Raw genomic sequence first — 56720 nt, forward strand, 5'->3', positions numbered from 1 at the left:
TCGGGCACTTGCTCGACCAGGCTGGCCGGGTTGAAGTCCTTCATCGAGTTGACGCGCAGTTTCACGGCCAGCTCTTCAGTGGCGCTTTCTTCCTGAAGACGGTTCGGTACGCTCAGTGTCAGCTGCAGCTCTTGCTTGGCCAGCACTTCGTCGAAGGTCATTTTGTCGATGCTGATCGGCTTGCGATCTTCGACTTTGCGTTCGTCCTTGCGGTGGGTGTAGTCACCGATTGCCAGAAGTTTCAACGGCAATTCAATCTCTTCTTGAACACCACCGATGGCAGGTTTGAAGGTGACGTTGATGCGTTCCTTGGGGGCTACCGAGCCTTCTTTGGCCATGGTGTTTCTCCTTGCGGTTGTGGCCCGAGGGCCTATTCGAGTACTACTTCGAGATCGAGGTGGCACAGCCTGCGATAAATCTCTTCCTTACGTTCACGGACGGCATGGTTCTGCGGTAGCAACTCGCAGCAGCTATGCAGCAAATGCAGCACTTGCAGCGCAAGATCGGGCTCCCAGGCATACAGGCCTGCGTCCTGTAATGTTTGGTCGAGTGTTTCGAGTTGGGTCTTGGCCAGTTCGTATTTCTTGGCCATGACGCACAGCCGCGCGAGGGCGAACTGCCAGAAGAATCGAACGCGGCCGCCGTGGGCGATTTGCAGGCCTTGCTTAAGGATTTGCACGGCGGCCTTGAGGCCGTCCTTGCGCAGAATTGGCACTGCTTCTTCTAGAGCCTGTTCCCAGGCCGATTGGGTGTCGGCGACCTCGACCTTGCGCGGTGCACTGGCGCTTTGCAGGTGCGGCATGACATTCGCGCCGACCCAGGCGCGAGTGGCCGGATCGGCAAATGGGGCGCCATCATGGAAGCGTAATTCGAGAAGGCCGGGCAGGCGCTGAATCAACTGCGCGAAGTGGATTTCCACTTCGCGCATGGCCATGTCGGCATTCAGTCCCTGGAGGCATTCCCAGACCAATCGCTGACCGTCGAACCAGAACGGCGCCTTGGCCAGACTGGCTTCGAGCTCCACCAGCAGATCAGCGTATTTGGCCTGGTCATAGCGGTCCTGATAGGCCTTGAGCTTGTCTGCCGGCAGCCCGCGCAGCGCGGTGATCTGCTCGGCGTTACGCTCGGGCACCACTTCGATGGGCAGCCAGAGCAGCGTGCGATTGAGGCGCAGGGCGCGCAGGTCAGTGACGTTTTGCTTGAGCCACCAGGCGCACAACGGACGGGCGTTTTCCTGCTGGGCGCGCAGGGCCTTGTGGGCCTCTTTCTCGTTGTCGATGGGCGCGCCCGGATTGAACAACTGCGTGGCGACCTGCTTAACCTGAGCCACTGCGGCGCTCACCACACCTGGCTCCGGCTGGTTGTCGGCCGCGCGCTGGACCATGCTTTTCAAACGACGGCAGATCGGCAACAGCAAGGGGGCGTCATCGCCCAAATGTTTGGTGCAAGCCGCATCCAAACCTTCCAAATGCTCCACCAAACGGCGGAACAACGGCAGCTGCTCTTTGATCGCGACGTTTTCGTTCAGCACTTGCTCAAGACGCGGCACCAACCAACTGATGGCAGCGGAACGGGTGCGGGGCTTGTTTGGATGAATGTCGTCCCAGTGGTGTTCACTGAGGTGGTGCAGCAAACCGAGACCGGCCAACAGCCCCGGAAAAGATTCACGCTGGTACAGGGCCCAGGTCAGCCAGGCAGCCACCCGCAAATCCTTGGATTGAGTGCGCAGCAGGTTTTCGCTGATTTCGCGTATTTTCAGCCAGTCGACTTGACCGCTTTCGTGCATGGATTGGGCTTTGCCCAGCTCACTTTCAACTGCTTCATATTCGTTCGAAAAGCGAACATCCTCGCCCGCGAAGTTCTCTTTGGAAACAGAGGCCTTTGCGAGTTCAAGGTAATGAGTAGACAGTTTGTTTGAGTAAGACATCCATGGCCTTTATTAAGAATTACGGTCATTCGCCAATTGGAGTTTCAATGACGCCAGCCCGTGTGGCCGAAGCCGGCACGGAGCATGACAAAAATAGATAACTAAAAATGTAGGACGCTTCTGAAAATGCACGCAGATAAAAACAGTTAGTTAAGCGCCATCGTATTAATAGCGTTTTACTGTAGGAATAATTACCACGGTGTCACTCAACGATCGCCAGACGATATGTCGCGATACATCATTAACCAGTGCAGTAATAACCCTTAAAATCCAAGCGGGATGCTTAGATCGAGCCTTACCGGGCTCTGAATGCAACACTCTGAAATAGAGGAAGTTTCTGGCAAAGGCAAAAGAACTTTCCTACATCAATCCTTTCAATGCGTTGTTAGCGTGTTTCAGCAATTGACGCAGGTTCAAGCCCGATTTGGCTTGCGCCTAAAGTTTCTTTTTCACTTCCAGTTCAAGGATGAGCTGATGAAAAGCAAAAGGATAAGCGTATGTTCCCTTCGGCCAATGTTGCCCACTTCACGCTCGAGATCCCAACGGTTCGCAACGATTTCAAGGTGCTGGCGTTTGAAGGCACTGAAACCATCAGCGCCTTGTACGCCATTCGCGTCGACCTGGTCAGCGAGTACCTCGATGTCGATCTGGAGAGCCTGCTCGGCCAACCGGCGTTTCTGCAGTTCGGCCTTAACGGCGAAGGCATTCATGGCCGTATCGAAGACGTGGTCGCAGGTGAATCTGGCCGACGCCTGACCCGCTATCACCTGACCCTGGTACCCGCGCTGCACTACTTGCAGTTCAGCCACAACCAACGGATTTTCCAGCACCTGACGGTGCCACAGATCATCACCCAGGTCTTCAAGCGGCATGGCCTCCTGGCCGATGCGTTTACCTTCCACGTCAGAACCAGCCTCAAGCGCGAGTACTGCACTCAATACGGAGAAAGCGACTTCGAATTCGTCCAGCGCCTGTGCGCCGAAGAGGGCATTGGATGGCATCACCAGCATTCCCGGGACGGTCATTTGCTGGTGTTTACCGAGGACCAGGTCTTCGTTCCCACACTGGGCGAAACCCCTTACCACCCAGACTCGGACTTGGTGGCGGAGCACCCGGTGATCAATCAGCTCTCCCTGACCTTCAAGACTCGAACCAGTAAGGTCACTCGCCGGGACTATGACTTCCAACGTTCCAGTCGGTTGCTGGAAAACAGCGTTAGCGCCGAGGTCACTCCAGTGCTCGAAGATTACCGCTTCCCACTGGAAATGGTGACCGAAAAGCGCGGTAAACAACTCGTCCAACAGGCGCTGGAACGACACCGTACTGACTATGCGGTGGCCAAGGGGCAAAGCGATCAACCCACGTTGCGCTGCGGCCACTTCTTCGGACTGACCGAACACCCCCGCAAAAAGTACAACGATCTGTGGTTGTTGCTCAGTGTTACCCACACGGGGAAACAACCCCAATCTCTCGAAGAAGCGCTTGTCCACGACGCCCAATCCCAGGATGGATTCACCCAAGGCTACCGCAACACCTTTACAGCGATTCCGTGGGACGTGGCCTTTCGGCCACCGCTGCTCTCCCGAGCCCCCCTGGACAGCCAGACCGCCCGCGTCACCGGGCCGGAGGGCGAAGAGATTTATTGCGATGAATACGGACGCGTGAAGATCGAATTTCCGTGGGACCGAGCAGAACTCAACAACGAAATGAGCAGTTGCTGGGTGAGGGTTTCATCCAGTTGGGCAGGTGAAGGGTTCGGCGCGGCGACTATCCCGCGTGTCGGCATGGAAGTCGTCGTGACATTTCTGGAAGGCAATCCCGACCGTCCGCTCATTACCGGGTGCGTGCCGAACAAGATCATGTCCGTAGCCTATCCATTGCCCGAGAACAAAACCAAAACCGTACTGCGCAGCCACAGCTCCCCCAGCACCGGCGGCTACAACGAACTGTCGATTGAAGACCGCGCCGGACTGGAAAAAATCTACCTGCGTGCGCAACGCGACATCGAGCAGCTGATCCTCAACGACAGCCGAAGTCTGATCAGCAACGACCGCTTCGAGCAAGTGGGCAACAACAGCACCAGCCTGATCAAGGGCGAAGAGTTTCACACCACCCAAGGCGTGCGCAGCACGGTGATCGGCGGTGATGAGCTGATCACTATCAGCGGCAATAGCAGCACGACATCCGTTGGCTCACTGGTCATTCAGGCCGGTCAACAGGCTCAAGTCACCGCCGCCAATGTGGTGATCGATGCAGGCATGAGCCTGACGCTCAACGCGGGTGGTCACCACATCGTCATCAACGCGGGGGGGATTTTCAGCAGCGTGGCTATTGTCGAGGGCGGTGCGCCAATGGCGGGTATTCAGCCGCTGCAGGCGCTACAGGCGTTGGCCAGCAATCCCGATCCCATCATCGCCACCCCACTGTCTATCGTGACCGACGCTCGACAGCAGGCGGCGGACTACTGCCCGCTTTGCGAAGCTTGTCTCGCTGGCCAATGCAATGTTGGAGAAGTCGCATGAATACACTTGAACAATGGCTGCTCGAACAATCCCGGGCCGGACGGGACCTCTACCTGATGCTCGACACTGACGGCCTGCTCGACGAGCGCATGGCGTTAGCCAAGGAACTGGGAACCAATCGGTACCGCAATGTGTATGTGGGTACGGCGGTTAACTCGATGGCGCCAGCAGGTCCTTTTCTTTTCCAGATTGGCACTGTCAAACATCCGGTCATCCAGGCGCTGCTCGACACGCCGGAGCGTCATTGGGGCTGGCTGGCGAGCGCCACTTACTTTGAACTTGATGCTTTGGTCACCCACTGGCGCGACCGGTTGATAGTCGGTGAGCGCCCAAGTCGAACGGTGTATCGCTTCCACGATAACCGCGTACTGGGGCGCACGCTGGGTTATCTGAAACCTGAGCAGCGCGCCGATTTTCTTGGGCCGATTGCCAGCGTCTGTTACTGGCACTCTGAGCAATGGACAGTCACGGACAACCCTGACCCCGGCGAACATCCCCTGCCGCTCGTTCCGGCCTGGTTGAAAACGCCAGCGCCAGACATTGTCTACGCGAACGTGCAGTTCGCTAACACGCGCCGCTACTTGGTCCGTGAGCACACCGAAGCCTTGGCTGCCCTCGCCACAGAGCGCGATGTGGATGGCTGGTTGTGGGGCTTGATCCAGTTGGTCCATTTGTGGGGCTGGCAGCAACCTGAGCAGGTGCATTTTTTGCTGACTCAATGCTTGAAGTCGCCGGGTTACCTGCCACCTAAGTCCTGGCAACCGAAGCCCGAGGAGAACCCAGCGGCGCATTTTGAGCGGGTGTATCAGCAAGTGTTGTATTGGCAGGGAGATGCGCCTGTATGAGGGGTGTATTTCGAAGGCTGATCCTCGGGGGCTGTCTCTCCTTGAGCTTGGGTTGTTCCGCGCTCGGCAAGCCGGACAGCTTCACCTTCGTCCCCGATTTCCCACCTGACTTCAAGTACGAGCTGACCGCCAACTACGTGCCCGCCCAAGGGCAAACGTGCACCGTGCCGGGGGGGAAAGGTACTCAGCTCGGTTTCAACAAGGTCTACATGGAATACGAAGCGACTTCCGAGATCCCGCTTTACAGAACCGTTAGCAATTGCCCGTTGGCTTTGAACCGTGTGGAGGTCGAGGTCACGGGCATTTTTGGCCCGGAACTCAGTGATAGAAGCTCTGACTATGCCGTAATTGCCGTGCGCTCAGAGTTGTCGGATCGAAATAAAGGCACGTTCAACGCTGCTGGCGTAGGGGAGTTCTCAGGCGAGTGTCAGTGGTTTTTCCGCACCGTCGGCCCCAAGCGTTACCTCATAAAAATCCTTTACTGCAAAAAGACTGATGCGCAGGGGAACGTCGCGAAAAGTCGTCCCTTCACGGCTTACACGCTCGATCAGTTACCAGGAAAAACAGTGAAACTAAAAATCACATTGGCCCGTGAGGAGGAGCCTTATATGGGCGACACATGGGTGAAGGTGCCTGACGGTTGGAAGCGCTGTATGGGGAAAGGTTTTGAAGATCAGGACGCGTTCTGCTTCGGGAATTACAAGGACTTCAGCAGTTTCAGAATGGTGGATGAACGGATCTGCACCATTTATCCAGGCTGCACGGAAGACAAGGACGAAACCCAATGACGCATCAAAAAGCTTGGCTCTGGCGAGAAGCTGTCCGGCTCATGAAACGAATTATTCAAAGCCTGACCCTTGGCAGTTGCCTGTCACTGACATTGGGTTGTTCCGCGCTCGGCAAGTCGGACAGCTTCACCTTCGCCCCCGAACTTCCTCCTGACTTCAAGTACGAAGTGAAGGCGATCTACCTGCCAGCCAAAGGGCAAACGTGCACCCTGGCGGGAGGCAGAAATGCCCAGCTTGGCTTCAACAAACTCGACATGAAATACGAAACGACTTCTGAGATCGAACTGTACAGGACAGTTGAAAACTGCCTGGTGGCATTGAATCTAGTAGAGATCAGGATCACGGGCATTTTTGGCCCGGAACTCAGTGATAGAAGCTCTGACTATGCCGTAATTGCCGTGCGCTCAGAGTTGTCGGATCGAAATAGACGCACGTTCAACGCTGCTGGCGAAAGTCAGTTCTCCGGCGAATGCCAATGGTTTTTCCGCACTGTTGGCCCTGAGCGTTATGTCATAAAGCTGCTCAGATGCAAAAGGATTGATGCACAGGAGAGTCCCACCAAAGGTCGTCCTTTTACTGCTTTCACGCTGGATCAATTGCCGGGAAAGACTGTCAAGCTGAAAATCAAGTTAGCGGATGAAGAACTGCCGGGCTGGGGCGACACTTGGGTCCAGGTCCCGGGAGGCTGGAAGCGCTGTTTGGGAAAAGGGTTTCAAGATCAGCGTGGCTATTGCAATGGAAATTACAAAGATTTCAGCACCTTCAGGATGGTGGATGAACGGGTATGCACCATCTACCCAGGTTGCACGGAAAACAAGGACGAAACCCGATGACGCATCAAAAAGCTTGGTACTGGCGAGAAGTTGTCCTGCCCATGAAGCGAATCCTTCAAAGCCTGACCCTCGGAAGTTGTCTGTCCTCGACCGTGGGTTGTTCCGCGTTCGGCGACACTGAGAGCTTCAACTTCGTCCCCGACTTCCCACCTGACTTCAAGTACGAACTGACCGCCAACTACGTGCCCGCCCAAGGGCAGACGTGCACCGTGCCGGGTGGGAAAGGTACTCAGCTCGGTTTCAACAAGGTCTACATGGAATACGAAGAGACTTCCGAGATCCCGCTTTACAGAACCGTGAGCGAGTGCCCGTTGGCATTTAGTCATATGAAGATAAAGGTTACGGGCATCTTCGGCCCGGTACTCAGTGACAGAAGCTCTGACTACGCCGCAATTGACGTGCGTACAGAACCGTTGGGGCGATACAAAGGCACGTTTAACGCTGCCGGCGTCGGTGAGTTCTCCGGAGAATGCCAATGGTTTTTTCGCACAGTCGGCCCCAAACGCTACCTAATAAAAATCCTTTACTGCAAAAACACTGATGCACAAGGAAACGTCACCAGAATTCGTCCACTTACGACTTATACGCTCGATCAGCTGCCAGGGAAAACCGTGAGGCTGAAGATCAAGTTGGCCGAAGAAGAACTACCTGCGATTGGTGATACTTGGGTGAAAGTGCCCGGTGGATGGAAACGCTGCATGGGCGACAGCTTCGAAGACCAATACGCGTTTTGCTACGGCAATCATGAGGATTTCAGCACCTTCAAGATGGTGGATGAACGGACTTGCACCATTTACCCGGGATGTACGGAAAACAAGGACCAAACGCCATGAGCATTGAACCTTTAGCGGCAAGTGATGCGCCATTTATGGGGGGCAATATCCACGTTTGCCCACTGCGAGGTCATTCGACGAGCTTTCAATTAGTGGACGAGTTCGGCGATGGCAAGCCTTATGCCGGTTTGCCCTACGAGGTTACTGATTACGAGGATACCGTTTACACCGGAAAGCTCGATGCAACCGGGGTAGGGAAGGTAAACAACCACTTCTGTGGCCCGGTATTGCTCAAGCTGAGTCAGCCATACCAAGGGAGTGAAAAAACATACTCGTTTTTACGTGAAAGACCGAGCTATCCACTCCCCATCACCGAACTACAAGTACGCGCCGAAAAAACCCGCTTTTTCGACAAATCAGGCGTACGGACTATGGTAAATCCAGCAAAAGAACTTGCTGATCCTGACGCCTATTACCAGGTTGAAGTGAGCGAACTGGTCAAGCACGTTGCGCATTTGCCGCCCTTGGTCTCGCGCGGCGCCCCACCCAACATGGTACTGCACACGCTGTTCCGCCAGCCCGCTGAAACCAGAGCATTCACACTCCAGAAAAGAGATGCCCCGGATGGAGGAATGAGCGCTGTCATGACTCCAGCGGACACGGGCATGTTCGAGCTGGGATTCGCCCCGCCGCCGCCCAAGCCAAAAGGCATCGCCTTACTGCCGAACAAACATCATGTGCTGGAGGTGCGGCCGATGAGGGCGCTACGGCCAATGTTGTCGACCAGCAATGAGTTTTGCGCGCTCAACCTCTATCAACTGGCACTGATGTCGACGTTGAGCTACACCGACTTTGGTCAAGACCCGAATACCCAACCCGTCGAAATGGATAGCGTGACATTTCCACTGCGGCCCAGCAGTGGCAACTGGTTCGGTCATGCCTTGCCGCAATTTGATGAGCTATGGCAAGTCGATGGCTCACAGACTGCGAAGTTCTACCCCTTATATGAAGAAGTGCCTTACTCCAAACGTCTGGAAGTAGTGCCGTTCGACCCGCTGCTGTACCCAGAAGTCAACGATCCGGAGTTGGGTAATGAGCAGGAACACCCGGCGAACGTGAACTTCCTCGATGATCGCGAACAAGCAGAAAGCTCGGACACGCAGGCCTTTATCAGCCATCACGACGAGTTGATGTTGATAAGCGTGAGGGGCACAAGCGAGATATCAGCCGACGCCTGGCTTGATGCGGACGCCAATCAGGTGCCTTTCGAACAAGGGGATGGGAAGGTACACAACGGTTTCTATAGAGCTGCCACAGTGGCCTACACATTTGTCGTGGACTACATGGAAAAATTCTACAGCGGGCAAAAGCTGGTAATCACAGGGCACAGCCTGGGTGGTGCGGTAGCGCTGTTACTGGCTGAGATGCTGCGACGCAATAAACGGTATCAACCGGACATCGTGCTTTACACCTACGGCGCCCCCCGCGCCGCCGACACGACCTTTATCGAAGCTGCAGAACCGCTGAAACACCATCGCATCGTCTTCCACAACGACCCCGTACCGAGCGTTCCTTCCACCTGGATGAACACGCCGTCCAACCGAGTTCCGATGTACGCCACCCATGGGGCGGTACTTGCCCTTCACCCGGTGGGTGGTTTGGCGTTTTTTATAGGCGGGATCATTAATTTCCTGGGTAACCCCTATGGGCATCACGGCGATTTGCATCACTTCATGCCGGTGGAATTTGGCGAAGGTCGCAGGTCCTCCATCCTCTGGGAACCGGGTTGCAGCACGATCAACGATCATGGTTGCGCCGAAGCGCTGCGACAGACTGATGGCCTGCCCAAGCGCGGCAACTTCCTGCGGCAGGTGTTAGATAGAGGCCATCACTCGATGGTCGACAGCTACATTCCCGGCTGCTGGGCCAGCCTGCGCCGTTGGCAGGAAGCGCTGGAACGAAGACGCTCACTGGTGACTTTGTGGGAATTCGAATGGGTCAGCAACAACCTGACAAACGTCTCAGGACAACTGAGTGCACTCAAAACGAAAATCGAAAAGCTCTCCCGTGCTTATGCCAATCCCCAGCGAGATGCCCAAGCGATAAGGGATCTTGAAAACGAAGTCGAACAGATCGGGGAAACCAAGGCCCGCCTGCTAGCGCTGCACAAGCGGACGGTCATCGAGGCTGATGTTTATGGCAGCTACGCCGACCAGCCCGAATGGGTGCAAGACAGTCTGCTTCGGTGGAATGCTCATCCGGAAAATATCGCCAAGGAACAACTGGCGATGATTCCGTCAGCACCCGAAGACCCTGACGCGGCAATTGCGGCGATAACAGGAGGGTATGCGCCGGGCGCCCCGTTCCATTTGGATATTGATTCGATCATCTAGCGAGCTGCGGGGACTTGTAGGAGCGAGCTTGCTCGCGATGGACCTGAGGGCTACGCGTTTAATCAGGGAGTACGCGTTATCGTTAACGTCCATCGCGAGCAAGCTCGCTCCTACACCACCACCGCAGCGCTTGTTTAAAAGGCTTCAGGGTTACTTCCTGAGAGCTACAACACCTTGCGCCGTTGCCTACGGCTAAGCCAGAATCCGCCGGCTTGTGCGCCTTGGGGGCGGTCGGTAACTTGGTTCCTGTCACTGATCGTCAGTGATCGGGTTTAGTCGCCTGCTGGTAATTGAAGTTGCACAAGCGTCCGTCAGACAGGTATTTCTTACCTGCATTTGATGGTGGCTGTGCGTAGGGCACCTTCGGGTGCGCCGGCTTCTTCAATTCCCCGGTCCGACTAACCTGCGTACAGCCGCCACCCCTTCGTTTAGTCGCGAAGTGGTGTCAGCATCACTTATGGAATTGAAGATCATGTTCAAGGTCACCCCAAACCCGCCGGACACCGATCCGGTCTCCCCGTACGAAAGCCCCGATTCAAACAAACTCAACGAAGCCGCCGAACGCGCCCTCGACCACCACTTCCCACCAGCCGAAATGAAACCACCGAAACGCAACGGCCAACTCTTCAGCGTCTGCCCGGGCATCAACACTGAAGCCCTCCTCGCCAATGCCTCGGAAGACCTCTTGTCCATCAGCGCCATCGCTGCGGACCTCGCCGACGATGTGGACGGCTCACGCCGCTCCATAGCCCTGGCGCTCAGCCGCATGGCCGACGGGGTGCATTTGATGGTGGAACGAGCGCTGGATCATCTGGATGAACCGGAAATGGCGGCGATTCTCACCAAACAACAAAGCCGAACCTGCTAACTCGCCAAGCAGTAAACAACCCCGATGGGTGTGTTCCTCCCATCGGGGTTTTTCTGGTCAGAGTGCCCGGCACACAGCTGGGAGCACAAAAACCAACACAGTTATCTTCCCTGTTTCCGGAATACATGTAGGACGCGTCCTGTTTGGTCTTCTTGGGTTTGAAGTGCCTCTCTGCCTCGGGACTTTGCACAAGCACACTCAATGTCTAGTCGGTGCGACGCATCGCTCATGGCAGCGCGCCCACGCTTAGGGCGTCAGTAGACAGGGAGTTCAATCAGATCATGGCTACTCGACACAATAAAAAATGGACCGTGGCCTTTGGGTGCTACTGGGTTGCCATGCTTACACTCGTAGCCAGCACCTCTGTTCGGGCTGAATTTTGCCGCTATGGTCGCTGCGATTTAGCTAATGGCCCCCTTGAGCACTCGGCACTCACTGGATTTGGGTTGCTCTTCACAACGGTCGGGCCGTTTATCGCGACGTCAGACAAAATCGAGGATGGCCTCTCCAAACACTACGTCCAAGCGGTGAAAGACGATGCCGCCGCGTATCTTGCTACCGACGGCGATCTCGATGGACCCATGCTTGAATCTGCATGGCGCACGTACTTGGAGCAGCACGCTGATCTTCAGCCAAGCAAGAAAGAGTTTGCCCACTTGGTACTGGCTACCTATGGATGAACCTCCTCTTCAGCGTCTGCCCAGCCATCAATTCCGAAGCCCTCCAGGCCAACGCCTTGGAAGATCTGCAGTCCATCAGCACCATCGCCACCGACTTTACTGACGATGTAGCCCTGTAGCAGCTGGCGAAGCCTGCGTCCGGCTGTGTGTAGGAGCGAGCTTGCTCGCGAAGATGGAACATCCGACACATTTTCTGTGGCTGAACGACCATCGCGAGCAAGCTCGCTCCTACACACAGCCGGACGCAGGCTTCGCCAGCTGCTACACGGATCGGGTTTTGGATTGACTGGTCGGTGTTACTTTCGCCGCCCATAAAAAAATGGGCACCCAACCCAGTTGGCGTGCCCATTTTTTATCCCGCTTACCCGCCAGGCGGGACGTCGGTGTGTGTTACGGATTGACGCTGTCTTTCAACGATTTGCCTGGCTTGAAGGCAACGGTGTTGCTGGCCTTGATTTTGACGGGCTCACCGGTTTGCGGGTTTTTGCCGGTGCGGGCTCCGCGGTGGCGTTGCAGGAAGGTGCCGAAGCCTACCAGCGTGACGCTGTCTTTGCGGTGCAGGGCGCCGGTGATTTCTTCGAGAACGGCGTTGAGAACGCGGTTGGCCTGCTCTTTGGTGAGGTCTGCTTTTTCAGCAATTGCAGCGGCGAGGTCTGGTTTACGCATGAGTGAAGCCCCTTTGACGGTTTTTTGTTGTTATGTCCGTGCTGTTCTCGTTGGAACAGCGCCCAAAGTGCCGCAGGTGCTCTACTCTGCGGCAGACGGGAGTGAGGATGGCACGCACGGAAGAGCCGCGCCAGTCTCGGCGCGACCTTTGTAGGGGCAAAAAGGGGGTGATTCCGACAGAACGACCGGTATTTACGCCAGCAGGGCTGGAAGCTCTTTGTTGAGCGCGAGTTTTTCCATCACCGCCGCGCCTGTCAGGGCATAACCCAGCAGTTTTCCGCTGGCATCACGGCACAAAACCTTGATGTCTGCGCCCTGCCCTTCGACTGTCCAGACGCCCTCGGCGCCCCGCGGCGGCGGCGAAACCACCAAGGGGCAAACCGGTGTTTTGACGGTGATCGGCATGGGGCCGTAGCTCACGGCGGTCGGTGTTCCGGCGAGGGTTTGCGCCAGTGCTCGCGCGCAGCTCATCAGGGGCATGACGTACAACAGATTCAGCCCGTCAACCTCGGCGCAATCGCCCAGCGCGTAGATATTGGCGTGGGAGGTTTTCAGGTGACGGTCGACCACCACGCCGCGATTGACCTGCACGCCGGCCGCGGCGGCCAGGTCGATGCGTGGGCGCAGGCCGATCGCCGACACCACCACGTCACACGGGATAACCTGGCCGTCGGACAGATGCGCTTCCAGCCCGCCTTCGACTCGCTGCAAGCGGTTGAGTACCGGGCCGAGGTGGAAGCGTGCACCGAGGCTTTCCAGCCCGGCCTGGACGGCGGCGGCTGCCGCCGGGTGCAACAAGGTCGGCATGACTTGTTCGCACGGTGCAACCAGTTGCACCTCGTAGCCGCCGAGGCTCAGGTCGTTGGCAAACTCACAGCCGATCAGGCCGGCGCCCAGCAGCAATACCCGGCGCTTGCCGGCCGCGGCCGCGCGAAAGCGCGCATAGTCTTCCAGGTCGTTGATCGGGAACACGCAATCGGCTGCGTCACCTTCGATGGGCACGCTGACGGTTTCTGCGCCCCAGGCGAGGATCAAGTCACGGTAAATCACCGCTTCCTCACCGATCCACAACCGCTTGTGGCCAGGGTCGATGCCGCTGATGCGGGTGTGGGTGCGCACTTCGGCTTTCAATTGCTCGGCCATGGCGCCGGGTTCGGCCATGCTCAGGCCGTCGGCGTCTTTGTTTTTGCCGAAACCGGTGGAGAGCATCGGCTTGGAGTAAGAGCGTCCGTCATCGGCGGTAATCAGCAGCAGCGGGGTTTCGCCATCGAGTTTGCGAAACTCCCGGGCCAGGTTGTAGCCCGCGAGCCCGGTGCCGATGATCACGACAGGTGCGTTCATTCCTTACTCCTCTAATTGTTTTAGGCAGCGATTTCGATCATTTCGAAATCCATCTTGCCCACGCCGCAGTCCGGGCACAGCCAGTCTTCCGGTACGTCTTGCCACAGTGTGCCCGGCGCAATGCCGTCGTCCGGCCAGCCGTCTGCTTCGTTATAGATCAGGCCGCAAACCACACATTGCCACTTTTTCATTCGGTTCATCCTCAGGATTCAGGCTTTTACTGGCGCGAACAGTCGATGGATAAAGCGCTACCGTCCGGCTAAGGGCGCTTTGTACTGATCGGGCCCAGCAGATGCAAGCCTGTTCGGCGCAACGGGCGGGCGGATCAATCAAATTCGCCGGCTGACATGGTAAGCTCGCCACCTCATTTGCTGCCAATAATGACTCACTGTGCCGCACTCTACTCTCCCCCGCACTGCCCCATTCTGGCGCTTCCAAAGCCAACTCGCACCCCTTCCCGACGCGTCTACTCTCGACTGGCTGTTCGACGAAGGCTCGCTGACGCGACGACTGATCCGTTTGTCGAATGACGGCTTCAGTGTCATGCCGCTGTTCGAAGGTTGGCAGTCCCTGCGCGCCGACGAGTGTGCGGCACTGGACCTCGCCGAGGGCAGCGAAGGCTGGGTACGCGAGGTGTATCTGCGCGGGCACGGTGAAGCGTGGGTGTTTGCCCGCAGCGTCGCGGCACGCAGCGCCTTGCAGGGCGATGGTTTGCACATGGACGAATTGGGTAGCCGCTCGTTGGGCGAGTTGCTGTTTTGCGATCAAGCGTTCCAGCGCCGCGCCATCGAAGTTTGTCACTATCCTCAGGAGTGGCTACCGATGGAGTCCCGGGCACCGCAATTGTGGGGCCGTCGTTCACGCTTCGACCGCGGCGCCTTGAGCGTGCTGGTGGCCGAGATTTTCCTGCCGACCCTGTGGGCCGCGACTCGCGCGCATCCGGAGAACTGCTGATGTACCAGAGCCTGCTCAAGTCCCTGAACCGCGTCAATCCACGGGCCTGGGATTTCATTCAGCTGACCCGAATGGACAAGCCGATCGGCATTTATCTGCTGTTGTGGCCAACGCTGTGGGCGCTTTGGATTGCCGGTAAAGGTTCACCCTCGCTGGCCAATATCGTGATTTTCGTCCTCGGCGTGGTGCTGACGCGCGCCGGCGGCTGCGTGATCAACGACTGGGCGGATCGCAAGGTCGATGGTCATGTGAAACGCACCGAACAGCGGCCACTGGTGAGCGGCAGGATCAGCTCCAAGGAAGCCCTGGTGTTTTTCGCGCTGCTGATGGGCGTGAGTTTCCTGCTGGTGCTGTGCACCAACGCGGCGACGGTCTGGCTGTCGTTCGGTGGTTTGGCACTGGCCTTTAGTTACCCGTTCATGAAGCGCTACACCTATTACCCGCAAGTGGTGCTGGGCGCGGCGTTCTCTTGGGGCATGCCCATGGCGTTCACGGCCCAAACCGGTGAACTGCCGGCAGCGGCGTGGTTGCTGTGGATCGCCAATCTGCTGTGGACGGTGGGCTACGACACCTATTACGCGATGACTGACCGCGACGATGACTTGAAGATCGGCGTGAAATCCACGGCGATTCTGTTTGGCGACGCAGACCGGGTAATCATTCTGACGCTGCAAGGATTAGCGTTGGGTAGCCTGCTGTTGGCGGGGTCGAAATTCGAGCTGGGCGGCTGGTTCCACGTGGGGTTGCTAGCAGCGGCGGGCTGTTTTGCGTGGGAGTTCTGGTACACCCGTGGCAAGGACCGGATGCGGTGTTTCAAGGCGTTCTTGCACAACCATTGGGCCGGGCTGGCGATTTTCGTGGGGATAGTGCTGGATTACGCGCTGCGCTGACAGAGTAACCGCGTTATGTAGGAGCGAGCTTGCTCGCGATGAATTCGAAGGCGGCGCATTTCTTCAGACAGCGCGCATCATCGTTCACGTTCATCGCGAGCAAGCTCGCTCCTACATGCTTACATCTTCGGCCCGTTGTTGGTAATGACGTGCCAGGCGTCTTTCATTTTGTCGCCCGCCATGTCTCCCGGCTTTTTGTCCTTCGCGAAGTAGTACAGCGGCTTGCCGTCGTAAGCCCACTGCATGGAGCCATCATCCCGCGTGATGATGGTCCATTTGCCTGAGGCTTTGTCGCTCGCTTTTGCTGCCAGCGGCGGCCAGTATTTTACACACTCACCCGTGCATGCTGACTTGCCACCCGTGTCCTTGTCGAACGTGTACAAAGTCATGCCCTTATGGTCGACCATCATGTCGCCTTTCATCATGCCCGGGTCAGCCGCGAAGGCCATTGACGGCAAAGCCAGGGCGGCTGCCAGCATCAGGGCTTTAAAGGATTGCGAGTATTGACTCATGGAAGCCTTCCTTTTGTGGTTGTCAGGATTCGGACTTAAAGCTTAGTTCAGGATCGTGACGATCGCAGGGCGGCTAAAATACTGTCACACGACTGCAATAATTCCGTTATCTAATGCGGCGCAAGACAGTTAAATGACAAGAGGATTAAGGCATGGTTGGCAGGAGCATTCTGATCGTCGACGACGAAGCGCCCATTCGCGAAATGATCGCCGTTGCGTTGGAAATGGCCGGCTATGACTGCCTGGAGGCTGAGAACTCGCAGCAGGCCCACGCCATCATCGTCGACCGTAAACCGGACCTGATCCTGCTCGACTGGATGCTGCCCGGCACGTCCGGCATCGAGTTGGCCCGCCGCTTGAAGCGCGATGAGCTGACCGGGGACATCCCGATCATCATGCTCACCGCCAAGGGTGAAGAGGACAACAAGATCCAGGGGCTGGAAGTCGGTGCCGATGACTACATCACCAAACCCTTTTCCCCCCGAGAGCTGGTTGCACGCCTGAAGGCCGTGCTGCGTCGTACGGGCCCGACCGATGGCGAAACCCCGATCGAAGTCGGCGGCCTGCTGCTGGACCCGATCAGCCACCGCGTGACCATCGACGGCAAGCCCGCCGAGATGGGCCCGACCGAATACCGCTTGCTGCAGTTCTTCATGACTCACCAGGAACGTGCCTACACCCGTGGCCAGTTGCTGGATCAGGTCTGGGGCGGCAACGTTTATGTTGAAGAGCGCACCGTCGACGTGCACATCCGTCGCCTGCGCAAAGCCCTCGGCGACGCCTACGAAAATCTGGTACAAACCGTGCGCGGAACCGGTTACCGTTTTTCTACCAAAGCCTGACCCGGACCTTCCCCGCCCGACACGCTGACAAGGACGCGCGCTCAAGTGAACCAAAACTGGCATGGCACTCTGATTCGCCACATGCTGCTACTGGTCACCGCCTGCCTGGTGATCGGCCTGATTTCCGGCTACTACGGCTGGAGCCTCGCCGCAGGCCTGGGCCTTTACCTGGCCTGGACCCTCAAGCAATTGCTGCGTCTGCATGAGTGGTTGCGCCTGCACAAACCCGATGAAGCCCCGCCCGATGGCTATGGCTTGTGGGGCGAAGTGTTCGACAGCATCTACCACCTGCAACGCCGCGACCAACGCGTGCGTGGGCGCCTGCAAGCGGTGATCGACCGGGTCCAGGAGTCCACCGCTGCGTTGAAAGACGCGGTGATCACGCTCGACAGCGACGGTAATCTGGAATGGTGGAACCGCGCCGCCGAAACCTTGCTCGGCCTCAAGACGCCACAGGACAGCGGCCAACCGGTGACCAACCTGGTGCGTCATCCGCGCTTCAAGGAATACTTCGAGCAGGACAGCTACGCCGAGCCACTGGAAATTCCTTCGCCGATCAATGATCGCCTGCGCATTCAGCTGTACATCACCCGCTACGGCAACAACGAGCACTTGATGCTGGTGCGCGACGTCACGCGCATCCATCAGCTGGAACAGATGCGCAAAGACTTTATCGCCAACGTTTCCCATGAATTGCGCACGCCGCTGACGGTGATCTGCGGTTACCTGGAAACGCTGCTCGACAACGTCGAGGACGTGAACCCGCGCTGGACCCGTGCCTTGCAGCAAATGCAGCAACAAGGCGGGCGCATGCAGACGCTGCTCAACGATTTGCTGCTGTTGGCCAAACTGGAAGCCACCGATTACCCCTCGGACAACCAGCCGGTGGCCATCGACGGCTTGCTGCAATCGATCAAAAGCGACGCACAGCAATTGTCCGGCCAGCGCAATCAGACGATCACGCTGGAGGCCGACCCGACGATTCTGCTCAAGGGCAGCGAAGCCGAATTGCGCAGTGCGTTCTCTAATCTGGTGTTCAACGCGGTGAAATACACCCCGGCCGAAGGCCATATCCGCATTCGCTGGTGGGGCGATGAGCAAGGCGCACACCTGAGCGTGCAAGACTCCGGGATCGGCATCGACAGCAAGCACCTGCCACGCCTGACCGAACGTTTCTATCGCGTCGACTCCAGCCGCAACTCCAATACCGGCGGTACGGGCCTGGGGCTGGCGATCGTCAAACACGTGCTGCTGCGCCACCGCGCACGGATGGAAATCAGCAGCGTGCCGGGCCACGGCAGTACATTTACCTGCCATTTTGCGCCGGCCCAGGTCACCAAATCCCGAGTCATCAGCACTGCCGACTGATACCGGCCAGCACGCGCCACTAGTCAATCACCTGGTCAGCCGCTACATTGGCTGACTTGTGCCTGCCCTTCAGGCGCACTTTTTTATTTCCTTTTGAATTACACGGAACCCGCAAAACTCCATCATGGACCCTTCCCCTGGCTTGACCCTCGCCACACTCTTCGCCGATTTCGGCATGATTCTTTTTGCTCTGATCCTGGTTTTGCTCAACGGATTTTTCGTTGCGGCGGAATTTGCCATGGTCAAATTGCGCTCGACCCGGGTCGAGGCCATCGCTGATAAAAACGGCTGGCGCGGACATATCCTGCGCACCGTGCACAGTCAGCTCGATGCGTACCTGTCGGCGTGCCAATTGGGTATCACCCTCGCCTCCCTCGGCCTTGGCTGGGTGGGCGAACCGGCGTTCGCACACATTCTTGAACCGCTGCTTGACGCCGTCGGCGTGCAGTCGGCCGAAGTGATCAAAGGCGTGTCGTTCTTCGCCGCGTTCTTTGTCATCTCGTACCTGCACATCGTGGTGGGCGAACTGGCCCCTAAATCCTGGGCCATCCGCAAACCCGAGTTGCTGTCGCTCTGGACGGCGGTGCCGCTGTATCTTTTCTACTGGGCGATGTACCCGGCCATTTACCTGCTCAACGCCAGCGCCAACGCAATCCTGCGGATCGCCGGCCAAGGTGAACCCGGTCCTCATCACGAGCACCATTACAGCCGTGAAGAACTGAAACTGATCCTGCACTCCAGCCGTGGCCAGGACCCGAGCGACCAAGGCATGCGTGTATTGGCCTCGGCAGTGGAAATGGGCGAGCTGGAAGTGGTGGACTGGGCCAACTCGCGGGAAGACCTGGTGACAGTGGAGTTCAATGCGCCGCTCAAGGAAATCCTCGCGCTGTTCCGTCGCCACAAGTTCAGCCGCTACCCGGTGTACGACAGCGACCGTCAGGAGTTCGTCGGCCTGTTGCACATCAAGGACCTGCTGCTGGAACTGGCGGCGCTGGATCACATTCCCGAATCGTTCAACCTGGCCGAACTGACCCGTCCGCTGGAGCGCATCTCGCGGCACATGCCGCTGTCGCAACTGCTCGAACAATTCCGCAAGGGCGGCTCGCACTTCGCGCTGGTCGAAGAAGCCGACAGCAACGTCATCGGCTATCTGACTATGGAAGACGTGCTGGAAGTGCTGGTGGGCGACATTCAGGACGAACACCGCAAGGCTGAGCGCGGGATCCTCGCTTATCAGCCGGGCAAGCTGCTGGTACGGGGCGATACCCCGCTGTTCAAGGTTGAACGGCTGCTGGGCATCGACCTGGACCACGTCGAAGCTGAAACCCTCGCCGGGCTGGTCTATGAAACCCTGAAACGGGTGCCGGAAGAGGAAGAAGTGCTGGAAGTCGAGGGCTTGCGGATCATCATCAAGAAGATGAAAGGGCCGAAGATCATTCTGGCCAAGGTTCTGATGCTCGATTGATGCGCTGATCGGATCCGCGTCGGTCCCTTCGCGAGCAGGCTCGCTCCCACATTTGGTTTGTGTTGAACCTGTGGGAGCGAGCCTGCTCGCGAAAGCATCAGCCCAGGTAACTCATCACTGCTTGCCCAACGCAAAGTTGGGCAATACGCCTACCGGTCGATTGAACTGGTACGGAATCGACACCAGCCCCAACCCGGTATTGCGCTGCACGACGAAGTGCAGGTGTGGCCCGCTGCTGTTGCCGGTATTGCCCGACAGCGCCAATGCACTGCCCACTACCACCCGCTGACCTTCCCTCACGCAGACCGAACCTTGCTTGAGGTGCAGGTACACGCCCATGGTCCCGTCATCGTGCAGTATTCGCACAAAGTTGCCCGACGGATCGTTGCCACGCCCGGTCTGGGCATTCTCGGTTTTCACCACCACCCCGCCACGCGCCGCGATGATTGGCGTGCCTTCGGGCATGGCAATGTCCAGGGCGTAGCGGTTCTTCGGGCCAAAATGGCTGTATTGGCCATTGGCGCCCTGAGTCAGCCGAAACGGCCCGCCGCGCCAGGGAAAGGGATATCGATAGGCTACGGCGGCGCCTGAGGGGTCGCCCAGGGAGTACTCGAACTTGGGAACGTACGCGAGCGGCCTTTCGGGCTGCAAGGCCGTGAGCACCGCCAGACGTATGCTGCTGCGGGCCGGCATCACCCGGCGAATCGGTCGGCTCGGCGCCCCACTGACGTTCTCCAACCCGGCGAAACTCAACTCGATTTCTACCGGCGCATACAGGTCATTGCGCACGTAGACGCTGTCCACGCCCTGCTTCTTCGTGATAACGAGGTACACCTGCCGCTCAAGGTGCTCGACCATGCGATCCCGAAAAGTGAACACCGTGGAGCCCTTCGTGGGGCGGTCGCTGTAGGAAACCACGCCATTGGCATCGGTGGATTTATAGATCGTCACGGCCCCCGCCGAGGCGGATGCCAGGAATAGACCGCAGAGAAACAGCAGGCGCGCGAGCATGGGCGGGATTCTGTCGAGTAAGGCCTGGGATTGAGCCTAGCAGCTGCAATGGACCCGGGGTGTCGGCAGATGTTTCAGAATGGTCGGTTCAGCGGATGTACGGTGAGTTTGATGGCCCCTTCGCGAGCAGGCTCGCTCCCACATTGGAATGTATTCTCCTGTGGGAGCGAGCCTGCTCGCGAAGACGGACTCTCAGGCGACGCGGGACTTAAGCACCCGGTATGAAATGCTTCTGCGCCGTACCACGTGCGATCAAACGGGAGATGTAGTCGAGCTTCTGCGCGTCCTGATCGACAAAGCGGAAGGTCAGTTGCAGCCAGTCGCTGTCGGGTTTCGGTTCGTGGGCGACGATGGCGTGCAGGTAGCCGTTGAGGCGGGCGACTTCAGCGTTCTCGCCCTGTTCCAGGTCGAGTACGGCGCTGTCCAGCACTTGCGGCAGAGTGTCGGTGCGCTTCACCACCAGCAGCGCTTCCTTGAGACTCAAGGCTTTGATCACACATTGCTGAATGCCGCTCGGCAAACGCAACTGGCCTTGGCCACGACCACCGGCTGCAGCGGCGGCGTTAACGGGGGCCTTGACCGGTGGGCTGTTGAGCAGGCCACGAGACGGTGCAGCCGCCGGGGCCGCTGTTGGCGCTGTTGGCATGGTTGGCGCGGCCACGGCCGTCTTGCCGCCGGTCAGTGCAATCAGGGAATCGTTACCGAACGCGGAGTTCGTTTTAACCGGCGCACTGCTCATCAAGGCATCAAGCTTGCCGACCTTGTTCAATGCCTGTTTGACCTTGGTCAACAGCTGTTCGTTGGTGAACGGCTTGCTGACGTAGCCGGTTACGCCGGCCTGGATCGCCTGGACAACATTCTCTTTGTCGCCACGGCTGGTCACCATCACGAAGGGCATGGTCTTGAGGTTGTCCTGCTCGCGGCACCAGGTCAGCAGTTCCAGGCCAGACATTTCCGGCATCTCCCAGTCGCACAGGACCAGGTCGAACGCTTCCTTGGCCAGCATGGACTGAGCCTTTTTGCCGTTGATGGCATCTTCGGTCCGGATGCCCGGGAAGTAGTTACGCAGGCACTTCTTCACCAGGTCACGAATGAACGCCGCATCGTCCACCACCAACACACTGATCTTGCTCATCCACCTTCCCTCGAAAAAATCCCGGCAAGCATACCGTTTTGCTGATGGCACATTGCCAAAAACCGTCAGTCACGCCGGGACTTTTCGTTCGCGGGTGCTGCTTTGAACGTCGAAAACCACACACAAAAACGCCCGGCCAAAGGACCGGGCGTTTTTCTTGGGCAGTCTTACTTATCGTCAGCTTTGCCCGGAACATTAGCTGTTTCGGCACTCGTGCCTTCAACTTCTTCTTTCATGCGCTTAAGGCCCAGGTGACGCACATCGGTGCCGCGCACCAGGTAAATCACCAACTCCGAGATATTGCGCGCGTGGTCGCCGATCCGTTCCAGCGAACGCAGCACCCAAATGATGCTCAAGACTCGCGAGATAGAGCGCGGGTCTTCCATCATGTAGGTCGCCAGCTCACGTAGCGCAGTCTTGTATTCGCGGTCGATGACCTTGTCGTATTGCGCCACCGATAACGCCAGGTCGGCATCGAAACGGGCAAAGGCGTCCAGTGCATCGCGCACCATGTTGCGCACCTGGTCACCGATGTGGCGAACCTCGACGTAACCGCGCGGGGCTTCACCTTCTTCGCACAGCTGGATGGCACGACGGGCAATCTTGGTGGATTCGTCGCCGATGCGCTCCAGGTCGATCACCGACTTTGAAATGCTGATGATCAGACGCAAATCGGATGCCGCCGGCTGACGACGGGCCAGAATGCGCAGGCATTCTTCGTCGATGTTGCGTTCCATCTCGTTAATCTGGTCATCAATGTCGCGCACCTGCTGGGCCAGGCCGGAATCGGCCTCGATCAGCGCAGTGACCGCATCGTTGACCTGCTTCTCGACCAGGCCGCCCATGGCCAGGAGGTGGCTGCGCACTTCCTCAAGCTCGGCGTTGAACTGCTGGGAGATGTGATGGGTAAGGCCTTCTTTGCTAATCATGTTGGCGTCCTTGGAGCGTCCGGTAAGGTGCGGTGGACCGCAGCGTCAGTTCAGTGAGCAACCACAACTTCCTAGCCGTAACGACCAGTGATGTAGTCTTCGGTCTGCTTCTTCGCCGGATTGGTGAACAGGGTATCGGTGTCACCGAATTCCACCAGCTTGCCCATGTACATGAACGCCGTGTAGTCGGAAACCCGCGCGGCCTGTTGCATGTTGTGGGTCACGATGACGATGGTGAACTTCGATTTCAGTTCGTAGATCAGCTCTTCGACTTTCAGCGTGGAGATCGGGTCGAGTGCCGAGCAGGGTTCGTCGAGCAGCAGCACTTCCGGCTCCACGGCGATGGTGCGGGCGATCACCAGACGTTGCTGCTGACCGCCGGACAGGCCGAGTGCCGACTCGTGCAGACGGTCTTTGACTTCGTCCCACAGCGCCGCACCTTTCAATGCCCACTCGACGGCTTCGTCGAGGATGCGCTTCTTGTTGATGCCCTGGATGCGCAAACCGTAGACCACGTTCTCGTAGATGGTTTTCGGGAACGGGTTCGGCTTCTGGAACACCATGCCGACACGACGACGCAGCTCGGCCACGTCTTCGCCTTTACGGTAGATGTTGTTGCCGTACAGGTTGATTTCGCCCTCTACGCGGCAGCCGTCGACCAGGTCGTTCATGCGATTGAAGGTGCGCAGCAGCGTGGACTTGCCGCAGCCGGACGGGCCGATGAAGGCGGTCACGCGCTGTTTCGGAATGTTCATGCTGACGTCATACAGCGCTTGTTTGTCGCCGTAGAACAGGCTCAGGCCCGGCACTTCGATGGCGACAGTTTCCTGCTCGAGGCTCAAGCTCTGTTTGTTGCGACCCAAGGCAGACATGTTGATGCCGTGGGTATGTGCTTCGTGCTGCATGGGAGGCTCCCTGTGCTAACAAATTCGGTTCAGTGAGCCGCAGGCCGAGCCTGCGGTTACGTCATTCTTTGTAGGAGCGAGCTTGCTCGCGATAGTAGTTCAGGCACAGAAAATGTGTCGGATGTACCATTTTCGCGAGCAAGCATCAGCTTTCCAGCGCTTTGTATTTTTCGCGCAGGTGGTTACGAATCCACACTGCCGACAAGTTCAACGTGGCGATCACCAGCACCAGCAACAGCGCCGTGGCGTACACCAGCGGACGCGCAGCTTCGACGTTCGGGCTCTGGAAGCCGACGTCATAGATGTGAAAGCCCAAGTGCATGATCTTTTGGTCGAGGTGAAGGTACGGGTAGTTGCCGTCCAGCGGCAGCGACGGTGCCAGTTTCACCACACCCACCAACATCAGCGGCGCCACTTCACCGGCGGCGCGCGCTACGGCGAGGATCATGCCGGTCATCATCGCCGGGCTGGCCATTGGCAGCACGATCTTCCACAAGGTTTCAGCCTTGGTTGCGCCAAGGGCCAACGAGCCTTCACGCACGGTGCGAGGAATCCGCGCCAGGCCTTCTTCGGTGGCCACGATCACCACCGGCACCGCCAGCAGCGCCAGGGTCAACGAGGCCCAGAGCAGGCCCGGAGTACCGAAGGTCGGCGCCGGCAAAGCTTCGGGGAAGAAGATCCGGTCCACCGAGCCGCCGAGTACGTAGACGAAGAAGCCCAAACCAAACACGCCGTAAACAATGGCCGGAACGCCCGCCAGGTTGTTCACCGCGATGCGGATAATACGCGTCAACGTGTTCTGCTTGGCATACTCACGCAGGTAAACCGCCGCCAGCACGCCGAACGGCGTCACGATCATCGCCATGATCAGGGTCATCATCACGGTGCCGAAAATGGCCGGGAAGATCCCGCCTTCGGTGTTCGCTTCACGCGGGTCATCGCTGAGGAATTCCCAGACCTTGCTGAAGTAGAAGCGGATCTTGGTGAAGTAGCCCATGGCGTTCGGCTGATAGGCGTGAACCACTTTGCCGATGCCCATTTCGATCTCTTTGCCGTTCGCATCGCGTGCCGTCAGGCTGTCGCGGTTGAACTGCGCGTGCAGGTCGCTGAGTCGAGCTTCGATGTCTTGATAGCGTGCATTCAGTTCGGCGCGCTCGGCCGCCATGTCCGCTTGTGCAGTGGCGTCGAGTTTGCCGGTCAGCTCCAGTTTGCGACCGTGCAGACGGACACGCTCCAGACCTGAGTTGATCGCGCCGATGTCGGTTTTTTCCAGCGTCTTGAGCTGTGCCGCGAGTTTGTTGACCCGATCCACACGCGCCTGCAACTCAGGCCACGCCGCTTCGCCCTCGGCGATGACCTTGCCGTCCTGTTTGACGTTGACCAGGTAACCGTAGAAGTTGCCCCACTCACGACGCTCGATCGTCATCAATTCTGGTGGGCTCGTCTGGTTAGTCAGCCATTCGCCGACGACCCAGGTGAAGTCGTTACCGTTCAGGTCACGGTTGCCGACTTTGATCAGCTCGCGAGTCATGAACTCCGGGCCCTGATCGGGCACCGGCAGGCCAGCGCTTTTCAAGCGCTCGCGCGGCACTTCTTCTTTCTGCACCACTTCGCCGATCACCAGGTGATTGGCCTGGCCCGGCACGTCATAGTTGGCGTGTATCAGGTCCGCCGGCCAGAAGTGACCCAGGCCGCGCACGGCAATCACCGCGAGCAAGCCAATGGTCATGATGACCGCGATGGACACCGCGCCGCCGCTGATCCAGACGCCAGGGGCGCCGCTCTTGAACCATCCGTTCAGGGAGTTCTGTTTCACAGACTTCTACCTTTCTTAAAGCGACGAGTATTTCTTGCGCAGACGCTGACGAATCAGTTCCGCGAGGGTGTTCATGACGAAGGTGAACAGCAGCAGCACCAGCGCCGAGAGGAACAGCACACGGTAGTGGCTACCGCCGACTTCCGATTCGGGCATTTCCACCGCGACGTTGGCAGCCAGCGTGCGCAGGCCTTCGAACAGGTTCATTTCCATGACCGGGGTGTTACCCGTCGCCATCAGCACGATCATGGTTTCCCCGACCGCACGGCCCATGCCGATCATCAATGCCGAGAAGATGCCCGGGCTGGCGGTGAGGATCACCACGCGGGTCATGGTCTGCCACGGCGTAGCACCCAGTGCCAGGGAACCCAGCGTCAAACCGCGAGGCACGCTGAACACGGCATCTTCGGCAATGGAATAGATGTTCGGGATGACCGCGAAGCCCATGGCCAGGCCGACCACCAGTGCGTTGCGCTGATCGTAGGTGATGCCCAGGTCGTGGGAGATCCACATGCGCATGTCGCCGCCGAAGAACCAGGTTTCCATGTACGGGCTCATGTACAACGACAACCAGCCCACGAACAGAATCACTGGAATCAGGATCGCGCTTTCCCAACCGTCCGGCACTTTCAGGCGGATGGACTCAGGCAGGCGGCTGAAGACGAAACCGGCCACCAGAATGCCGATCGGCACGAGCATCAGCAGGCTGAAGATGCCCGGCAAGTGCCCTTCTACATATGGAGCGAGGAACAGGCCGGCGAAGAAACCGAGGATCACCGTCGGCATCGCTTCCATCAGCTCGATCACCGGCTTGACCTTGCGGCGCAGTCTCGGGGCCATGAAGTACGCGGTGTAGATCGCTGCGGCGACGGCCAGTGGCGCGGCCAACAGCATGGCGTAGAACGCGGCCTTGAGCGTACCAAAGGTCAGTGGTGCCAGGCTCATCTTGGGTTCGAAATCGGTGTTGGCGGCGGTCGATTGCCAGACGTATTTAGGCTCGTCGTAGTTCTCGTACCAGACCTTGCTCCACAACGCGCTCCAGGAAACTTCCGGGTGCGGGTTGTCCAACAACAGCGGTTGAATCTTGCCGCCCGCTTCCACGATCACGCGGTTGGCCCGTGGCGACAGGCCGAAAATACCTTGGCCATCGACTACCTGATCCACCAGCAAGGTGCGGTGGGCGGTGCTGTGGAACACACCGAGCTTGCCCGAGGCATCAAGGGCGACGAAGCCTTTGCGACGCTCTTCGGCGGTGATTTCAACGATGGGCGCGGTGCCCATCTGGAAGGTACGGATCTGCTTCAGACGCAGCTCACCATCCGGGTCGCGGGCCATGAACCACTGGGCCAGGCCGCCTTTGGAGTCGCCGATGATCAGCGAGATGCCACCCACCAGTTGAGTGCTGGCGGTGACTTGGGCTTCACCGTCTTCAAGCAGTTTGTAGCGACCGTTAAGGCTCTTGTCGCGCAGGCTGAACACGTCGGCCTGAGCCCGACCGTTAACCACATACAGCCACTGCTGACGCGGGTCGACGAAGATGTTTTTCACCGTCTCGGTCATCTGCGGCAGATCGATGCGCTTCTGCTCAGTGGTGATTTCGCCGGTCATCATGTTTTCTTCGCTGGTCAGCGAAAGCACATTGAGTTGCGAACCGCTGGCACCCACCAGCATCAGGGTGGTGTCGGTGGCGTTGAGGCTGACGTGCTCCAGCGTACCGCCCGCCTCGTTCAACGCGATTGGCGTTTCACCGTACGGGTACTCGATGGCCGGCGAGATGGTCTTCTTGCCGTCCGGGTAGCTGACTTTATAGGTGTGGCGGAACACCAGTGCCTGACCGTTGGACAAGCCCACCGCCACCAGTGGATGGCCTGGCTGGTCTTCGCCGATGGAGGTCACGGTGGTGCCGGCCGGGATCGGCAGATCGACGCGCTTGAGTTCAGCGCCACTGTCGATATCAAAGAACAACGCCTGGCCTTTGTCGGATACCCGCATGGCCACCTGGTTCTGTTCTTCCATTGAGATCATCAACGGCTTGCCGGCGTCTTGCATCCAGGCGGGCGTGATGGTGTCTTTGGCCGTCAGGCTCGCCCCTTGAAACAGCGGCGCGACGACGTAAGCGAGAAAGAAGAAGATCAGCGTGATCGCGCCGAGCACGGCGAGGCCGCCAACGAGGACGTACCAGCGGGTCAGGCGATCTTTGAGCGCGCGGATGCGACGCTTGCGTTGCAGTTCAGGCGTATTGAAGTCAATTCGCTTGGGGGGATTAGTAGTCATGGTGGAATTGGCCAGATCATTCATTCGCACACCCTAGCGGTCCTGTATGACAGAAAGATGACAACGCAGTGACGCAGCAAATCCGCCGCCTGTGGAAACTGGCAGCGGACTGAAAATTTGGGGGTTGTAGGAGCGAGCTTGCTCGCGATGGTCGGTCAGGCACAGAAAATGTGTCGGATGCACCATTTTCACGAGCAATCGAGCGTCGACCGGCTGCTCCTACACAGGTCCGGGGCTTACCCCGGGCCTAGGGTTTTACTTTTTTGCGACTTCAGGGCCGCCTTCCGCCAGACCCAAGTCAGCCAGTGCTTTTGCAGCAACCTTGGCTGGCAGTGGGATGTAGCCGTCTTTCACTACAACTTCCTGGCCCTGTTTGGACAGAACCAGTTTCACGAACTCGGCTTCCAGCGGGGCCAGAGGCTTGTTCGGAGCTTTGTTGACGTAGACGTAGAGGAAACGCGACAGCGGGTATTTGCCGTTCAGTGCGTTTTCTTCGCTGTCTTCGATGAACTCAGTGCTGCCCTTCTTGGACAGAGCCACTGTCTTCACGCTAGCGGTTTTGTAGCCGATGCCCGAGTAACCGATGCCGTTCAGCGAGGAGCTGATCGACTGCACGACCGAAGCCGAGCCTGGTTGTTCGTTGACGTTTGGCTTGTAGTCGCCTTTGCACAGGGCTTCTTCTTTGAAGTAGCCATAAGTGCCGGATACCGAGTTACGACCGAACAGTTGAACCGGCTTGTTGGCCAGGTCGCCGGTCACACCCAGGTCGCCCCAGGTTTTGATTTCGGTTTTAGCGCCGCACAGACGAGTGGACGAGAAGATCGCGTCAACTTGTTCCATGGTCAGGTGCTGGATCGGGTTGTCTTTGTGCACGAACACAGCCAGGGCGTCCACGGCAACCGGGATTGCGGTTGGCTTGTAGCCGTACTTCTGCTCGAAGGCCGCCAGTTCGGTGTCCTTCATCTTGCGGCTCATCGGGCCCAGGTTGGAGGTGCCTTCAGTCAGCGCAGGTGGCGCAGTGGCGGAGCCAGCGGCCTGAATCTGGATGTTTACGTTCGGGTATTCTTTTTTGTAGTTCTCAGCCCACAGGGTCATGAGGTTGGCCAGGGTATCGGAGCCGACGCTGGACAGGTTGCCCGACACACCAGTGGTCTTGGTGTAGCTCGGGATAGCAGGGTCAACAGCGGCGAACGCGTTGGCAGTCGCAACGCCAGCAGCGACAAAAGTCATTGCCGCCATCAAACGCTTCAGTTTCATGCCTTACTCCTAGCAGATAGGGTGTGTTAAGTCGGGGCCAAGTATCGGCAGGCCGTGTGAACACTCTATGGCTGAAATATGACAATTGGATGAAAGGCCAGCATTCGGCTTTTTTCAGGATGATTTGCGTCGCGCCCAATCGCGAGCAAGCTCGCTCCCACAGGTTTAGCGCCAATCAATGTGGGAGCGAGCTTGCTCGCGATGGGGCCAGTACAGTCGATGGAAATATCCGCCTAGCGCCCCTTCTTCCAGAGATACCCACCCACCACAATCCCGACCCCACAGATGATCGCCACGTAATACGCCGGCCCCATCGGGCTTTCCTTAAGCAGCAGCGTAACGATCATCGGCGTCAGACCTCCAAAGATCGCATAGGCCAGGTTGTAGGAGAACGACAGCCCGCTGAAGCGCACCACCGCCGGAAAGGCTTTGACCATCACGTACGGCACCGCGCCGATGGTGCCGACCAGCAGACCGGTCAAGGCGTACATCGGGAACAGCCACTCAGGGTAGTTGAACAGGCTGTGATAGAAGGTCCACGAACTGATCAACAGCGCAGCGCTGCCAAACACGAACACCCGGCCAGCGCCGAAGCGGTCGGCCAGCGCGCCGGACGCTACGCAGCCCAGGCTGAGGAAGACGATTGCCAGGCTGTTGGCCTGCAACGCGGTGGTTGGCGAGAAGTGGTAGACCGTCTGCAGCACGGTTGGCGTCATCAGAATCACCACGATGATGCCGGCAGACAGAAGCCAGGTCAGCAGCATGGAAATCAGGATCGCGCCGCGATGGTCGCGCAACACGGCACGCAGCGGTACTTCTTCGGCCAGGGCTTTGCGCAGTTGCAGCTCGGCGAACACCGGGGTTTCGTGCAGCCAGCGACGCAAATACACCGAGAACAGACCAAACACACCCCCGAGCAGGAACGGGATGCGCCAGGCGTAATCCGACACTTCCAGCGGGGTGTAAAGGCTGTTGATCACCGTAGCGACCAACGAACCCAGCAAGATGCCCGCCGTCAAACCGCTGGTCAGGGTGCCGCAGGCGTAGCCGATATGACGCTGCGGAACGTGTTCGGAAACGAATACCCACGCGCCCGGTACTTCACCACCAATTGCTGCGCCCTGGATCACCCGCATCAGTAGCAACAGGATCGGCGCCCACATGCCAATCTGCGCATACGTCGGCAGCAGACCCATAATCAGGGTGGGCACGGCCATCATGAAAATGCTCAAGGTAAACATTTTCTTGCGTCCCAGCAGGTCACCGAAGTGCGCCATCACAATGCCGCCCAAGGGCCGTGCGAGGTAACCGGCGGCGAAAATGCCGAAGGTCTGCATCAGCCGCAGCCACTCAGGCATGTCCGCCGGGAAGAACAGCTTGCCCACTACCGTGGCGAAGAACACGAAGATAATGAAGTCGTAGAACTCCAGCGCCCCGCCCAAGGCAGACAGCGATAACGTCTTGTAGTCGTTGCGAGTCAGCGGACGTGCGGGTTGTGTTGGCTGCGCGATGCTCGAGGGCGCTGTGGTCATGGCAAGGGCTTCTCTTATAGTCGGATCTGCACCCCCAACAACGCTGGCGGAGGCTTGGGCAGGTCCGGCACGATAACAAATAGTTCGAAAAAGCACATAGAAGCGCGTATTTGACAGTCAAAATGAGAACCGGACGGTCGTTTCGGAGTCTACCGACCGATATACTCGCAACATTGCGACATGTTGAATGGGTTGCTGTGCGAAAACGCCTTCCGGGGTTCATAGGCGATTTCGCAGAGTTTCCCTTTAGGCGCCTTACGAAAAACGTGACGAACGCGGTATGTTCGGGGCTGAATCGTTTTTCTTGAAAGCGGCTACTCACCTGAAGTACCAATGAAGAGTCACGGGTCAGAGGCACCCCCGGCATGATAGAGCTCGAACAAGAAGATCCAATTCCGCAAGGCGACCTGGCCCTGCAAATTACCGCGCTTCCTCGTGAAACCAACGGTTTCGGCGATATTTTCGGCGGCTGGCTGGTGGCGCAGATGGATTTGGCCGGCACCGCAATGGCCAGCAAAGTCGCGGGAGGTCGTGTGGCCACCGTTGCGATCGACCGCATGGCGTTCCTGGTGCCGGTCGCGGTAGGCGCTCAACTTTCCTTTTATACCCAGGCGCTGGAAATCGGCCGCAGCTCGATCAAGATGATGGTTGAAGTCTGGAGCGACGATCCACTGTCCAGCGAATGGCGCAAAGTCACCGAAGCGGTGTTCGTGTTCGTCGCCATCGATGGCAGCGGCCGTACCCGTTCGGTTCCGCCCCGGGCCCGTTAAAAAGAGCCTGGTTAAACCCGGCGATCTTTTTGCGGTCTGTAGTCGTCATTGTTGCTGATCGAGAGTTGTCCCATGAACACGCCCAACGTTGAAGCCGTGAAACTGGATGAACTGAACTGCTGGCGCATCCGCCACGGTCAGGCCGAATTGCTCGTTGCCCAGCAAGGCGCGCACATCCTCAGTTATCAATTGGCCGGCCAACCGCCGCTGATCTGGCTCAACGATGAGGCCGTGTTCAAGGCTGGCAAGAGCATCCGCGCCGGTGTGCCGGTGTGCTGGCCGTGGTTCGGTAATCTGTCACGCAACCCGCAGAGCGTTCAGGCGATGCGTGTCAGCAACGAACCGGCGACTGCTCACGGACTGGTACGCGCAATGGATTGGGAGCTGGGCGGCATCGAGGCCGAAGGTGAGAGCCTGAAGGTCGAGTTTCTTCTGCCGTACCCCGAAACCGGCTTGCCGGGCTGGCCGCATCAGGTGGACTTGAAGCTGAGCATTCGTCTGGATGAACAGTTGCACATCAGCCTGACCAGCCATAATCAGGGCACTGAAAAAGTCACCATCAGCCAGGCGCTGCACAGCTACTTCGCAGTCAGCGATGTACGCAACGTGCATGTCGAAGGGTTGGATAGCTTGAGTTACATCGAGACGCTGGACGATTGGACAACCGTGACTCAGACCGGTGATCTGCGTTTTGCGGGCGAGACCGATCGCATCTACCTCAACACCCCGGCGAAGCTGAGCATTGTCGACCCCGCCTGGGAACGGCGCATCGAGCTGACCAGCAGCGGTTCGCGCTCGGCAGTGATCTGGAACCCGTGGATCGATCGTGCGGCAGCGTTCAGTGACATGGCCGACGATGGCTGGCAGCGGATGGTGTGCATTGAAACGGCGAACGTGATGGATGATGTGGTGACGTTGGCGCCGGGGGCGAGCCATACGCTTGGTGTGAGCATCGGTAGCAAACCTCTGTAACACCACAAAACCACTGTAGGAGCGAGCTTGCTCGCGATGGTGTGTCAGTCGAAATCAATGTCGCTGACACACCATCGCGAGCAAGCTCGCTCCTACAACGGTTACAAATCCGACTCTTTCACCACTCTGACCTTCGCCGCATCCAGCGCATACGCTGCATCAGCCAGGTCGTTGTTTACCTTTTCGATCTTCAGCGTGCCGGTCACCCATAGCGGGGTGTAGATATCATTGAGCTTCAACCCCTGCGGATAACGCACCAGCACCAGTTGGTTAGGCGGCGGTGGTGGCACGTGGATGCAGGCGCCCGGATACGGCACAAGGAAAAACAGCGTGCTGCGGCCCTTGGCGTCGGTCTCCAGCGGCACTGGATACCCCCCAATGCGGATGTTTTTATCGTTCATCGACGGCACGGTTTTGGTCGAATACATCACCGCCGGCAAGCCCTTGCTCTGCTTCATGCCACCCTTTTGGGTAAAGGTGCCATTGCCTTCGGGGGAGTTGTGATCGATTTCGGGCATGGCCTCGAGGGCTTTCTGATCCGACTTGGGCATCAGTTCGAGCCAGTCGGTTTCCGGCAGCTCGCCGGCGTGGGCAACGCCCGCGCCCAGTAAAAGGAAAGTCAGTAGAAAACGGCGCATGAAGGTGCTCGTAAAGGAAAGACATTAAATCGTCGAGCATTTTAGCCCTCTCCGCGTGTACCGCAGAGAAGGCTTCGTCGCTTTGGATCAGCTCTTTTTGATAAAGCCGTAAATCACCAGCAACACTATGGCGCCCACCAGCGCACCGATGAAGCCCGCGCCTTGGCCGGCCTGGTAGATGCCCAGAGCCTGGCCGCCGTATGTGGCTGCCAACGAACCGCCGATACCGAGCAGGATAGTCATGATCCAACCCATGCTGTCATCGCCCGGTTTCAGGAACCGAGCCAGCAGGCCGACGATCAAGCCGATAAAGATGGTTCCAATAATTCCCATGGCATTTCCCTCTGATTGGTGAGACAGGACACCTTGCCAAAGCCTAGTCAGACTTTGGCATCCTGCCATGAGAGAACGGCGGCCCCTGAATGGTTCCGCCGCTGCAACATGAAACTATTCGGCGATGAGCGCTTCGACCTTGAGGATCTGCTGCTCTAGCGTGGCCTTGTCGGCGCAGCGCAGGTTGGCGTGACCGACTTTGCGGCCGACCTTGAACGCTTTGCCGTAGTGATGCAGATGGCAATCGGCGATGGCCAGGACTTTGTCGGTCTCCGGCACTTTACCGATGAAGTTGAGCATCGCGCTTTCACCGACCTTGGCGGTCGAACCCAGCGGCAGACCGGCAACCGCCCGCAAGTGGTTTTCGAACTGGCTGCACTCGGCGCCTTCGGTGGTCCAGTGCCCGGAGTTGTGCACGCGTGGGGCGATTTCGTTGGCCTTGAGGCCACCGTCGACTTCAAAGAATTCGAACGCCATGACGCCGACGTATTCCAGTTGCTTGAGCACGCGGCTGGAATAGTCTTCGGCCAAGGCTTGCAACGGGTGGTCGGTACTGGCCACGGACAGTTTGAGGATGCCACTGTCGTGGGTGTTGTGAACCAGCGGATAGAACCGGGTTTCACCATCGCGAGCACGCACGGCAATCAGCGAAACTTCACCGGTGAACGGCACGAAGCCTTCCAGCAGGCAGGCGACGCTCCCCAACTCGGCGAAGGTACCGACCACATCTTCAGGTGTGCGCAGGACTTTCTGGCCCTTGCCGTCATAACCCAGGGTGCGGGTTTTCAGCACCGCCGGCAGCCCGATGGAAGCCACCGCGGCATCAAGATCGGCCTGCGATTGAATGTCGGCGAACGCAGGTGTCGGAATCCCGAGGTCCTTGAACATGCTCTTTTCGAACCAGCGGTCACGAGCGATGCGCAAGGCTTCGGCACTCGGGTAGACCGGGACGAATTGCGACAGGAACGCCACGGTTTCGGCCGGCACGCTTTCGAACTCGAAGGTCACCAGATCGACTTCATCGGCCAGCTGACGCAAGTGATCCTGATCGCCGTAATCGGCCCGCAGGTGTTCGCCCAACGCGGCTGCGCAAGCATCCGGCGCCGGGTCCAGGAAAGCGAAGTTCATACCCAGCGGAGTACCCGCCAACGCCAACATGCGACCCAACTGGCCGCCACCGATTACACCGATCTTCATCGTCAACAACCTCAGGCGATGCGTGGGTCTGGATTTTCCAGGACGCTGTCTGTCTGCTCAGCACGGAAAGTTTTCAGTACCGCGTGGAACTGCGGGTGCTTGGCGCCCAGGATGCTCGCCGAGAGCAGCGCTGCGTTGATCGCGCCGGCCTTGCCGATGGCCAGGGTGGCGACCGGAATGCCTGCTGGCATCTGCACAATAGACAGCAGCGAATCGACGCCCGAGAGCATCGCCGACTGCACCGGAACGCCCAGCACCGGCAGGTGGGTCTTGGCCGCACACATGCCTGGCAAATGGGCCGCGCCGCCGGCACCGGCGATGATCACCTCGATGCCACGCGCCTCTGCCTCTTCCGCGTACTGGAACAGCAGGTCCGGGGTGCGGTGGGCAGAGACCACTTTCACCTCGTAAGGAATGCCGAGCTTTTCCAGCATATCGGCGGTGTGGCTAAGGGTGGACCAATCGGACTTGGAGCCCATGATCACGCCAACCAGTGCACTCATCGTCGTGCCTCTTCTCTCTGGGCGCCCGCAGGCGCGTCAAAAAACAACAAGCCACGCAAAATGCGTGGCTTGATTGTACGAATTATGGCCAGTCAAACCGGCCGAAGGCCGCGCAGTATACCTCAATGAAGCAGATAAACAGCCCCCGAGATGACCATCTGTCATACGGCGCAAAGCGCCGGTTTTATTGACTCTGAGGTCAGCGAAACAACAACACAATCCCTTGTGGGAGTGAGCCTGCTCGCGAAAGCGGTGTGTCAAACAACATTGATATCAACTGACACACCGCGTTCGCGAGCAGGCTCGCTCCCACAATGGGTATTCATGGGGCTCAGGTCCCCATCGTGCCTTGAGCCGCGCCACCTTCCAGCTTGCGCCACAGCAACCGCACGTTCGCCTTGCGCACCAGAGCGCAGCGATACAGGCGAATCTCCAGCGGCACATGCCATTGCGGGCCGCCGCAGACCACCAGTTCACCGCGCGCCAGTTCGGCACGCACACTGAGTTGCGGGACCCAGGCGATGCCCAAGCCCTCCAGCGCCATGCTTTTCAGGCTGTCGGCCATTGCGGTCTCATAGATGGTGGTGAACCGCAGGGCGCGCTGGCGCAGCAGCATGTTCACCGAACGTCCGAGAAACGCCCCGGTGCTGTAGGCCAATAACGGCACACTGGCCTCGCCTTCCAGATCGAACAACGGCTTGCCATCGGCGTCCGCCGCGCAGACGGGCAGCATCTCGGTCTGGCCAAGGTGCAGCGAGGGGAAGATTTCCGGGTCCATCTGCATTGCCGCGTCCGGGTCGTAGAACGCCAGCATCAGATCGCAGCCGCCCTCACGCAGGGCGTGCACCGCATCGCCGACGTTGGTCGCCACCAGCCGCGTAGCAATGTTCAGGCCTTCATTGCGCAACTGGGCGATCCAGCGCGGGAAGAAACCCAACGCCAGCGAGTGAGCGGCCGCGACCTGCATCACCTCACCCTGCCCGCCCTCCAAGTGATGAAGATGGCGCAGCACTTCACCGAGCTGCTCGACGACGGTCCGCGCGGTAACCAGGAACAATTGCCCCGCCGCTGTCAGCTCAATCGGCGTGCGTGAACGATTGACCAGTTGCAACCCCAATGCAGCCTCAAGGCTACGAATCCGCCGACTGAATGCCGGCTGGGTCACGAAGCGTCGTTCGGCAGCCTGGGAGAAGCTGCGGGTGGCGGCCAGGGCGCTGAAGTCCTCGAGCCATTTACTTTCCAGATTCATCACGTCCTCCCGGACACGCACCAATTTAGGTCACACGCTCGCCGCACACGCGGCGTCACATGGGTATTATGCCGAATGTGCATAGGCCAGTGTTTAACAGCATTGGCCGAAAATTCTCTACACGCCTAGCATTTGCAGTGTTCCGGCACAGACCGGGTCCATATCGAGATGATTTCTATCATGTCCTCCGCTGCATCTTTCCGCACAGAAAAAGACCTGCTTGGCGTACTAGAAGTACCGGCTCAAGCGTATTACGGCATCCAGACCCTGCGAGCGGTGAACAACTTCCGTCTCTCCGGCGTTCCGATTTCGCATTACCCGAAGCTGGTTGTCGGCCTGGCGATGGTCAAACAAGCCGCCGCTGACGCCAACCGCGAACTGGGTCACCTGAGTGAAGCCAAGCACGCTGCCATCAGCGAAGCCTGTGCACGATTGATCCGCGGCGACTTCCACGAAGAGTTCGTGGTGGACATGATTCAAGGCGGCGCTGGCACTTCGACCAACATGAATGCCAACGAAGTCATCGCCAACATCGCGCTGGAGGCCATGGGCCACAGCAAAGGCGAATACCAATACCTGCACCCGAACAACGACGTGAACATGGCGCAGTCGACCAACGACGCCTACCCGACTGCAATCCGTCTGGGTTTGCTGCTGGGTCACGACGCACTGTTGGCCAGCCTCGACAGCCTGATCCAGTCGTTCGCCGCCAAGGGCCAGGAATTCAGCCACGTCCTGAAGATGGGCCGTACCCAACTGCAAGACGCCGTGCCGATGACCCTCGGCCAGGAATTCCGCGCTTTCGCCACCACCTTGGGCGAAGACCTGGCGCGCCTGAAAACACTGGCACCCGAGCTGCTGACCGAAGTGAACCTGGGCGGCACCGCGATCGGTACCGGCATCAACGCTGACCCGCGTTACCAGCATCTGGCTGTTCAGCGCCTGGCACTGATCAGCGGTCAGCCGCTGGTTCCAGCCGCCGACCTGATCGAAGCCACGTCCGACATGGGTGCCTTCGTACTGTTCTCCGGCATGCTCAAGCGCACCGCGGTCAAGCTGTCGAAGATCTGCAACGACCTGCGCCTGCTGTCCAGCGGCCCACGCACCGGCATCAACGAAATCAACCTGCCGGCGCGTCAGCCAGGCAGCTCGATCATGCCAGGCAAGGTCAACCCGGTCATTCCGGAAGCCGTGAACCAGGTAGCGTTCCAGATCATCGGTAACGACCTGGCACTGACCATCGCGGCCGAAGGCGGCCAGCTGCAACTGAACGTGATGGAGCCGCTGATTGCGTTCAAGATCTTCGACTCGATCCGCCTGCTGCAACGCGCCATGGACATGCTGCGCGAGCACTGCATCGTCGGCATCACCGCCAACGAAGAGCGTTGCCGCGAACTGGTCGAACACTCGATCGGCCTGGTCACCGCGCTGAACCCGTACATCGGCTATGAAAACGCCACCCGCATCGCCCGTATCGCCCTCGAAAGCGGCCGCGGCGTGCTGGAACTGGTCCGCGAAGAAGGCTTGCTCGACGACGAAATGCTCGCCGACATCCTGCGCCCGGAAAACATGATTGCTCCGCGTCTGGTTCCGCTTAAGGCCTGATCCGACGCGTTACTTGTAGCACCGCTCACCAGGTCGAGGGACTAGACACCTCTCACCTTTTGAGGGCTTGGGGATCACTCTCCAAGCCCTTTTTTTTATTTCGCAATAACGCAATTCCTGTGGGAGCGAGCTTGCTCGCGATAGCGGTGTAACAGTCTACATAGATGCTGGATCTGATGGCCTCATCGCGAGCAAGCTCGCTCCCACAGAAAAGCATCGGTATAGTGCCGCCCCTCTTCGCGTGAGCGGTCGTCGGTAACGAGGCCCAAACCCATGCGAAACCCGAACTAATAACAAACCCGCGATTTGGGACCGGGACGAATAGTCGCCTCGCCAGTTTTGCCCTGCGCAAACCGGTGTAACGCGATGTTTCGATCCGTTTTCCGCATTTGCCTACACAAAAAAAAGCGAGGAATACTCCATGCTCGAAGTCATTAACGACTTCCTCTCAGGGAAAGTACTGATCGTGCTCATTGTCGGGCTCGGTAGCTACTTCACGATCCGCTCGCGTTTCGTTCAATTGCGTCACTTCTTCCACATGTTCGCGGTGTTCCGCGACAGCCTCAAAAGCAGCGCCGGCCAACTCAGTTCGTTTCAAGCCCTGATGCTCAGCCTCGCCGGCCGCGTCGGAGCGGGCAACATCGCCGGTGTCGGCATCGCTGTAACGCTCGGCGGGCCGGGCGCGGTGTTCTGGATGTGGGTGACCGCTCTGGTCGGTATGTCCAGCAGCTTCTTCGAATGCTCCCTCGGCCAGCTCTACAAGCGCTGCGATTCCGAAGGCCAGTTCCGTGGCGGCCCGTCCTATTACATCCAGCACGGCCTGCAAAAACGCTGGCTGGGCATGATCATGGCGTTCCTGTTGCTGGTGACCTTCGGGTTTGCCTTCAACGGCCTGCAATCCCATGCCGTCACCCACTCGCTAAATAACGCCTTCGGCCTCGACACCACTTACACCGGCCTGGCCCTGGCGGTGTTATTGGGTCTGGTGTTCATCGGTGGTATCAAGCGCATCGCCAAGGTCGCAGATTTGCTGGTGCCGGTGAAAACCCTGGTCTACATCGGCGTGACCGTCTACGTGATCGTGCTGCAATTCGACCACGTACCCGCGATGCTGATGACCATCGTCAAAAGCGCTTTCGGTCTCGATCAGGCCTTTGGCGGCCTGATCGGCAGCGCCATCGTCATGGGCGTCAAACGTGGCGTGTTCGCCAACGAAGCAGGCCTGGGCAGTGCGCCTAACGTGGCCGCAGTCGCGTCGGTCGAGCACCCGGTTGCACAAGGTGTCGTCCAGGCGTTCAGCGTGTTCCTCGACACCTTCGTGATTTGCACCTGCACCGCGTTGCTGATCCTGCTCTCGGGCTTCTACACCCCGGGCTTCGAAGGCGACGGCATTGCCCTGACCCAGAACTCACTGGCCGCCGTGGTCGGTGACTGGGGCCGGATGTTCATCTCCGTGGCGCTGGCCTTGTTCGTGTTCACCTCGATTCTCTACAACTACTACCTGGGCGAGAGCAACCTGCGCTTCCTGATCGGTGACAACCGCAAGGCGCTGATCGGCTACCGTGCGCTGGTGTTGGTGTTGATCTTCTGGGGCGCCATCGAAAACCTCGGCACGGTGTTCGCCTTCGCTGACATCACCATGACGCTGCTCGCGTTCGTGAACCTGATCGCGCTGTTCCTACTGTTCAAGGTCGGCATGCGCATCCTGCGTGACTATGACGACCAGCGCGCGGCCGGGATCAAGACGCCTGTGTTCGATTCGAGCAAATTCCCGGACCTGGACCTGGATTTGAAAGCCTGGCCGGCCAATCCGCCCGCGGCTGCGCCACAGGCTGAAGCCGAGATACAAGGCATACCCGCAGCGCAACGCTGATCGGTTAAAGTCCAGAATCCCATGTGGGAGCGAGCCTGCTCGCGAATGCGATTGATCATTCAACATTGATGTCGACTGACACACCGCTTTCGCGAGCAGGCTCGCGCCCACAGGAAGTCATCGATTTCGGAGAAGCCCCATGAATTCCTCGACCTACCCTGCCGCCCAGCACGTCATGGTGCTCTACACCGGTGGCACCATCGGCATGCAAGCCAGCGCCCATGGCCTGGCCCCGGCGTCCGGATTCGAAGCGCGGATGCACGAATATCTGCACAACCAACCCGAATTGGTGGTGCCGCAGTGGCGCTTTCGCGAGATGTCGCCGCTGATCGACAGCGCCAACATGACCCCGGCTTACTGGCAACAATTGCGTGAAGCGGTGGTCGATGCCGTTGATGTTCAAGGCTGCGACAGCGTGCTGATCCTGCACGGCACCGACACCCTCGCCTACAGTGCCGCGGCCATGAGTTTTCAATTGCTCGGCCTGCATGCCCGCGTGTGCTTTACCGGTTCGATGCTCCCGGCGGGCGTGACCGACAGCGATGCCTGGGAAAACCTCAGCGGCGCATTGGTCGCTCTCGGCCACGGCCTGGCACCGGGCGTTCATTTGTTCTTCCACGGCGAACTGCTCGACCCGACCCGCTGCGCGAAAATCCGCAGTTTTGGTCGTCATCCGTTTGCCCGGCTGCAGCGTCAGGGCGGTGGCGTGAAGGCGACTTCGCTGCCGGCAGAACTGAATTACAACCAGAGCAAACAACTGGCGAAAATCGCTGTGCTGCCGTTGTTTCCCGGAATAGGCGCCGAGCAGCTCGATGCGCTATTGAACAGCGGCATTCAGGGCCTGGTGCTGGAGTGCTACGGCAGCGGCACCGGACCGAGCGACAATCCGGCGTTTCTTGCCAGCCTGGAACGGGCGCGGGACAACGGTGTGGTGGTGGTCGCTGTTACGCAGTGTCATGAAGGTGGCGTTGAGCTGGATGTTTACGAGGCTGGCAGTCGGTTGCGTGGCGCGGGCGTGCTTTCAGGCGGCGGCATGACCCGTGAAGCGGCATTCGGCAAGTTGCATGGGTTGCTGGGGACGGGGCTTGAAGCGGCTGAAGTTCGGCGGCTTGTTGAGCTGGATCTGTGCGGCGAGCTTGCTTAAACCCACTGCGACACGTAGCGCGCTCAAGTTTCTCCGCGGTTATTGGAGAGCTTGAGTTGCGCCTCATTCGCCAGAAGTTTACCCATACTTGCCAATGCAACAAAAACACCCAACATACAACCTTACAAATGCAGCTTACTTATAACTCCCGCAAACAAGCTTAGTTAGTTATATTGCTCGGGCAGGAAGCAATCAAACTTAATTAATGGAGTTATACACAATGAGCATTAAAACTAAAGACTGGACCGCACAGATTGACCGCATGCCGGGCGCAGCTTCGTTCCGCACCTTTGGCACCGTAACCGTGGCGCACACAGGCATTACGCCAAAGCTGGTAATGAGTGCGCTGCAAGACAAATCCTTTGATCTGCGACTGGAATTGAAACTGGAAAAGTCCAATGACATTTCGCTGCAGGTCGAAACAGACAAGGTTGTTGAATATAAAGTAACCGGTAATTCCAATGTTACCGGCGTGAGCATCTTCTTTGAAGGTGAACTCATTCACCATATTCAGGATGTAATGATTACTAACTAAGCATGTACACATCTTCCCGCCACAGTTGTTGGCGGGAAGATGTGATGTTGCGATGGATCTCCAATCGGTTTATTGCTCTCGTAGCAATTTCGCCAGCGCATCGGCCTCAACCGGGCGGCTGATCAAATAGCCCTGCACCTCATCGCAGTGCTCGGCTTTCAGAAACTCAAGCTGCTCCGGCCGCTCCACACCCTCAGCCACCACTTTGAGCGACAGCCCATGCGCCATGGCAATGATCGCCCGGGTGATCGCTGCATCCTCGCTGCTCTCCCCCAGACCGCGGATAAATGCCTGATCGATCTTCACGTAATCCACCGGGATGCGCTTGAGGTAGCTCAGGGACGAATAGCCGGTGCCGAAATCATCGATCGCCAGTTTCACCCCCAGATCGCGCAATTGCTGGAAGGTCGCAATGATGTGCTCGACACTGTCCAGCAACTGGCTTTCGGTGAGCTCCAGTTCCAGGTAGTGCGGAGCAAGACCTGTTTCCTCGAGTATTTGGCGCACCAGACTGACCAGTTTGCCGTGGCGCAATTGATACACCGACAGATTGACCGACATCCGAATCGGCTCAAGCCCCTGACGCTGCCACTCGCAGGCTTGCCAGCAGGCTTGGCGCAGGACGAACTCGCCGATCGGGCCGATCAGCCCGGTTTCCTCGGCCAGGCCGATGAAATCCCCCGGCGGCACGCGGCCCATGGTCGGATGATCCCAACGCACCAGCGCCTCCGCGGCGTTCAATTTGCCCGTGGCGAGACATAGTTTCGGCTGGTAGAACACCTTCAGCTGCTTCTCTTCTATGGCTTTGCGCAGCTGATTTTCCAACTGCAACCGCTCAAGTGTGCTGGCTTGCAGGCTGTCGGTGTAGAACTGGAAATTATTGCCGCCCAAGTGTTTGGCATGCTGCATGGCCATATTCGACTGGCTGACCAACGCGGAAATTTCCCGGGCGTTGTCCGGCAACAGGCTGATGCCCATGGAGGCGCTGACCACCAGCTCATGGCCGTCGATGGTCACCGGCACACGCAACTTGGTCGACAAGCGTGTCGCCACCCGTGCCAGGCTCGAGAGGTTGCCGTAGGCGTTGAACAGCACGGCGAACTCGTCTCCGGACAACCGTGCGATGGTATCCGCCTCAGGCAACGCGTTGACCAACCGCCGAGCCATTTTCTGCAGGAGTTGGTCGGCCACTTCATGGCCCAGGCTGTCGTTGAGCAGCTTGAAACGATCCAGATTGATGTGCAGCAGCGCGAGATTGCGATGGCTGCCCTGGCGCACCCGTTGATGGGCTTCGACTAACCGTTCGCGGAACAACGAACGATTGGCCAGGCCCGTCAACTCGTCGTAATGGGTCAGGTAACGCATGCGCTCCTCGGATTCGCGCCGAGCCGACAGATCGGCGAAGAAACCGACGATATGGCTGACATTTCCCCGAGCATCGCGCACCGCATTCAGCTGCAGCCATTGCGGATACAACTCGCCATTCTTGCGGGTTTCCACCAACTCGCCCTGCCAGCTGCCGTGCTGTTCCAGGGCCTGATGAATGGCCCCGTAGTGCCGACGAGCGTCGCGACTGCACGGCAGCTCGACAACATTGCGCCCGAGCATGTCGTCGATGTCATAACCGGTGACTCGGCTGAACGCCTGATTGATGGCGATCAGCGCGTAATTCGGGTCGAAAATCACGATACCTTCACTGGCCGCTTCGAACACCGTCGCCGCCAGCTGTCGCTGCTCTTCCAGGCCTTTGCTGACGCTAATGTCGCGACGGGTGCCGACCATGCGGGTCACCCGGCCGGATTCGTTGCGTTCAACAGCTCGACCGCGGTCTTCGATCCAGACCCAGTGGCCATCGCTATGGCGCACGCGGTATTCGATCTGGTAGTCCTCGCTACGGCCCTGCAAATGCTCGAGCAGCGCGCGTTTAAGTGACGGCAGGTCCTCGGGGTGCAGGCGCGGTTTGAGGTGGCGCATCATGGCTGTGACGAACTCCGGCGCGAGGCCGAAAAACTCCTGGATCTGGGTGTGATGAACCTCATCGGTTTGCAGGTTCCAGTCCCACAACCCCAGCTCACTGGCCTTTAAAGCCAGCGCCAGCCGCGCTTCACTTTTGCTCAGGGCCTGGTTGGCGGCGTCCAGCTCCTGACTACGCCGGGCGACACGGCTTTCCAGGCCGGACTGTATTTCACGCAGTTCGTCTTCGGCGCGACGGCGCTGGTCGATTTCCCTGGCCAGTTCTTGGTTCAGCTGGTCGCTGCGGCTTTGAGCCTGCTGCAAATGCTCGATCAATGCCTGATTCTGAAAGCGGCGTAACAGCCCGCGATCAATCAACCGATTGACCTGCCAGGCGACCACGCTCAACGCGCCCAACAAAATCAGCCCGAACCAGCCCCAACCCTGCCCCTGCTCATCGCCCCCCCAAAACAGATAGCCGATAGCCGGCAACAGACAAGGCAAGGTAAAGGACAGGAATGCCGGCAGGCTGACCGCATAAGCAACACTGGCCGACAGCGTGGCCGCGCCGATCAGGCCGAACACCCAGGCTTGCTGTATGAAATCGTCGGCAGGGACCAGCGCGATGCCGGCGCCGGCCAGGGTCAGACCGGTCATGGCCGAGCCCAGTAAAAACATGCGACGCCAGACCGGATGTGCCTGGCGATTGGGAATCGCCGAATCGAAGGCCGCGACCTGAATCACCCGTAACGCCACCAGCGACAACAACCACACCAGCCAGACACTGACCAGGAAGTAGCGCTGCGGGCTCCAGAGCAAACCGGCGCAGACCAGACCGTTAATCAGCATGAAGAGCGTGGGCAGCAGCGAGCCCTGATAAAGCAGGCGCGTGCGCTCAACCGCCATTTCCATGGCGTACTGTTTGCGGACAACCCGGGGTTCCACAGTGGGGCCCGACAGGTCAGAGCTGAGGGTCATAGGCAGTGTTCTTGTTCTTATAATGATGAGCATGAGCCCGAAACGTCGATGGAGCATACACAAGCAAGTGCCCGTACCAAACTGCTGCAGGTCATAAAGTAGACGAAAATATCCACAGAGCCCGTCAGCGTAAAAGCGGCCAGACGAGCCCCGCCAATGCTTCCAGCGAATGACTGACCGGTCGTCCTCCATGTAACTTTCATCGGCTAAATCGATGCGGAGTTTGCCCGGTGTGGCGCAGCCCCCTAGAATGCCCCGATGCGCGATGATCTCTCCCTTCTGCTGAACTCCCTCAACGATGCCCAACGCCAGGCCGTAGCCGCCTCCGTGGGTCGTCAGTTGGTCCTGGCCGGTGCTGGTTCCGGTAAAACCCGAGTGCTGGTGCACCGTATCGCCTGGTTGATCCAGGTCGAAAACGCCTCGCCTCACTCTATCCTGTCGGTGACTTTCACCAACAAGGCCGCGGCCGAGATGCGCCATCGCATCGAGCAGCTGATGGGTATCAACCCGGCCGGCATGTGGGTCGGTACCTTCCACGGCCTGGCGCACCGCTTGCTGCGGGCGCATTGGCAGGAAGCCGGCCTGAGCCAGACGTTCCAGATTCTCGACAGCGACGACCAGCAACGACTGGTCAAGCGGGTCATCCGCGAGCTGGGCCTGGACGAGCAACGCTGGCCGGCCCGTCAGGCTCAGTGGTTCATCAATGGACAGAAGGACGAAGGCCTGCGTCCGAAACACATCCAGGCCAGCGGCGATTTGTTCCTGGCCACCATGCGCAACATTTATGAGGCCTACGAGGCCGCGTGCCTGCGCGCCGGCGTCATCGACTTCTCCGAGCTACTGCTGCGCGCCCTCGACCTGTGGCGCGATCATCCAGGATTGTTGGCACATTATCAGAAGCGCTTCCGGCACATTTTGGTGGACGAGTTCCAGGACACCAACGCCGTGCAGTACGCCTGGTTGCGCCTGTTGGCCAAGGGTGGCGACAGCCTGATGGTGGTGGGCGACGATGATCAGTCGATCTACGGCTGGCGCGGCGCGAAAATCGAGAACATTTATCAGTACTCCGACGACTTCCCGGACGCGGAAACCATTCGTCTGGAGCAGAACTACCGCTCTACCGCCGGGATTCTCAAAGCAGCCAACGCCCTGATTGCCAACAACACCGGGCGCATGGGCAAAGAGCTGTGGACCGACGGCGGCGAAGGCGAAGCGATCAACCTGTACGCCGCTTTCAACGAGCATGATGAAGCTCGTTATGTTGTCGAAACCATCGAGAGCGCGCTCAAAACCGGCCTGGCTCGCAGTGATATCGCGATTCTCTACCGCTCCAACGCCCAATCGCGCGTCTTGGAAGAAGCCTTGCTGCGCGAGCGCATTCCTTACCGTATCTATGGCGGCCAGCGTTTCTTCGAGCGGGCAGAAATCAAGAACGCCATGGCTTACCTGCGCTTGCTGGAAGGCCGAGGCAACGATGCAGCGCTGGAGCGGGTGATCAACGTGCCGGCCCGTGGCATTGGCGAGAAAACCGTTGAAGCGATTCGCGACCATGCACGCCACAGCGATGTATCGATGTGGGAAGCCATGCGCCTGTTGGTCGCCAATAAAGGCCTGACCGGACGTGCCGCCGGGGCGCTCGGGGCGTTTATCGAGCTAATCGAAAACCTCGCCGCCAAGTGCATGGAAATGCCGCTGCATCTGATGACCCAGACCGTCATCGAACAGTCGGGGCTGATCGCCTACCACGAAGCGGAAAAAGGCGAAAAAGGCCAGGCCCGCGTAGAAAACCTTGAGGAACTGGTCAGCGCCGCACGTAACTTCGAAAACGCTGAGGAAGACGAAGACCTGACGCCACTGGCGGCGTTCCTCGGTCATGCGTCCCTGGAAGCTGGGGATACCCAGGCTGACGAGCACGAAGACAGCATTCAGTTGATGACCCTGCACAGTGCCAAAGGGCTGGAATTTCCTTACGTGTTCCTGGTGGGCATGGAAGAAGGCCTGTTCCCGCACAAGATGAGCCTGGAGGAACCGGGCCGGCTTGAGGAAGAGCGTCGCCTCGCCTATGTCGGCATCACCCGGGCCATGCAGAATCTGGTGATGACTTATGCTGAGACGCGACGCCTGTATGGCAGCGAGACCTACAACAAGGTGTCGCGTTTCGTACGTGAGGTGCCGAAAGGTCTGATCCAGGAAGTGCGGCTGTCCAACAGCGTCAGCCGTCCGTTTGGTGGCGGTCAGCAACAGAGCTCCAGCAGCCTGTTTGGCGGCAGCGAGATTCCAGACACCGGTTTCAGTCTCGGCCAGACCGTGCGGCATTCGGTGTTCGGCGATGGCGTGATCCTGAACTTCGAAGGCGCCGGGGCTCAGGCTCGGGTCCAGGTCAACTTCAGCGAAGGCAGCAAATGGTTGATGCTCGGCTACGCGAAACTGGAAGCGATCTAAAGGCTATCGAATAGATATTCTGTGGGAGCGAGCCTGCTCGCGAATGAAAGCGCCTGGGAGTATTTGATAATCCGCGGTGCGGCTTTCGCGAGGAGGCTCGCTCCCAAAGGGCTTTTTTGTTTAACCCACCGAAACAGGCTGATCTGAATAGGCGTAAATGATGGGCTCCGGCTTCTTTTCTTCCTGGACATTCTGGGCTCTGTTGTCGGCGGCGTTTGCGGCCCTGACCGCTATCTTTGCCAAAATCGGCATCGAAAACGTCAATTCCGATTTCGCCACCCTGTTGCGCACCATTGTGGTTTTGATCAGCCTGGCCTTGATTTTGTACGCTACGGGCCAATATCAGTCATTAGGATCTATCTCCGCCAAGAGCTACTTGTTCCTGCTGCTGTCTGGACTGGGCACCGGAGCCTCGTGGATTTGCTATTTCCGGGCGCTGAAACTCGGCCCGGCCTCCCTTGTCGCCCCGGTCGACAAGCTCAGCGTGGTGTTTGTGGCGGTACTGGGCGTGATCCTGCTGGATGAGAAGCTCGACCTGCGCCAATGGGGCGGGATCGGTCTGATTACGGCCGGGGTCGTGATGCTGGCGTTGCGACGCTAGGTAACCGTCCGACACAACCTATCTACTTATCCTACAGACCAACGTTAACAGGCCTTATTGCGCTGACTTAAGCTGAACCCAACCTGTCAGGCAAAAGCCCGAAACACTCTGCCGCTAGCCAGTAACACTTCAGCTGTGCAACATGGCGCGCGTGCCATCCACAAATGGGAATTCCCTTTATGAAACGTTTTCTTAGCATCGCCATGGCGTTGTGCATCGGCCTGACGATGAGCCTCGACGCCAACGCCAAGCGCTTTGGTGGCGGCAAAAGTGTCGGCGCCGCGCCGACCCACCAAACCAGCCAAATGGCTCCTTCTTCTTCAGGCATGGGCGGCGCTGCGGCGACCGCTGGTGCTGCCGGTGTCGCTGGCGCTGCTGCCAAGGCCGGCGGTGCTTCGCGCTGGCTCGGCCCTCTGGCCGGTATCGCTGCCGGTGGCCTGCTGGCCTCCATGTTCATGGGCGGCGGCTTCCAGGGCATGCAGATCTTCGACATCCTGATCATGGCGGTCATCGCCTTCCTGATCTTCCGCTTCATCGCTGCTCGACGTCGCAAGCAACAGGAGCACATGGCTCCGGCTGGCCACGCGCCGATGCAACGTGAAGTGTTCGAGCAAAAGCCTGCTGACGGTTCGATCTTTGGCGGCTCGGCAGCACCTGTTGCCGCTCGTCCGGTGATCAATGCTCCGGCATGGTTCAATGAAAAGAACTTTGTCGAAGCGGCCCGCAACCATTTCCAGTCCTTGCAACAACACTGGGACGCCAACGAAATGGACAAAATCGCGGAGTTCGTGACCCCGCAGATGCTGGAGTTTCTCAAGCGCGAACGTGCCGACCTGGGCGAGGGGTTCCAGTCCACGTACATTGATAACCTCAATGTTCAACTGGACGGTGTGGATGATCGCGCCGACAAGACCATCGCCACCCTGACCTTCAGCGGTGTGTCCAAGACCTCGCGTTTCGACCAGGGCGAAGTGTTCAGCGAGAGCTGGAACATGGAACGTCCCCAGGGCGAAAACCAGCCTTGGCTGGTCGCCGGTATCCGCCAGAACGGCTGAACCGACTCGCGTTAAATCTGTTGCAACGCTGTTTTGATAAAAAGCCCCGGCCTCGGCCGGGGTTTTCTATTTCGCGGTTGCATCTATAGCGAGCTACTGTATAAACCGCCCCATATAAACCGCGCCATCAAGCAAGAGGATCCCGGACGTGGAAGAAATCATTGAACAACTGCGTGAAGCCAACGAACCGGTACCGGTCCCCTTGGAGTTGCCCGACGAAGATCAGATCGTGGAAATCGAAGAACAGCTGTTCATCGACATTCCGTTTGTCTTCAGAGAATTTTTGCTGACCGTTAGTGACGTGGTCTACGGCAGCCTGGAGCCGGTGACCGTAACCGACCCGCAATCCCACACCTACCTGCCGGACGTTGCCGCCAACGCCTGGGATGCCGGCGTGGATCGCAGCATGATTCCGATCTGCCAGGACGGTGATGACTACTATCTGGTCGAAGAAGACGGCACCGTGGTGCTGTGGCAGGCCGAAGAAGAGCTGATTGCCGAAGAAACCTGGGAATCGGTATGGCACTGGGCGCGGGATGTCTGGTTGGAAAGCTGATAGAACCCCTACTTTGTAGCAGCTGGCGCAGCCTGCGTCCGGCTGCGCAGCAGTCGTAAATCCTGACACTCGGTTAACCTGAATAACCTCATCGCCTGAATTGCGACTGCTTCGCAGTCGGACGCAGGCTGCGCCAGCTGCTACAGAGGTCTCAGTGGCCGGACTTTTCGTTGTGATTGTCCAGGGTTTCCAGCAAAGCCACCTGCATGCGCGTGTGGACGCGGATGAACCAGCGCCAAAGCAGCGCCGCTACGGCGGCCGCGACCACGGCGATCAGCATCAGCAACTTGTTGGTCGGCAAAATACTCGCCGACAAGGCTGCCAGCAGCAGGAAAATCACCAGCAGCGAGAGGATCGGAATCACCTCGGCGATCACCCGACGCACTCGCTGCGTGTGGCGGCCGGCCATCTCCGGCTTCACACCCATCTCCGCCAACAGCATCGACAGCGCCTTGAGCTTGCGATAGGCGGCGATCAGGAACGGTAGAGAGACCAGCAGCGCCCCACCCCAGATCAACGCTTTCTGCCAGCTCGGGTCACTGATCCAGCCTTGCAGGTAAGTCGACAGGCCCTCGGCGAAGTACGCGCCCGAGAAGAAGATCGCAATCACCAGCGCCAGGTTAACCCCCACCTGCAATAGAATCCGCCGAATCATCGACGCCAGCAGCGCGCCCTCGCCCTGAGGCTGAATGCTGCGCAGCCATTCACCGTACATCCCTAATACGCGCCCCAGACGCTTTGGCATCACACTCGCCAGCTTGATCGACATTGGATCGGCGGCACGGATCAGGTACGGCGTCAGCAGCGTGGTGATCACCGAGACGGCCACCGCTACTGGATAGAGGAAGTTGCTGGTGACCTGCAGGGTCATGCCCAACGCGGCGATGATGAAGGAGAATTCGCCAATCTGCGAAAGTCCCATCCCCACGCGCAGTGAGGTGCGTCCATCATTGCCCGCGATAAACGCACCGAGGCCGCAGGACAACATTTTCCCAAGTACCACGGCCACGGTGATCACAGCGATCGGCCAGGCGTATTGCAACAGGATCATCGGATCGAGCATCAGCCCGATGGCGACGAAGAAGATTGCACTGAACAAGTCGCGAACCGGTTCGATCAGGCGCTCAATTTTCAGTAACTGTCTGGATTCGGCCATGATCGCACCAATCAGGAACGCGCCGAGCACCATGCTGTACTCGAGTTTGACGACCAGCAGGCAGAAGCCGAAACACAGTCCCAGTACGGTGATCAGCAGCATTTCGTTGCTTTCGAACTTCGCTACGTAGGCCAACAAACGCGGCACCAACAGGATGCCGATGACGAGTGCGACGATCATGAACAGCGAAAGCTTGCCGACCGTGGAAAAGATTTCACCGGAGCTGACCGTACCGCTGACCGCGATGCTCGACAGCAAGGCAATGATGCCGATGCCGAGGATGTCCTCCACGATCAGCACACCAAAGATCAGCTGCGCAAAACGCTCGTTCTTCATCTTCAGGTCATTGAGTGCCTTGACGATGATGGTGGTCGAGGAAATCGCCAGGATCGCACCGAGGAATAGCGAATCCATGGTGTTCCAGTCAAACCAGCGGCCGATTTCATAGCCGATCCAGATCATCAGCACAATTTCCAGGAACGCCGCGATAAACGCCGTGGCCCCCACTCTGAACAGCTTGCGCAGGCTGAACTCCAGGCCCAGGCAGAACATCAGGAAAATCACCCCGAGCTCGGCCAGGGTCTTGATGGTTTCTTCGTCGTGGATCAGGCCAAAGGGCGGGGTATGCGGGCCGATAATGAAGCCGGCGACGATGTAGCCCAACACAACGGGCTGTTTAAAGCGATGGAAGAGCACGGTCACCACGCCCGCGACCAACATGATCACTGCCAGGTCTTGAATAAAACTGATGGCATGCATGGCGCGGGGCTCCTTAAGGTGGACTTTTGGAGGTTAACACCGCGACTTCCGGCAGAAAGCCGGTGCAATATATGGAAACAGATCGATCCCGGCGTGACGGCAGCCAGCCGCCCGGCGTCCCGATAACTGTTGGTTTGAAAAAGCTGACAAGGCACCCGCAGAGGTGCGCCCCTCAAATCCTGCCTTGAACCGTGAGAGCGCTATGGAACCCGGAAACGCCCAGCTGTCGATGACAGTACTGATGACCCCCGACATGGCCAACTTCTCTGGCAATGTTCACGGCGGCACCCTGCTCAAGTACCTCGACGAAGTGGCCTATGCCTGCGCCAGCCGTTATGCCGGCCGCTATGTGGTGACACTGTCCGTGGACCAGGTGATTTTCCGTGAGCCGATTCATGTCGGCGAACTGGTGACCTTTTTGGCTTCGGTCAACTACACCGGCAACACTTCAATGGAGGTGGGCATCAAGGTGGTGACCGAAAACATCCGTGAGCGCTCGGTGCGCCACACCAATAGTTGTTTCTTCACCATGGTCGCAGTGGATGACGACCGTAAACCGACAGCTGTCCCGCCACTGCAACCGCAGAACAGCGAGGACAAACGCCGTTTCATGCAGGCCCAGCAGCGTCGGCAGATTCGTCAGGAACTGGAAAAGCGTTATCAGGAGATCAAGGGCGACGCTTGAGGGCTGTGTTTAGCTTCAATTCTTCGCGAGCAGGCTCGCTCCCACAGAAGATCTCTGTGGGAGCGAGCCTGCTCGCGAAGGAGTCCGCACGGATCAGAGGCTGATCGCAGTCGCCTCGAACCGCACTCGCGGATGAGCAATCCGGTCCTGAGCCCGCACCAGTTCCAGCTCATAGCTGGCGCAAGCCTGGGTTTCCAGCAGCACTTCATGCACCGCTGCCGCGGCGAATTCGAACGCTGCCACCCAGCTATCACCCAACAAGACACGAGCCAGAAACAACCCGGAAGTCAGATCGCCAACGCCCACCGGCTGACGCGGAAACGCCAACAGCGGGCGACGCAAATGCCAGCTGTCCTCGGCCGTCACCAGCAGCATCTCGAAAACATCCGCCGGTTTGCCGGGATAATCCAAATGCTTGACCAGCACCGCCTTCGGACCGCGCGCCAACAGCGCTCGGGCCATGGCCAGGCAGTCGAACAACGATTGCGGCTTGCGCCCGGAGAAGCTGTCCAGCTCTAGCTGGTTCGGGCACATGAAATCCGCCACGGCCGCCGCCTCTTGCAACAGGAAATCACTGACCTCCCCGGGCACGCTGCATCCTTTTTCCGGGTGGCCCATCACCGGATCGCACAAATACAGCGCCTTGGGATTCATCGACTTGATCCGTGCCACACCCGTCAGGATCGCCCGCCCTTGGGCTGCGCTGCCGAGGTAACCGGATAACACCCCGTCACAATTCCCCAGTTCGCCAATCGCCGCGATACCTTCGACCAACTCGGGAATCTGCTGCGGTGACAATACTTCACCGGCCCACTGGCCGTACTGGGTATGGTTGGAGAATTGCACGGTATTGAGCGGCCAGACATTCACCCCGACCCGCTGCATCGGGAAAACCGCGGCGCTGTTGCCTGCGTGACCGAACACCACGTGGGACTGGATGGCGAGCAGATGGGGCGTACGTTTCATGCGGTGAGTTTTCCGTAAAACGATTGAAATTCGAGCCCCGCAGTATGCGACTAAATGCAGCCTGTACGACAGACCGGCGACACAGTTAAGCTGACACTATCTTGTTGGAGCACCCTGTTGATGTTGACTCTTGGAAATATCTTCGTGCTGATGCTGCTGGCCACCGGTGGCGCGTGGTTGTGGCACAACCATGGCTTGCGCGAGCGTGCGCTGGAGCGGGTCAAGCAGCATTGCAGCAAGCTCGGGATCGAGCTGCTGGACGGCAATGTGGCGCTGAAAAAAATCGCGTTCATTAAAGACGCCAACGGCCGGCGACGATTGGCGCGTGTCTATAACTTCGAATTCACGGTGACCGGCGAAACCCGCCACACCGGGACTATCACCCAGTTCGGCGCCCATAGCGCGCAGATCGAACTCGCGCCCTACCCGGTGCCATTCGACGACACTCCGGCGGTGACGGATGTGGTGAAGCCTCGTGCTGAGGTGATCGAGTTGAGTCAATGGCGGCAGGAACATACCAAGTGGCGGCCATGAATCAGAAGATCGCCCCCTACAATTTGGAATGCGCTTCCCTGTAGGAGCGAGCTTGGTCCGGGCGGCGTTCCGACGAAGGTCTTGAAAGCAACGCGTTCATTCAGGACGAACGCGTTATCGTTAACGTCTTTCGCGAGCAAGCTCGCTCCTACATTTTGCTCGAAAGGCAGTCAGCCAGATCTCGTTGCAGTGAATCAACAGCCTGCGGCTCACTGAAAATCAGCTCGATCCGTGAATCCCGACGCCATTCACTGGGCTGCCATTCCATTACCGAGTTATCCACTGCATTCGCCGAAACCCAACCGTTGACGCTGTGGATAACCAGCTTTGCCCGCCGCCAGGCAAGGCTTTCTAGCCACCGGCCAACGAGTGCCACGTCGAATGTCTGGTTCGGATGCCAGCGCCAGCCGATGCTCCAACCGCCCTCCTGTTCCTGGCTCAAGCAAATCGGCAACGCAGGATCAGTCCAGATGGCCGGCATCTGCCCTATTCCTTTGGGAACGATGAAGTTATCCACACCCGCTACCGCCCGAGCCCCAAGACCCGGTAATTCGCTCAACGGCAAGATCGCTTGCTGCGTCCAATACAACGCACGAGCAGGCAACTGCGCGGCGATCCGCTGACGATCTTTGACGTCGAGACCTTCTGCCTTGTTCAGCAACAACAGACCAGCGCTACTCAACGCCTCCTGTTGCGACTCAGGCAGCGGTTTACCGACAGCGAGGGCTTGGGCATCCAGCACCAATACGCAGGGCTGCACCGCCAATACGCCTACCCACGGGGCTTCACTCAACTGCTTGAGCAACTGCGCCGGGTGTCCCAACCCTGAGGGTTCGATGAACAGCCGATCCGGCCGTGCCTTACGCAACAAACGCCCGAGCCCAATCTGAAACGGTGCACCGTTCACGCAACACAGACAACCTCCGGTCACTTCACCCAGTGCGATACCATCGGCGTCCTGGGTCAGAAGTGCAGCGTCGAGGCCGATCTGGCCGAACTCATTGATCAGCACCGCCCAGCGCTCACCGATCGGCCTCTGTATCAGCAAGTTTTTGATCAGGCTGGTCTTGCCGGCACCCAAAGGGCCTGCAATGACGTGGGTGGGAATGTTCTGCAACATGGTCAACGTTTTCTACGGAGGTAATGGATGCGGTTTAAGGGATTGTCGTTGCTCTTTGTGTTCGTTTCGGGTGAAGCCCTGGCCCAGGCATGCGTGGTACATAGCACGGCTGAACGACTCGACGTGAAAGTCTGCCAGCAGAACCGCAACATCCCGGAAAAACTGTTCGCCGACGGTTTCTGCCAACCGAACCTTCCCGGACAGATTGTCGAGGTGCAGTATGTTGACCAATGCCCCGCCGGCGCATTCGGTGTGTGCAGCAACGCTCAAGTCGCCAATATGCCTTACCGGCAGGATATTCACTATTACGGCGTAGCCACCGATGCAGCGTATTTGAAGCCGTTTTGCGAAGCCCAGAGCCAGGGCACCTGGCTCAAGCCTTGAGCCGTCAGCTAAGCGCCATCAGTCTGTCGCCTCGTCAAACCACGGGCCGAAAGGATCCGGCAGCTGCCGCCAGCCCTCGACTCCCAGAGCCATCTCATCATCTGTCAGCAAGCAATCGTCGAGCTCGATGGTGAGATGTACGAAGTCGATGGTCTGCCCGATGAACACCAATTCCTGTCGGCAATCGCCTGTGCTGGCGGTCCAGTTGTCCATGATCCCAGTGGTACTTTCTTCGTCCTGCGGCCACTGGGCTTTCGGCACGAAACGCCACCAGCGTCCCGCAAAACCGTGGCGCATCAAACCACCGGCCTGGGACCAACTGCCCGCGTCCATGTGCTTGCTCGCCAGCCAGAAAAAACCTTTGGAGCGCAATAGCTTACCGTTCACCCACAGGCGATCGATAAAGCTGAAAAAGCGCTGTGGATGGAACGGTCTACGTGCACGATAAACCGTGGAGGCGATGCCGTACTCTAGCGTTTCCGGCACGTGCTCGCCGCGAAGTTCCTGTAACCAGCCCGGCGCCTGTTCGGCCTTTTCGAAGTCGAAGCGACCGGTGTTGAGGATCTTTTTTAACGGAATTTCACCCATGACCATCGGGAGGATTTCGGCCTGGGAGTTCAGTCGCGACAGGATCGCCATCAGCTCCTGGCGCTCGCGGCGGCTGATCAAGTCGATCTTGCTGATCAGGATCACGTCGGCGAATTCGATCTGTTCGATCAACAGGTCGGTGATGGAGCGCTCGTCCTCCTCGCCTAAGGTTTCGCCACGCGAAGCGAGGCTTTCAGCGGCCTGATAGTCGAGCAGGAAGTTCATGCCGTCGACCACGGTGACCATGGTGTCGAGCCGCGCGATGTCGGCCAGACTCTGCCCTTCTTCATCACGAAAAGTAAAAGTTTCCGCCACAGGCATCGGTTCGGAAATGCCGGTGGATTCAATCAACAAGTAGTCGAAACGCCCCTCCTTGGCCAGTTTGCTGACTTCTTCGAGCAAGTCTTCACGCAAGGTGCAGCAGATGCAGCCGTTGCTCATTTCAACAAGTTTTTCTTCCGCTCGGTTCAGGGTTACATCACGCTGAACCTCGCTACCATCGATGTTGATTTCGCTCATGTCATTGACGATCACGGCAACTCGCAGGTTCTCGCGGTTACGCAGCACGTAGTTGAGCAGCGTGCTTTTGCCGGCGCCGAGAAAGCCCGATAAGACGGTCACGGGGAGACGATTGGGCATCAGGAAATCCTCACAGAGATGCCCGGTCGCAGTGTCGGGCTGACTTTAATGTTATAGTATAACCTTAAAACCAAGCCACTCCTCTCTTGCCTGCAGTGGCAAAGGGCATGATGCTGGAGCCCTTTCGCTTCGTGAGAAATCCCATGCGTATCGCCCTGAAAATAGCGCTGATGAGCGTTTCGCTACTGGTCACCGTAGATGCCTGGGCGAAAATCCCGAACCTGGCCACATGCACCCGCAGCGCTAATCTGCTGGCCTGCGTGGATGCCGACGGCAACGCCTACAGCGTCAACACCGTCGGCAGTACGATTTACTTGCGAGGCTTCGAACGGGCGGGTAAACGCTATTGGGCGCAGACCAACAGTCGTTATGGGCAATTGACGTTTTTTACCGGGATCGCCTCCGACGGCGAAGCTTGGGTGGGCTACATCCGTCGGGTTGGCTGGACAACCATCAACCGGTTTTCCAGCTCAGGGGGCAGCAGTGCCAAGTTCACCTGCAGCCGAATCAGCGGTTGCTAGACCTGCGCTTTTTTCTGTTCCTGCTGCCAGGCGATGTAACTGTTGACCGGCGGATTCTTCTGGAAATAACGCTGTAATCCTTGGAACAAACCGTCAGCTACGGCCTGCTGATGCCGAACCGTGACGAGCCGCTGGCTATCGCGGGCGTTAGAAATGAAGCCGGTTTCCACCAGGATCGATGGCACGTCGGGCGACTTCAGCACCGCGAAGCCTGCTTGTTCCACACGTTTTTGATGCAGCGTGGTAATACCCGCCAGGCTGCCGAGTACCGTACTGCCCAGCTGCAAACTGGCGGCGATAGTGGCATTCATCGACATGTCGAGAATCACCCCGGCGAGCATCGGGTCCTTATCCTTGAGATTGAGCAAACGGGTAGCGCCCAACAGGTCCACGCCGTTCTCTCGCTGCGCCATGAAGCGCGCCGTTGCTGAGGTGGCG

The 56720-nt window shown here is 58.6% G+C and carries 53 protein-coding genes (2 of these 53 running past the window's edge); 28 read left to right on the forward strand and 25 right to left on the reverse strand.

Going from position 1 to position 56720, the window contains the following annotated elements:
* A protein-coding gene (gene tssB, locus AC1MDT_RS21540; protein ID WP_480418854.1) for a type VI secretion system contractile sheath small subunit crosses the window boundary here: on the reverse strand, positions 1–338 show its 5' portion. The gene continues 166 nt to the left of window position 1, outside the view; 338 of the gene's 504 nt are visible here — the first part of the coding sequence; its start codon is at positions 336–338; the stop codon falls past the left edge of the window.
* A gap of 32 nt (positions 339–370) precedes the next feature.
* Positions 371–1927, reverse strand: a complete 1557-nt coding sequence (gene tssA, locus AC1MDT_RS21545; protein WP_480418855.1) for a type VI secretion system protein TssA — start codon at positions 1925–1927, stop codon at positions 371–373.
* A gap of 497 nt (positions 1928–2424) precedes the next feature.
* Here tssA and AC1MDT_RS21550 point away from each other — a divergent pair, with 497 nt between their 5' ends.
* From AC1MDT_RS21550 to AC1MDT_RS21590, 9 genes are all read left to right on the forward strand, one after another.
* Positions 2425–4449: a type VI secretion system Vgr family protein gene (locus tag AC1MDT_RS21550; protein ID WP_480418856.1), complete on the forward strand. Its 2025-nt coding sequence runs from the start codon at positions 2425–2427 to the stop codon at positions 4447–4449.
* A complete protein-coding gene (locus AC1MDT_RS21555) occupies positions 4446–5294 on the forward strand; it encodes a DUF4123 domain-containing protein (RefSeq protein WP_480418857.1) in 849 nt (282 codons plus the stop codon). The genes AC1MDT_RS21550 and AC1MDT_RS21555 overlap by 4 nt, the downstream gene beginning before the upstream one ends.
* Entirely contained in the window at positions 5291–6082 is a 792-nt protein-coding gene (locus AC1MDT_RS21560) for a hypothetical protein (RefSeq protein WP_480418858.1), read from the forward strand. Before AC1MDT_RS21555 ends, AC1MDT_RS21560 begins: the two co-directional genes overlap by 4 nt.
* A 41-nt stretch (positions 6083–6123) precedes the next feature.
* On the forward strand, positions 6124–6915 hold the full coding sequence (locus AC1MDT_RS21565) for a hypothetical protein (RefSeq protein ID WP_480422842.1): 792 nt from the start codon (positions 6124–6126) through the stop codon (positions 6913–6915).
* A 41-nt stretch (positions 6916–6956) separates the two neighbouring features.
* Complete coding sequence (locus tag AC1MDT_RS21570; protein WP_480422843.1) at positions 6957–7748, forward strand: hypothetical protein; 792 nt, start codon at positions 6957–6959, stop codon at positions 7746–7748.
* Positions 7745–10081: a lipase family protein gene (locus tag AC1MDT_RS21575; protein ID WP_480418859.1), complete on the forward strand. Its 2337-nt coding sequence runs from the start codon at positions 7745–7747 to the stop codon at positions 10079–10081. The genes AC1MDT_RS21570 and AC1MDT_RS21575 overlap by 4 nt, the downstream gene beginning before the upstream one ends.
* A gap of 472 nt (positions 10082–10553) precedes the next feature.
* Positions 10554–10949 carry a DUF6124 family protein gene (locus tag AC1MDT_RS21580; protein ID WP_480418860.1) on the forward strand — a complete coding sequence of 132 codons (396 nt, stop codon included), beginning with the start codon at positions 10554–10556 and terminating at the stop codon, positions 10947–10949.
* Between the two features lie 281 nt (positions 10950–11230).
* Complete coding sequence (locus AC1MDT_RS21585; protein ID WP_480418861.1) at positions 11231–11629, forward strand: DUF2388 domain-containing protein; 399 nt, start codon at positions 11231–11233, stop codon at positions 11627–11629.
* Complete coding sequence (locus AC1MDT_RS21590; protein WP_480418862.1) at positions 11626–11748, forward strand: DUF6124 family protein; 123 nt, start codon at positions 11626–11628, stop codon at positions 11746–11748. Before AC1MDT_RS21585 ends, AC1MDT_RS21590 begins: the two co-directional genes overlap by 4 nt.
* Positions 11749–12019: 271 nt before the next feature.
* Here AC1MDT_RS21590 and AC1MDT_RS21595 read toward each other — a convergent pair whose 3' ends face one another.
* The 3 genes from AC1MDT_RS21595 to AC1MDT_RS21605 all read right to left on the reverse strand — a co-directional run bounded on the left by AC1MDT_RS21595 (position 12020) and on the right by AC1MDT_RS21605 (position 13827).
* Complete coding sequence (locus AC1MDT_RS21595; protein WP_003195589.1) at positions 12020–12295, reverse strand: HU family DNA-binding protein; 276 nt, start codon at positions 12293–12295, stop codon at positions 12020–12022.
* Positions 12296–12487: 192 nt separating this feature from the next.
* Positions 12488–13636 (reverse strand): NAD(P)/FAD-dependent oxidoreductase, encoded by a 1149-nt coding sequence (locus AC1MDT_RS21600; RefSeq protein ID WP_480418863.1) that lies wholly within the window; start codon positions 13634–13636, stop codon positions 12488–12490.
* A gap of 20 nt (positions 13637–13656) precedes the next feature.
* Positions 13657–13827 carry a rubredoxin gene (locus tag AC1MDT_RS21605; RefSeq protein WP_007942683.1) on the reverse strand — a complete coding sequence of 57 codons (171 nt, stop codon included), beginning with the start codon at positions 13825–13827 and terminating at the stop codon, positions 13657–13659.
* A 199-nt stretch (positions 13828–14026) separates the two neighbouring features.
* On the opposite strand from AC1MDT_RS21605, the gene AC1MDT_RS21610 reads away from it, so the two are divergent.
* Both AC1MDT_RS21610 and ubiA read left to right on the forward strand, forming a co-directional pair.
* Positions 14027–14590 carry a chorismate--pyruvate lyase family protein gene (locus tag AC1MDT_RS21610; RefSeq protein ID WP_480418864.1) on the forward strand — a complete coding sequence of 188 codons (564 nt, stop codon included), beginning with the start codon at positions 14027–14029 and terminating at the stop codon, positions 14588–14590.
* The gene (gene ubiA / locus AC1MDT_RS21615) at positions 14590–15480 is read left to right on the forward strand and encodes a 4-hydroxybenzoate octaprenyltransferase (protein WP_480418865.1); all 891 of its coding nucleotides are present in this window, start codon (positions 14590–14592) and stop codon (positions 15478–15480) included. Before AC1MDT_RS21610 ends, ubiA begins: the two co-directional genes overlap by 1 nt.
* Positions 15481–15599: 119 nt before the next feature.
* Here ubiA and AC1MDT_RS21620 read toward each other — a convergent pair whose 3' ends face one another.
* The gene (locus AC1MDT_RS21620; protein WP_480418866.1) at positions 15600–15992 is read right to left on the reverse strand and encodes a COG4315 family predicted lipoprotein; all 393 of its coding nucleotides are present in this window, start codon (positions 15990–15992) and stop codon (positions 15600–15602) included.
* Between the two features lie 152 nt (positions 15993–16144).
* On the opposite strand from AC1MDT_RS21620, the gene phoB reads away from it, so the two are divergent.
* From phoB to AC1MDT_RS21635, 3 genes are all read left to right on the forward strand, one after another.
* Positions 16145–16834, forward strand: coding sequence for a phosphate regulon transcriptional regulator PhoB (gene phoB / locus AC1MDT_RS21625; RefSeq protein WP_480418867.1), 690 nt, complete (start codon positions 16145–16147; stop codon positions 16832–16834).
* Between the two features lie 81 nt (positions 16835–16915).
* Positions 16916–18202: a phosphate regulon sensor histidine kinase PhoR gene (gene phoR, locus AC1MDT_RS21630; RefSeq protein ID WP_480422844.1), complete on the forward strand. Its 1287-nt coding sequence runs from the start codon at positions 16916–16918 to the stop codon at positions 18200–18202.
* A 124-nt stretch (positions 18203–18326) separates the two neighbouring features.
* A complete protein-coding gene (locus AC1MDT_RS21635; protein WP_480418868.1) occupies positions 18327–19667 on the forward strand; it encodes a hemolysin family protein in 1341 nt (446 codons plus the stop codon).
* A gap of 114 nt (positions 19668–19781) precedes the next feature.
* On the opposite strand, the gene AC1MDT_RS21640 is transcribed toward AC1MDT_RS21635, so the two are convergent.
* The 8 genes from AC1MDT_RS21640 to AC1MDT_RS21675 form a co-directional block, all read right to left on the reverse strand.
* The gene (locus AC1MDT_RS21640; protein WP_480418869.1) at positions 19782–20678 is read right to left on the reverse strand and encodes a peptidoglycan DD-metalloendopeptidase family protein; all 897 of its coding nucleotides are present in this window, start codon (positions 20676–20678) and stop codon (positions 19782–19784) included.
* A 208-nt stretch (positions 20679–20886) separates the two neighbouring features.
* Positions 20887–21813 carry a response regulator gene (locus AC1MDT_RS21645; protein WP_480418870.1) on the reverse strand — a complete coding sequence of 309 codons (927 nt, stop codon included), beginning with the start codon at positions 21811–21813 and terminating at the stop codon, positions 20887–20889.
* A 167-nt stretch (positions 21814–21980) separates the two neighbouring features.
* Positions 21981–22742: a phosphate signaling complex protein PhoU gene (gene phoU, locus AC1MDT_RS21650; RefSeq protein WP_480418871.1), complete on the reverse strand. Its 762-nt coding sequence runs from the start codon at positions 22740–22742 to the stop codon at positions 21981–21983.
* Between the two features lie 71 nt (positions 22743–22813).
* Positions 22814–23647 carry a phosphate ABC transporter ATP-binding protein PstB gene (gene pstB / locus AC1MDT_RS21655; protein ID WP_480418872.1) on the reverse strand — a complete coding sequence of 278 codons (834 nt, stop codon included), beginning with the start codon at positions 23645–23647 and terminating at the stop codon, positions 22814–22816.
* A gap of 145 nt (positions 23648–23792) precedes the next feature.
* Positions 23793–25463, reverse strand: a complete 1671-nt coding sequence (gene pstA, locus AC1MDT_RS21660; protein ID WP_480418873.1) for a phosphate ABC transporter permease PstA — start codon at positions 25461–25463, stop codon at positions 23793–23795.
* A gap of 15 nt (positions 25464–25478) precedes the next feature.
* The gene (locus tag AC1MDT_RS21665) at positions 25479–27761 is read right to left on the reverse strand and encodes an ABC transporter permease subunit (RefSeq protein ID WP_480418874.1); all 2283 of its coding nucleotides are present in this window, start codon (positions 27759–27761) and stop codon (positions 25479–25481) included.
* Positions 27762–27992: 231 nt separating this feature from the next.
* The gene (locus AC1MDT_RS21670) at positions 27993–28994 is read right to left on the reverse strand and encodes a phosphate ABC transporter substrate-binding protein PstS (protein ID WP_480418875.1); all 1002 of its coding nucleotides are present in this window, start codon (positions 28992–28994) and stop codon (positions 27993–27995) included.
* Positions 28995–29227: 233 nt separating this feature from the next.
* Positions 29228–30526 (reverse strand): MFS transporter, encoded by a 1299-nt coding sequence (locus AC1MDT_RS21675; RefSeq protein ID WP_480418876.1) that lies wholly within the window; start codon positions 30524–30526, stop codon positions 29228–29230.
* Positions 30527–30891: 365 nt separating this feature from the next.
* On the opposite strand from AC1MDT_RS21675, the gene AC1MDT_RS21680 reads away from it, so the two are divergent.
* Positions 30892–31296 (forward strand): acyl-CoA thioesterase, encoded by a 405-nt coding sequence (locus AC1MDT_RS21680; protein ID WP_007942704.1) that lies wholly within the window; start codon positions 30892–30894, stop codon positions 31294–31296.
* Positions 31297–31368: 72 nt separating this feature from the next.
* Positions 31369–32268: a D-hexose-6-phosphate mutarotase gene (locus AC1MDT_RS21685; protein ID WP_480418877.1), complete on the forward strand. Its 900-nt coding sequence runs from the start codon at positions 31369–31371 to the stop codon at positions 32266–32268.
* A 101-nt stretch (positions 32269–32369) separates the two neighbouring features.
* Here AC1MDT_RS21685 and AC1MDT_RS21690 read toward each other — a convergent pair whose 3' ends face one another.
* The 5 genes from AC1MDT_RS21690 to AC1MDT_RS21710 form a co-directional block, all read right to left on the reverse strand.
* On the reverse strand, positions 32370–32906 hold the full coding sequence (locus tag AC1MDT_RS21690; protein WP_480418878.1) for a DUF3299 domain-containing protein: 537 nt from the start codon (positions 32904–32906) through the stop codon (positions 32370–32372).
* An 87-nt stretch (positions 32907–32993) separates the two neighbouring features.
* Entirely contained in the window at positions 32994–33239 is a 246-nt protein-coding gene (locus AC1MDT_RS21695) for a GlsB/YeaQ/YmgE family stress response membrane protein (RefSeq protein ID WP_480418879.1), read from the reverse strand.
* Positions 33240–33353: 114 nt separating this feature from the next.
* Complete coding sequence (locus tag AC1MDT_RS21700) at positions 33354–34436, reverse strand: 5-(carboxyamino)imidazole ribonucleotide synthase (RefSeq protein WP_480418880.1); 1083 nt, start codon at positions 34434–34436, stop codon at positions 33354–33356.
* A gap of 11 nt (positions 34437–34447) precedes the next feature.
* Positions 34448–34939, reverse strand: coding sequence for a 5-(carboxyamino)imidazole ribonucleotide mutase (gene purE, locus AC1MDT_RS21705; protein ID WP_007971731.1), 492 nt, complete (start codon positions 34937–34939; stop codon positions 34448–34450).
* 331 nt (positions 34940–35270) lie between these two features.
* Complete coding sequence (locus tag AC1MDT_RS21710) at positions 35271–36188, reverse strand: LysR substrate-binding domain-containing protein (RefSeq protein WP_480418881.1); 918 nt, start codon at positions 36186–36188, stop codon at positions 35271–35273.
* Positions 36189–36368: 180 nt separating this feature from the next.
* On the opposite strand from AC1MDT_RS21710, the gene aspA reads away from it, so the two are divergent.
* From aspA to AC1MDT_RS21730, 4 genes are all read left to right on the forward strand, one after another.
* The gene (gene aspA / locus AC1MDT_RS21715) at positions 36369–37793 is read left to right on the forward strand and encodes an aspartate ammonia-lyase (RefSeq protein ID WP_480418882.1); all 1425 of its coding nucleotides are present in this window, start codon (positions 36369–36371) and stop codon (positions 37791–37793) included.
* Positions 37794–38214: 421 nt separating this feature from the next.
* Positions 38215–39666: an alanine/glycine:cation symporter family protein gene (locus tag AC1MDT_RS21720; RefSeq protein WP_480418883.1), complete on the forward strand. Its 1452-nt coding sequence runs from the start codon at positions 38215–38217 to the stop codon at positions 39664–39666.
* Positions 39667–39805: 139 nt separating this feature from the next.
* Complete coding sequence (locus AC1MDT_RS21725) at positions 39806–40810, forward strand: asparaginase (RefSeq protein WP_480418884.1); 1005 nt, start codon at positions 39806–39808, stop codon at positions 40808–40810.
* A 220-nt stretch (positions 40811–41030) separates the two neighbouring features.
* Entirely contained in the window at positions 41031–41345 is a 315-nt protein-coding gene (locus AC1MDT_RS21730; RefSeq protein ID WP_480418885.1) for a hypothetical protein, read from the forward strand.
* 69 nt (positions 41346–41414) lie between these two features.
* Here AC1MDT_RS21730 and AC1MDT_RS21735 read toward each other — a convergent pair whose 3' ends face one another.
* The gene (locus AC1MDT_RS21735; protein WP_480418886.1) at positions 41415–44276 is read right to left on the reverse strand and encodes an EAL domain-containing protein; all 2862 of its coding nucleotides are present in this window, start codon (positions 44274–44276) and stop codon (positions 41415–41417) included.
* Positions 44277–44534: 258 nt separating this feature from the next.
* On the opposite strand from AC1MDT_RS21735, the gene uvrD reads away from it, so the two are divergent.
* The 4 genes from uvrD to AC1MDT_RS21755 all read left to right on the forward strand — a co-directional run bounded on the left by uvrD (position 44535) and on the right by AC1MDT_RS21755 (position 48930).
* A complete protein-coding gene (gene uvrD / locus AC1MDT_RS21740) occupies positions 44535–46718 on the forward strand; it encodes a DNA helicase II (protein WP_201115623.1) in 2184 nt (727 codons plus the stop codon).
* 160 nt (positions 46719–46878) lie between these two features.
* Positions 46879–47319, forward strand: a complete 441-nt coding sequence (locus tag AC1MDT_RS21745) for an EamA family transporter (RefSeq protein ID WP_480422845.1) — start codon at positions 46879–46881, stop codon at positions 47317–47319.
* Positions 47320–47498: 179 nt separating this feature from the next.
* Positions 47499–48374 carry a Tim44 domain-containing protein gene (locus tag AC1MDT_RS21750; protein ID WP_480418887.1) on the forward strand — a complete coding sequence of 292 codons (876 nt, stop codon included), beginning with the start codon at positions 47499–47501 and terminating at the stop codon, positions 48372–48374.
* Positions 48375–48522: 148 nt separating this feature from the next.
* Positions 48523–48930: an SMI1/KNR4 family protein gene (locus AC1MDT_RS21755; protein ID WP_007943369.1), complete on the forward strand. Its 408-nt coding sequence runs from the start codon at positions 48523–48525 to the stop codon at positions 48928–48930.
* Between the two features lie 151 nt (positions 48931–49081).
* Here the strand turns inward: AC1MDT_RS21755 and AC1MDT_RS21760 are convergent, their stop codons facing one another.
* The gene (locus tag AC1MDT_RS21760) at positions 49082–50845 is read right to left on the reverse strand and encodes a cation:proton antiporter (RefSeq protein WP_480418888.1); all 1764 of its coding nucleotides are present in this window, start codon (positions 50843–50845) and stop codon (positions 49082–49084) included.
* A gap of 202 nt (positions 50846–51047) precedes the next feature.
* Here AC1MDT_RS21760 and AC1MDT_RS21765 point away from each other — a divergent pair, with 202 nt between their 5' ends.
* The gene (locus tag AC1MDT_RS21765) at positions 51048–51530 is read left to right on the forward strand and encodes an acyl-CoA thioesterase (protein WP_414909862.1); all 483 of its coding nucleotides are present in this window, start codon (positions 51048–51050) and stop codon (positions 51528–51530) included.
* 93 nt (positions 51531–51623) lie between these two features.
* On the opposite strand, the gene pdxY is transcribed toward AC1MDT_RS21765, so the two are convergent.
* Positions 51624–52496, reverse strand: a complete 873-nt coding sequence (gene pdxY, locus AC1MDT_RS21770; protein ID WP_480418889.1) for a pyridoxal kinase PdxY — start codon at positions 52494–52496, stop codon at positions 51624–51626.
* A gap of 120 nt (positions 52497–52616) precedes the next feature.
* Between pdxY and AC1MDT_RS21775 the strand changes: the two genes are divergently transcribed.
* Positions 52617–53030, forward strand: a complete 414-nt coding sequence (locus AC1MDT_RS21775) for a DUF3301 domain-containing protein (RefSeq protein WP_480418890.1) — start codon at positions 52617–52619, stop codon at positions 53028–53030.
* A gap of 148 nt (positions 53031–53178) precedes the next feature.
* Here the strand turns inward: AC1MDT_RS21775 and AC1MDT_RS21780 are convergent, their stop codons facing one another.
* Positions 53179–54150: a CobW family GTP-binding protein gene (locus AC1MDT_RS21780; protein ID WP_480418891.1), complete on the reverse strand. Its 972-nt coding sequence runs from the start codon at positions 54148–54150 to the stop codon at positions 53179–53181.
* 27 nt (positions 54151–54177) lie between these two features.
* On the opposite strand from AC1MDT_RS21780, the gene AC1MDT_RS21785 reads away from it, so the two are divergent.
* Positions 54178–54534 carry an NADH:ubiquinone oxidoreductase gene (locus AC1MDT_RS21785; protein WP_480418892.1) on the forward strand — a complete coding sequence of 119 codons (357 nt, stop codon included), beginning with the start codon at positions 54178–54180 and terminating at the stop codon, positions 54532–54534.
* A gap of 18 nt (positions 54535–54552) precedes the next feature.
* Here the strand turns inward: AC1MDT_RS21785 and zigA are convergent, their stop codons facing one another.
* Positions 54553–55761 carry a zinc metallochaperone GTPase ZigA gene (gene zigA, locus AC1MDT_RS21790; protein ID WP_480418893.1) on the reverse strand — a complete coding sequence of 403 codons (1209 nt, stop codon included), beginning with the start codon at positions 55759–55761 and terminating at the stop codon, positions 54553–54555.
* 143 nt (positions 55762–55904) lie between these two features.
* On the opposite strand from zigA, the gene AC1MDT_RS21795 reads away from it, so the two are divergent.
* Positions 55905–56282, forward strand: coding sequence for a glutamine synthetase (locus tag AC1MDT_RS21795; protein ID WP_480418894.1), 378 nt, complete (start codon positions 55905–55907; stop codon positions 56280–56282).
* On the opposite strand, the gene AC1MDT_RS21800 is transcribed toward AC1MDT_RS21795, so the two are convergent.
* Positions 56279–56720 carry the 3' portion of an N-acetylmuramoyl-L-alanine amidase gene (locus tag AC1MDT_RS21800; RefSeq protein ID WP_480418895.1) on the reverse strand. The gene runs 755 nt beyond the window's last position, so 442 of the gene's 1197 nt are visible here — the last part of the coding sequence; its start codon lies beyond the right edge, outside the window — the gene reads right to left on this strand; the stop codon is at positions 56279–56281. The two genes, AC1MDT_RS21795 and AC1MDT_RS21800, sit on opposite strands and share 4 nt — an antisense overlap.

The organism is Pseudomonas sp. ASL7 (genome assembly GCF_056680375.1).

Coding starts and splice junctions, on each gene's coding strand:
- tssA (WP_480418855.1), bottom strand. CDS start 1,927: ATGTCTTACTCAAACAAACTGTCTACTCATTACCTTGAACTCGCAAAG.
- AC1MDT_RS21550 (WP_480418856.1), top strand. CDS start 2,425: ATGTTCCCTTCGGCCAATGTTGCCCACTTCACGCTCGAGATCCCAACG.
- AC1MDT_RS21555 (WP_480418857.1), top strand. CDS start 4,446: ATGAATACACTTGAACAATGGCTGCTCGAACAATCCCGGGCCGGACGG.
- AC1MDT_RS21560 (WP_480418858.1), top strand. CDS start 5,291: ATGAGGGGTGTATTTCGAAGGCTGATCCTCGGGGGCTGTCTCTCCTTG.
- AC1MDT_RS21565 (WP_480422842.1), top strand. CDS start 6,124: ATGAAACGAATTATTCAAAGCCTGACCCTTGGCAGTTGCCTGTCACTG.
- AC1MDT_RS21570 (WP_480422843.1), top strand. CDS start 6,957: ATGAAGCGAATCCTTCAAAGCCTGACCCTCGGAAGTTGTCTGTCCTCG.
- AC1MDT_RS21575 (WP_480418859.1), top strand. CDS start 7,745: ATGAGCATTGAACCTTTAGCGGCAAGTGATGCGCCATTTATGGGGGGC.
- AC1MDT_RS21580 (WP_480418860.1), top strand. CDS start 10,554: ATGTTCAAGGTCACCCCAAACCCGCCGGACACCGATCCGGTCTCCCCG.
- AC1MDT_RS21585 (WP_480418861.1), top strand. CDS start 11,231: ATGGCTACTCGACACAATAAAAAATGGACCGTGGCCTTTGGGTGCTAC.
- AC1MDT_RS21590 (WP_480418862.1), top strand. CDS start 11,626: ATGAACCTCCTCTTCAGCGTCTGCCCAGCCATCAATTCCGAAGCCCTC.
- AC1MDT_RS21595 (WP_003195589.1), bottom strand. CDS start 12,295: ATGCGTAAACCAGACCTCGCCGCTGCAATTGCTGAAAAAGCAGACCTC.
- AC1MDT_RS21600 (WP_480418863.1), bottom strand. CDS start 13,636: ATGAACGCACCTGTCGTGATCATCGGCACCGGGCTCGCGGGCTACAAC.
- AC1MDT_RS21605 (WP_007942683.1), bottom strand. CDS start 13,827: ATGAAAAAGTGGCAATGTGTGGTTTGCGGCCTGATCTATAACGAAGCA.
- ubiA (WP_480418865.1), top strand. CDS start 14,590: ATGTACCAGAGCCTGCTCAAGTCCCTGAACCGCGTCAATCCACGGGCC.
- AC1MDT_RS21620 (WP_480418866.1), bottom strand. CDS start 15,992: ATGAGTCAATACTCGCAATCCTTTAAAGCCCTGATGCTGGCAGCCGCC.
- phoB (WP_480418867.1), top strand. CDS start 16,145: ATGGTTGGCAGGAGCATTCTGATCGTCGACGACGAAGCGCCCATTCGC.
- phoR (WP_480422844.1), top strand. CDS start 16,916: ATGCTGCTACTGGTCACCGCCTGCCTGGTGATCGGCCTGATTTCCGGC.
- AC1MDT_RS21635 (WP_480418868.1), top strand. CDS start 18,327: ATGGACCCTTCCCCTGGCTTGACCCTCGCCACACTCTTCGCCGATTTC.
- AC1MDT_RS21640 (WP_480418869.1), bottom strand. CDS start 20,678: ATGCTCGCGCGCCTGCTGTTTCTCTGCGGTCTATTCCTGGCATCCGCC.
- AC1MDT_RS21645 (WP_480418870.1), bottom strand. CDS start 21,813: ATGAGCAAGATCAGTGTGTTGGTGGTGGACGATGCGGCGTTCATTCGT.
- phoU (WP_480418871.1), bottom strand. CDS start 22,742: ATGATTAGCAAAGAAGGCCTTACCCATCACATCTCCCAGCAGTTCAAC.
- pstB (WP_480418872.1), bottom strand. CDS start 23,647: ATGCAGCACGAAGCACATACCCACGGCATCAACATGTCTGCCTTGGGT.
- AC1MDT_RS21665 (WP_480418874.1), bottom strand. CDS start 27,761: ATGAATGATCTGGCCAATTCCACCATGACTACTAATCCCCCCAAGCGA.
- AC1MDT_RS21670 (WP_480418875.1), bottom strand. CDS start 28,994: ATGAAACTGAAGCGTTTGATGGCGGCAATGACTTTTGTCGCTGCTGGC.
- AC1MDT_RS21675 (WP_480418876.1), bottom strand. CDS start 30,526: ATGACCACAGCGCCCTCGAGCATCGCGCAGCCAACACAACCCGCACGT.
- AC1MDT_RS21680 (WP_007942704.1), top strand. CDS start 30,892: ATGATAGAGCTCGAACAAGAAGATCCAATTCCGCAAGGCGACCTGGCC.
- AC1MDT_RS21685 (WP_480418877.1), top strand. CDS start 31,369: ATGAACACGCCCAACGTTGAAGCCGTGAAACTGGATGAACTGAACTGC.
- AC1MDT_RS21690 (WP_480418878.1), bottom strand. CDS start 32,906: ATGCGCCGTTTTCTACTGACTTTCCTTTTACTGGGCGCGGGCGTTGCC.
- AC1MDT_RS21695 (WP_480418879.1), bottom strand. CDS start 33,239: ATGGGAATTATTGGAACCATCTTTATCGGCTTGATCGTCGGCCTGCTG.
- AC1MDT_RS21700 (WP_480418880.1), bottom strand. CDS start 34,436: ATGAAGATCGGTGTAATCGGTGGCGGCCAGTTGGGTCGCATGTTGGCG.
- purE (WP_007971731.1), bottom strand. CDS start 34,939: ATGAGTGCACTGGTTGGCGTGATCATGGGCTCCAAGTCCGATTGGTCC.
- AC1MDT_RS21710 (WP_480418881.1), bottom strand. CDS start 36,188: ATGAATCTGGAAAGTAAATGGCTCGAGGACTTCAGCGCCCTGGCCGCC.
- aspA (WP_480418882.1), top strand. CDS start 36,369: ATGTCCTCCGCTGCATCTTTCCGCACAGAAAAAGACCTGCTTGGCGTA.
- AC1MDT_RS21720 (WP_480418883.1), top strand. CDS start 38,215: ATGCTCGAAGTCATTAACGACTTCCTCTCAGGGAAAGTACTGATCGTG.
- AC1MDT_RS21725 (WP_480418884.1), top strand. CDS start 39,806: ATGAATTCCTCGACCTACCCTGCCGCCCAGCACGTCATGGTGCTCTAC.
- AC1MDT_RS21730 (WP_480418885.1), top strand. CDS start 41,031: ATGAGCATTAAAACTAAAGACTGGACCGCACAGATTGACCGCATGCCG.
- AC1MDT_RS21735 (WP_480418886.1), bottom strand. CDS start 44,276: ATGACCCTCAGCTCTGACCTGTCGGGCCCCACTGTGGAACCCCGGGTT.
- uvrD (WP_201115623.1), top strand. CDS start 44,535: ATGCGCGATGATCTCTCCCTTCTGCTGAACTCCCTCAACGATGCCCAA.
- AC1MDT_RS21745 (WP_480422845.1), top strand. CDS start 46,879: ATGGGCTCCGGCTTCTTTTCTTCCTGGACATTCTGGGCTCTGTTGTCG.
- AC1MDT_RS21750 (WP_480418887.1), top strand. CDS start 47,499: ATGAAACGTTTTCTTAGCATCGCCATGGCGTTGTGCATCGGCCTGACG.
- AC1MDT_RS21760 (WP_480418888.1), bottom strand. CDS start 50,845: ATGCATGCCATCAGTTTTATTCAAGACCTGGCAGTGATCATGTTGGTC.
- AC1MDT_RS21765 (WP_414909862.1), top strand. CDS start 51,048: ATGGAACCCGGAAACGCCCAGCTGTCGATGACAGTACTGATGACCCCC.
- pdxY (WP_480418889.1), bottom strand. CDS start 52,496: ATGAAACGTACGCCCCATCTGCTCGCCATCCAGTCCCACGTGGTGTTC.
- AC1MDT_RS21775 (WP_480418890.1), top strand. CDS start 52,617: ATGTTGACTCTTGGAAATATCTTCGTGCTGATGCTGCTGGCCACCGGT.
- AC1MDT_RS21780 (WP_480418891.1), bottom strand. CDS start 54,150: ATGTTGCAGAACATTCCCACCCACGTCATTGCAGGCCCTTTGGGTGCC.
- AC1MDT_RS21785 (WP_480418892.1), top strand. CDS start 54,178: ATGCGGTTTAAGGGATTGTCGTTGCTCTTTGTGTTCGTTTCGGGTGAA.
- zigA (WP_480418893.1), bottom strand. CDS start 55,761: ATGCCCAATCGTCTCCCCGTGACCGTCTTATCGGGCTTTCTCGGCGCC.
- AC1MDT_RS21795 (WP_480418894.1), top strand. CDS start 55,905: ATGCGTATCGCCCTGAAAATAGCGCTGATGAGCGTTTCGCTACTGGTC.